Origin of the sequence: Streptomyces reniochalinae (assembly GCF_003323735.1) — a bacterium.
Taxonomy (GTDB): Bacteria; Actinomycetota; Actinomycetes; order Streptomycetales; family Streptomycetaceae; genus Streptomyces; species Streptomyces reniochalinae.
The window spans coordinates 458,860-500,062 of the sequence record NZ_QOIM01000038.1 but is presented as its reverse complement, the minus strand read 5'-3'; the positions used below and the strand labels follow the sequence as shown (position 1 = coordinate 500,062).

32 protein-coding genes and 1 riboswitch (1 of these 33 cut by a window edge) are annotated in these 41,203 nt (G+C 71.2%); of the genes, 10 read left to right on the top strand and 22 right to left on the bottom strand.

The genetic code is table 11. The annotated features are described in order from the left end of the window. Positions 1 to 130 (top strand): integrase core domain-containing protein (locus DQ392_RS21645; protein ID WP_114017287.1); only part of this gene is annotated, 130 nt, incomplete at its 5' end. 244 nt (positions 131 to 374) lie between these two features. Here DQ392_RS21645 and DQ392_RS21640 read toward each other — a convergent pair. Continuing rightward, positions 375 to 845 (bottom strand): hypothetical protein, encoded by a 471-nt coding sequence (locus tag DQ392_RS21640; RefSeq protein ID WP_147266556.1) that lies wholly within the window; start codon positions 843 to 845, stop codon positions 375 to 377. Positions 846 to 1,495: 650 nt separating this feature from the next. Between DQ392_RS21640 and DQ392_RS34535 the strand changes: the two genes are divergently transcribed. Further along, positions 1,496 to 1,657: a hypothetical protein gene (locus tag DQ392_RS34535; protein ID WP_181856514.1), complete on the top strand. Its 162-nt coding sequence runs from the start codon at positions 1,496 to 1,498 to the stop codon at positions 1,655 to 1,657. Between the two features lie 529 nt (positions 1,658 to 2,186). Here DQ392_RS34535 and DQ392_RS21635 read toward each other — a convergent pair. After that, positions 2,187 to 2,540 (bottom strand): hypothetical protein, encoded by a 354-nt coding sequence (locus DQ392_RS21635; protein WP_245981729.1) that lies wholly within the window; start codon positions 2,538 to 2,540, stop codon positions 2,187 to 2,189. Next, positions 2,537 to 3,748 carry a Shedu anti-phage system protein SduA domain-containing protein gene (locus DQ392_RS21630; RefSeq protein WP_114017285.1) on the bottom strand — a complete coding sequence of 404 codons (1,212 nt, stop codon included), beginning with the start codon at positions 3,746 to 3,748 and terminating at the stop codon, positions 2,537 to 2,539. Before DQ392_RS21630 ends, DQ392_RS21635 begins: the two co-directional genes overlap by 4 nt. 363 nt (positions 3,749 to 4,111) lie before the next feature. Between DQ392_RS21630 and DQ392_RS21625 the strand changes: the two genes are divergently transcribed. After that, positions 4,112 to 4,372, top strand: a complete 261-nt coding sequence (locus DQ392_RS21625; RefSeq protein WP_114017284.1) for a hypothetical protein — start codon at positions 4,112 to 4,114, stop codon at positions 4,370 to 4,372. Between the two features lie 118 nt (positions 4,373 to 4,490). On the opposite strand, the gene DQ392_RS21620 is transcribed toward DQ392_RS21625, so the two are convergent. The 4 genes from DQ392_RS21620 to DQ392_RS21605 form a co-directional block, all read right to left on the bottom strand. Beyond that, on the bottom strand, positions 4,491 to 7,055 hold the full coding sequence (locus tag DQ392_RS21620; protein ID WP_114017283.1) for an ABC transporter permease: 2,565 nt from the start codon (positions 7,053 to 7,055) through the stop codon (positions 4,491 to 4,493). 10 nt (positions 7,056 to 7,065) lie between these two features. Continuing rightward, a complete protein-coding gene (locus DQ392_RS21615) occupies positions 7,066 to 7,782 on the bottom strand; it encodes an ABC transporter ATP-binding protein (RefSeq protein WP_114017282.1) in 717 nt (238 codons plus the stop codon). 214 nt (positions 7,783 to 7,996) lie between these two features. Then, positions 7,997 to 9,154, bottom strand: coding sequence for a tetratricopeptide repeat protein (locus DQ392_RS21610; RefSeq protein WP_114017349.1), 1,158 nt, complete (start codon positions 9,152 to 9,154; stop codon positions 7,997 to 7,999). A 191-nt stretch (positions 9,155 to 9,345) separates the two neighbouring features. After that, the gene (locus tag DQ392_RS21605; RefSeq protein ID WP_114017281.1) at positions 9,346 to 10,158 is read right to left on the bottom strand and encodes a thioesterase family protein; all 813 of its coding nucleotides are present in this window, start codon (positions 10,156 to 10,158) and stop codon (positions 9,346 to 9,348) included. Between the two features lie 90 nt (positions 10,159 to 10,248). On the opposite strand from DQ392_RS21605, the gene DQ392_RS21600 reads away from it, so the two are divergent. Continuing rightward, positions 10,249 to 11,703, top strand: a complete 1,455-nt coding sequence (locus DQ392_RS21600; protein ID WP_114017280.1) for a glyceraldehyde-3-phosphate dehydrogenase — start codon at positions 10,249 to 10,251, stop codon at positions 11,701 to 11,703. Between the two features lie 556 nt (positions 11,704 to 12,259). Beyond that, entirely contained in the window at positions 12,260 to 14,479 is a 2,220-nt protein-coding gene (locus DQ392_RS21595; protein WP_114017279.1) for an NADP-dependent isocitrate dehydrogenase, read from the top strand. A 94-nt stretch (positions 14,480 to 14,573) separates the two neighbouring features. On the opposite strand, the gene DQ392_RS21590 is transcribed toward DQ392_RS21595, so the two are convergent. Then, positions 14,574 to 15,461, bottom strand: coding sequence for a DUF1206 domain-containing protein (locus tag DQ392_RS21590; RefSeq protein ID WP_425470573.1), 888 nt, complete (start codon positions 15,459 to 15,461; stop codon positions 14,574 to 14,576). 236 nt (positions 15,462 to 15,697) lie between these two features. Between DQ392_RS21590 and DQ392_RS21585 the strand changes: the two genes are divergently transcribed. Then, complete coding sequence (locus tag DQ392_RS21585) at positions 15,698 to 16,957, top strand: hypothetical protein (RefSeq protein WP_114017277.1); 1,260 nt, start codon at positions 15,698 to 15,700, stop codon at positions 16,955 to 16,957. A 361-nt stretch (positions 16,958 to 17,318) separates the two neighbouring features. On the opposite strand, the gene DQ392_RS21580 is transcribed toward DQ392_RS21585, so the two are convergent. Beyond that, on the bottom strand, positions 17,319 to 19,352 hold the full coding sequence (locus DQ392_RS21580; protein ID WP_181856513.1) for a tetratricopeptide repeat protein: 2,034 nt from the start codon (positions 19,350 to 19,352) through the stop codon (positions 17,319 to 17,321). A gap of 647 nt (positions 19,353 to 19,999) precedes the next feature. On the opposite strand from DQ392_RS21580, the gene DQ392_RS21575 reads away from it, so the two are divergent. Further along, positions 20,000 to 23,146, top strand: a complete 3,147-nt coding sequence (locus DQ392_RS21575) for an AfsR/SARP family transcriptional regulator (protein ID WP_114017275.1) — start codon at positions 20,000 to 20,002, stop codon at positions 23,144 to 23,146. A gap of 489 nt (positions 23,147 to 23,635) precedes the next feature. On the opposite strand, the gene DQ392_RS21570 is transcribed toward DQ392_RS21575, so the two are convergent. Continuing rightward, a complete protein-coding gene (locus tag DQ392_RS21570; protein WP_114017274.1) occupies positions 23,636 to 24,994 on the bottom strand; it encodes a DUF5685 family protein in 1,359 nt (452 codons plus the stop codon). A 142-nt stretch (positions 24,995 to 25,136) separates the two neighbouring features. Between DQ392_RS21570 and DQ392_RS21565 the strand changes: the two genes are divergently transcribed. Both DQ392_RS21565 and thrS read left to right on the top strand, forming a co-directional pair. Further along, positions 25,137 to 25,499 (top strand): hypothetical protein, encoded by a 363-nt coding sequence (locus tag DQ392_RS21565; RefSeq protein ID WP_114017348.1) that lies wholly within the window; start codon positions 25,137 to 25,139, stop codon positions 25,497 to 25,499. Positions 25,500 to 25,731: 232 nt separating this feature from the next. After that, positions 25,732 to 26,979: a threonine--tRNA ligase gene (gene thrS / locus DQ392_RS21560; RefSeq protein ID WP_114017273.1), complete on the top strand. Its 1,248-nt coding sequence runs from the start codon at positions 25,732 to 25,734 to the stop codon at positions 26,977 to 26,979. On the opposite strand, the gene DQ392_RS21555 is transcribed toward thrS, so the two are convergent. From DQ392_RS21555 to DQ392_RS21520, 8 genes are all read right to left on the bottom strand, one after another. Then, positions 26,956 to 27,861 carry a (2Fe-2S)-binding protein gene (locus DQ392_RS21555; RefSeq protein WP_245981726.1) on the bottom strand — a complete coding sequence of 302 codons (906 nt, stop codon included), beginning with the start codon at positions 27,859 to 27,861 and terminating at the stop codon, positions 26,956 to 26,958. The two genes, thrS and DQ392_RS21555, sit on opposite strands and share 24 nt — an antisense overlap. Further along, the gene (locus DQ392_RS21550) at positions 27,858 to 28,658 is read right to left on the bottom strand and encodes an ABC transporter ATP-binding protein (RefSeq protein ID WP_114017347.1); all 801 of its coding nucleotides are present in this window, start codon (positions 28,656 to 28,658) and stop codon (positions 27,858 to 27,860) included. Before DQ392_RS21550 ends, DQ392_RS21555 begins: the two co-directional genes overlap by 4 nt. Further along, complete coding sequence (locus DQ392_RS21545; protein ID WP_245981750.1) at positions 28,655 to 29,617, bottom strand: FecCD family ABC transporter permease; 963 nt, start codon at positions 29,615 to 29,617, stop codon at positions 28,655 to 28,657. The genes DQ392_RS21550 and DQ392_RS21545 overlap by 4 nt, the downstream gene beginning before the upstream one ends. Positions 29,618 to 29,675: 58 nt before the next feature. Then, positions 29,676 to 30,680 (bottom strand): ABC transporter substrate-binding protein, encoded by a 1,005-nt coding sequence (locus DQ392_RS21540; protein ID WP_114017271.1) that lies wholly within the window; start codon positions 30,678 to 30,680, stop codon positions 29,676 to 29,678. Beyond that, positions 30,677 to 31,480 carry an ABC transporter ATP-binding protein gene (locus DQ392_RS21535; RefSeq protein ID WP_114017270.1) on the bottom strand — a complete coding sequence of 268 codons (804 nt, stop codon included), beginning with the start codon at positions 31,478 to 31,480 and terminating at the stop codon, positions 30,677 to 30,679. Before DQ392_RS21535 ends, DQ392_RS21540 begins: the two co-directional genes overlap by 4 nt. Beyond that, the gene (locus tag DQ392_RS21530) at positions 31,477 to 32,526 is read right to left on the bottom strand and encodes a FecCD family ABC transporter permease (RefSeq protein WP_114017346.1); all 1,050 of its coding nucleotides are present in this window, start codon (positions 32,524 to 32,526) and stop codon (positions 31,477 to 31,479) included. Before DQ392_RS21530 ends, DQ392_RS21535 begins: the two co-directional genes overlap by 4 nt. A gap of 179 nt (positions 32,527 to 32,705) precedes the next feature. Further along, positions 32,706 to 33,764, bottom strand: coding sequence for an ABC transporter substrate-binding protein (locus DQ392_RS21525; protein WP_114017269.1), 1,059 nt, complete (start codon positions 33,762 to 33,764; stop codon positions 32,706 to 32,708). 67 nt (positions 33,765 to 33,831) lie between these two features. Then, a riboswitch (cobalamin riboswitch) is annotated at positions 33,832 to 34,011 on the bottom strand. A gap of 429 nt (positions 34,012 to 34,440) precedes the next feature. After that, entirely contained in the window at positions 34,441 to 35,172 is a 732-nt protein-coding gene (locus tag DQ392_RS21520; RefSeq protein WP_114017268.1) for a DUF7873 family protein, read from the bottom strand. Positions 35,173 to 35,341: 169 nt separating this feature from the next. On the opposite strand from DQ392_RS21520, the gene DQ392_RS21515 reads away from it, so the two are divergent. Further along, positions 35,342 to 37,603, top strand: coding sequence for a terpene synthase family protein (locus DQ392_RS21515; RefSeq protein WP_114017267.1), 2,262 nt, complete (start codon positions 35,342 to 35,344; stop codon positions 37,601 to 37,603). Here the strand turns inward: DQ392_RS21515 and DQ392_RS21510 are convergent. The 4 genes from DQ392_RS21510 to DQ392_RS21495 all read right to left on the bottom strand — a co-directional run. Next, a complete protein-coding gene (locus DQ392_RS21510) occupies positions 37,495 to 38,580 on the bottom strand; it encodes a DMT family transporter (RefSeq protein ID WP_181856512.1) in 1,086 nt (361 codons plus the stop codon). The two genes, DQ392_RS21515 and DQ392_RS21510, sit on opposite strands and share 109 nt — an antisense overlap. A 140-nt stretch (positions 38,581 to 38,720) precedes the next feature. Next, entirely contained in the window at positions 38,721 to 39,041 is a 321-nt protein-coding gene (locus DQ392_RS21505) for a hypothetical protein (RefSeq protein WP_425470569.1), read from the bottom strand. 108 nt (positions 39,042 to 39,149) lie between these two features. Beyond that, the gene (locus DQ392_RS21500; RefSeq protein ID WP_342774972.1) at positions 39,150 to 40,718 is read right to left on the bottom strand and encodes an FAD-dependent oxidoreductase; all 1,569 of its coding nucleotides are present in this window, start codon (positions 40,716 to 40,718) and stop codon (positions 39,150 to 39,152) included. A gap of 169 nt (positions 40,719 to 40,887) precedes the next feature. Continuing rightward, on the bottom strand, positions 40,888 to 41,203 hold the final stretch of the coding sequence (locus DQ392_RS21495) for a TIGR01777 family oxidoreductase (RefSeq protein WP_114017264.1). The gene runs 572 nt beyond the window's last position; only the last 316 of its 888 coding nucleotides appear in the window; the start codon falls outside the window, past its right edge; its stop codon occupies positions 40,888 to 40,890.

Here is a 41,203-nt window from a genome sequence, read left to right as displayed (position 1 = left end):
GCCCAGCAAAGCCGCCGCACACGCCGCGATCTTCGAATGGGTCGAGAGCTGGTACAACCTCAAACGCCTGCACAGCAGCCTCGGCTACCGAACCCCCGCCGACTACGAAGCCGCCGCCACAGCGGCCTGACCACCACACCGACGGTGTCCGTCAAAGCGGAACAAGCTCAGAGTACTGCTCGCGCGAAATAGCCTCTGTACTGCAGTACTTGCGTCCAGGGCTCGCCCTCCTCCACACTCGGCTGTGGCCTTCAGGAGGCCACCCCTGGTCCTGCGTCGCCCCTTTGCAGGGTCACAGAGGGGTCAAGGAGCCATAGCCCCACCTGTGCATCCCACGACGCTGTCCACTCGTGCCCTCAAGCAGGGCTCGCAGATCAGTTGTCGGATGCCGAGGGGCGACGGTATCCGAGGACGGATCTCACATGACCAGCGGTGGGCGTCTCAACAAGCTCGCGCGAACGCGACAGCTCTACACGGGCGAGCTCTTCCACGTATCGAAAGAAGCACTCCGGGGTGGCGACAATCGCTCTCCTCTGCGTGCAGCCCCCATGCGACAGGCCCACCTCGAAGCAGAGATCTTCGCCAAGCTCTGCGGCGGGGGCCAATGGTGGGCCCATCCTTTCGGGATTGCTGCTGTGCAGACTGCGGACAAGTCGGCAGTTGTATATCTCGACAGCCACACCACGTTCCGGAGTGACGACCCGTACCCTCGCAGCGCCCATGCCCTCGACGAACTGCTGCCTGGAGCCGAGCCTGGCCTCCAGGTGAACGGCGTCGTTGGTCTTCGCGTTGTAGGTATCGAGGGTCCAGATCTCCACCTCACCCTCGCTGGCGATGGGTGCCACCTGATACTGCGTGGCACTGCCGGGACGGATTGGGCTGGGGAGCTCGATGAACGGTGGCGCCGCATGGAGAAGGCAGGGTCTCCGCCGCTGTGGAACGAGCCACAGCTAACTGCATACGAACAGGCCCACATTCGGGACTATCCCCGGGTCTGGAGCGCTCACCGAGGTCTCGACTGGCTCGGATCCGCGCTATTGCGCCGCATCGCCATCTTCCATATGTCTAGCACCGCGTACTCAAGCCGATCATGGATCCATGATGACGAATGGATCTTCGAGTTGGATACGGTGCGAGGCATCAAGCTTGACCACGATGCCTTCCTGAGCTCTCTCATGGACCCCCTGTGGGGAATCCCGCTTCGGATTCATAGCCAGTACTGTTCCTGCGACCCCCACCACCGGCTGGGCCACAGCACCTACACACTCCAGTGCACATACCATCTTGCGCATTCTGATACCAGTGGCCGCGGTGGCCTACAGCTACGCTTCCGCCACGGGCCAGGCGCCTATGCAGGAGGCACAAGATCCACACTCCAGAGCCTCGGTGCCCCCGCGAAGTGGCTCGCCCGTGTTCTCCCAATGAGCAGCCCAGATGTTTCGTCACGCCGTGATAATGAGGGCACATCTCGGTTCTCGCGCGAGGAGGGACGGTCGTGAACTGGGACGCCATCCTGCTGTTTATCCTCGCAGCCTCCGGAGTCGTCGTACTGATTCTCTCGCAGCTGCACGAGGTGCTAGACAGGCTGCCGGCACTCATCCGCGCATGGCATGAGGTGCGCCGCAGCTGGCACGAGGTGCGAGATGACCAGTCCTAGCCGGACTCGGCCCGCCCTTCCCGAAGGTCACCGTCGCGATGTCCCGCCCACCTGCTGCATACCTGACTTAAATGGTCTGGGTGATCATCTGCTGTACGTCGCTCGGAACCACCGTGAGCTCTGCCCGAGCACAGGTGGCTGGTAGCGCGGGGGCCTCCGGAAAGCATCGTCGAGATGTGCAGGTTCCGGCAGCCCGCACCGCACGGCCGGTCTCTTCCTGAGCAGGCGATGTCATGGTGGGCAGTGCCGGCGTCAGGTCGCCCGGCGGAAACACAACGCTGGGCGTGCACCCGTCTCCCTTTCACCCGCGATGTGCACCGGTTGTGCACCGCGCCTGCCTGTCGATGTGGAACTGCCCAGGTCAGACGCATTTCTGAGCTCTACTTCGACCTCTGAGGGGCCGTACGTCGGAGCAGGTTGCTGCTCCGGCTTGCTGCTGGACATGGCCGCGGGCCGCATTTCCCAGGAAGGGAAGGGCGGTCCGTAGCCGGTGCAGGGTGTGTCGTGGGCACGGGCTCTGCGAGGTCGGTCAGGAGGGAACACGGGGGCCCATGTCAGGCGCGTCCCTCACGTAGGTGGCGTGAGGCGGCCAGGCAGGAGGCGAGCCAAGTTGCTTCTTCACGGTTGATGACCAGCCCTGCGGCGGTGACATGCCCTTCAGTTCGCCGTCGGCCCGTATCGAACGGTCGCCGACCCGGTACAGCTCCCCATCCGCGTCGCCGTGCCAGAGCCGGGCGGTCTTTTCACCTCGGCGCTGGGCAAAGACCATTTCTTCGCCGTGTTCGTTCATGAAGTAGCCGACATAGTCCTTGTCGGTGATCTCGCCGTCGCACAGGCTGGCGAGGAACGGTTCGATCGCGGGCGGCGGCGGTGTGTCGTTCACGTGGTGGTCTCCTCGTCACTATCGGAGTCCTGCCGTGCCGACGTGAGGGCCAGCATGCGGTTCGCGGAATCCATCAGGGTCTCGTACGTGATGACTTCTATTCGGGCCGTGTGTGTGTTGTACGTCCGCAGCGTCTCCGCGACTTCTTGGGGCGTGATGCCACCGGCCACGTACTGCGCATGGCCGATCACGACTGTTGCAGAGGCCCGGCGGGTGTCGACGCCGTGGGCGTTCAGGATGCTTTGGCGGTTCTCGTCCATGATCCTGAGGTAGTTCTGCGTCTGGGAAACCGCGTGGTGTACCGGGGCACCCAGCATGAGATGGCCGTGGAGCCGGATGACCAGGTTCTTGATGTTGGCGCGCTTGAGTTCCACCACGTGCAGCGAACCGTCGCCGCGCAACAGGGGAATGTCGAGGATGGTATCCGGTGTGTACTGACGGCGGGCCAACTCGGCCACGTACGCTCCGCCGAAGATCCAATCCTGATCCCTGAGGCAGGTGTGGAGCGCGCTCTCGGAGCTGTCCGGGTCGTCGACCGCGGCACCTAGGGCCGCGAGCCCGGCTTGCCTGGCCCGGAGTTCGAGCAACTGGGCCAGCAGCCCGGTGTCCACGTCGGCCAGGATGTCATTCATCATCCGCGCTACCTCGGCGGAAGCGGGTCGGGGCAGGTCGCGGAGGACTATTTCCATGTGACCGAACTGCTGGAGTCGTCTCGCCTCCCGCGTGGGTAGTTGGATGCCTCCCTCGCCCTTCCCGAGGCCCAGGTAGTCGGTGGAACGGGCGATCCCGCGGAACAGGTCACGGGCGTCGGCGGCGGTCGCGTCCGGATTCTCCTGACACAGCACGTCCAGAGCCGCGACCGCACGATCGGCCGCCATGGCGATCATTCGCCGCATGCTTTCTTCGCTGCGCTGCCGTGCCTCTGCATCGTAATTCTGTTCCAGGATCTCCAGATATAGGTCGCCTCCGGCGTAGGAGGCGAAGTGCTGGAAGCGCCGGGCGATGTCGGAGTCACCGTGACGTATTGACTCTTGTGCCACGTTCTCCAGCGAGTTGACCAACGGCCTGCCTTTGCCGTAATCCCCGCCCACACCGCCCATGAGGTCCAGCACCGCGTCGATGCGCTTCCGTATCCCTGCCTGCTCGGTGAGCTCGCGAGCTTCATTGATCATGCGCCAGAGCGTGAAGCCTGAACGGAAGTTCGTCATGCGGGGAACACTAGAGCTGAGCACTGACAAACCGGACTTGGGCGCCCTGGGGCACCATATGGGGTGGGAGCGGCAGGAGGGGTGCTGCGCAGGGTGAGCAGGTTTGCCTCCGACAGACCTGGGCTGAGCTTTACCGCGTACTCCTGGACGAAGATGGAGTGCCCGGGCACCGGCTGCCGGCATGCCCGTCGGGTGGACGGCCGGTTCCGCCGGCGCGCGGAGCGGGGCGGCATGTGTGGGAGCGTCACCCCCTGAGGTGGTGACGCCCGAGCAGGCTGCGGGAGTGCGGTGCGTCTTCGCCGTTGGCGCGGCGGGAAGACGTCAGGGAAGCGACGGGGGCACGTCGCCGGTTCCGCTTTCGAGGTGCCCCGGCTACTGGAGGTCGGTGAGGAGGTCGTCGAGGGCCTTGCCGTCGTCACCGTCAAGGCCAAGGCCACCGGCGCCGTCGGAGCTTCGGAGGAAGCACCCGCGGGCGGCGGTGGCTGGAAGTGGGCCGCCCCGAACGGGCAGGCCAGCGGCACCCTCCTGTACACCGACGGTGCCGGCACCACCTACCGGTGGAAGATGCCGAGGACCGACAGCGGTCCGCAAGTGACGGAGCTGGAAGAGGATCTGGCGGACTGACGTCCCCTGTACGCACGGACGGCGTCCGCGATGCGCTTCCCGTCGTGGGACGGCGGTGACCGCCCGCGAGCTGCTGGAGCTCGGGGCGGTCACCGCACCGGGTACGGCGCGGCGGCGCTCACTCTCCCGCGTAGACCGCTTCGATGGGGCGGGTGCGGAGTGCCGAGCGGGTCGGCAGGCTGATGGAGAGCCAGCCCAGCAGGGTGACGAAGGCGATGATGCCGATCCAGGCCAGCGGTTGGACGTAGGGGATCGGCTGGCCCGTCAGGGCGAGGGCGCAGCCGACGGCGGGTGGGATGGCGATGGCCACGCCGACGACGACGGCGGTGACGATCACGACCCAGGATTCCAGGAACATCATGCGCCGTGTCTGCCGCTTGCTGGTGCCGATCAGCCGCAGCATGGCGAACTCGCGGCTGCGGCCCGTCGTCGCCATGACCAGGGTGTTCACCACGGCGATGAGGACGTAGAGCATCAGCAGCGCGTTGGCGATCAGGTTCGTCCAGGACTGCTGGGCGAACTGGCCCTGCTGGACGGCGGTGAACTCCTGTGGGCTCTGCACCGCGAGGCCGGGGGTGCCTTCGGCCAGTTTCTCCAGCCCGGCCTCGACCTGCGGGGACGCGCCGCCGCTGCCTGCGCTGACGAGCAGCGCCGTGTCCTGCTGGTTGGCGGTGTGCTCGGTCAGCATCCGGTGGGGGAGGGTGACGTCGCCGAAGCCGAGGCCGTTGCCGTAGACGGCGACGACCTTCAGCTTCTTGTGCACTCCGTCGCCGAGGTTGATGTCGGCGGTTTCCCCGACGTCGACCCGTGCCGTGTCGGCGGCGATCCAGCTGAGCGCCACCGTGTCGCCCCGCAGCTTGTCCATGCTGCCCTCGCGCACGTCCAGGTCGAGCGTGCGGTCCAGGTCGCGGGCGTCCAGGCCCTGGGCGCTGAAGGGGTTGGAGGCGGGCTTGTCGATCTCGATGTAGTTGAGCAGCACCTGCGAGCGGGCCACCGGGGTGACGGTCTCGACGCCGTCGAGGGCGCGGACCTTGCTGGTCAGGTCGGTGGACAGGCCCGTGGTGTCGCTGGTGAGCACGTAGTCGGAGACGACACCGGTCGTCGCCTGCTCCTCGGCCGTCGCCTCGACGGTGTTCAGCATCGACAGCTGCATCAGCGCCATCGCGGTGCCCAGCGCCAGGGGCACGACGGCGCTGCTGAGGCGGCGGGCGTTGGCGCTGCTGTTGGCGCCGGCCAGGAAGCCGCTCACGCGGGACCTCTTGAACAGGGGTGTCAGCATCCGGGTCGCCGCCTGCACCAGGACGGGGGAGATCAGCGCGCTGCCCACCATGAGCACCACCAGCGATCCGCCGGCTCCGGCGATCGCCACCTGGCCCGGGATGACCAGCGGCAGCACGATCGACGCCACCAGGCCGAGCAGGAGCAGCCCCACTCCGACGGTCTTGCGGGTGCTGCCCAGTTCCTCCTGCTCCGCCTCGGACTCGCTCAGCGCCTCCACCGGCTGGATCCGCGCGATGCGGAACGCGGCGATGAACCCGGCCAGCCGCGCGCCCAGCACGGTCAGCAGCACGGCGGCGACGGCCGGCAGCGGGTTGAACGCCAGCTCGAAGTCATCCGGCAGCACACCGACGTGCGCGAAGGCGTCGCGCAGCAGCCCGGCGGCCAGGAAGCCGGGCGCCGCGCCCAGCACCGCTCCGGTGACGCCCACCAGCAGCACCTCGCTGCCGATCAGCTGGTGTATCTGGCGCGGTGTGGCCGCGATGGCGCGCAGCATCGCCAGTTCCCGGCGGCGCTGGTGGATGACCAGGCCGAGGGTGGAGGAGACGACGAAGATGACGACGCCGAGCGCCGTGCCGCCGAACGAGGCGGACAGCGGGACGAGGAAGCCGCGGGACGCGCCGACGTCCAGGAACTCCAGGTCGCCGATCCCGTCACCGGTGTAGGTGGTGATGTCGGTCCCGGTGACGGCATCCTCGATCCTGCCGGCGAGGTCGCCCGCGTCGGTGCCGTCCTCTCCCAGGACGCCGATCGCCGTCAGCCGGTCGGGGCGCGGGGAGAGAGCGGTGGCCTGCGCGTCGGTGAAGAACGCGGCCGACTGCCGGTCCAGGCCGTTCGCGGGCGCGTCGACCAGTCCGACGACCCGGTAGACGTGCGGCGTCGTCCCGACCGAGAGCCGCGCGGTGTCGCCGACCTTCAGCCCGGCCTCGCGGGCGAGCCCGGCGTCCAGCACGGTCTCCCGGGCGCTGCCCGGCCTGCTGCCCTCGGTCAGTTCGAAGGGGCCGAGCGCGGTCGAGGACCAGCCGTGGCCGTACAGCGGGTGGTCGAGCCGCACGGGCTCGCCCCGGGCGCTGCCGTCGTCCTTGTGCAGGTCCATCGCGACGGTGCGGTCGCGCACGACCTTCTCGACGCCGTCGACGCGGGAGACCTGCTCGGCCGTCGACGCGGGGACGGTGACGCGCTCGGGGAAGTGCGGGTCGAAGTTCTGACTGACGTCCTTGGTCTGCTGCCCGCCGACCATCACGGTCGCACCGGCGTACCGCTCGGGCGCGACGCCCGAGAGGAGCCCCGACATGAGCAGTACGCCGCAGGCGGTGATGACGGCCGAGCCGCAGATCACGGCGATGAACGCCGCGATGAAACCGCCCTTGCGGTTCTTGATGGTGCTCCATGCGATGTCGAACACGAGCCCCGCCTCACCAGTCGCCGAGGCGGGTCATGCGCTCGGCGACCTGGGCCGGCGAGGGCCGGTTCAGGTGGCCCGCGAGCTGCCCGTCGGCGAGGAAGAGCACCGTGTCGGCGTACGAGGCGGCGACCGGGTCGTGGGTCACCATCAGCACGGTCTGGCCTATCTCGTCCACGATCTGCCGGAACAGCTTGAGGACCTCTTGGCTGGTGCGGGTGTCCAGCGCGCCGGTCGGCTCGTCGGCCAGCAGCGCGTCCGGGCGGGTCACCAGCGCGCGGGCGATCGCGACGCGCTGCTGCTGGCCGCCGGACAGCTGGTTGGGCCGGCGGTCGACGTGCTGGTGCATCCCCACCCGGGTCAGCACCTCGCGCAGCCACGTCTCGTCCACGGCCATGTCCGCCAGCCGCGCGACGAGGGTGACGTTCTGCCGCACCGTCAGCGCCGACATCAGGTTGTAGGCCTGGAAGACGTAGCCGATCCGCTCGCGGCGGATGGCCGTCAGCGCCGCCTCCTTCAGGCCGGACAACTGCGTGTCCCCGAGGTGGACGTGGCCTGTGGTCGGCTGGTCGAGCCCTGCGACGCAGTGCAGGAAGGTGCTCTTGCCGGAACCCGAGGGGCCCATGACAGCGGTGAAGGTGCCGCGCGGCACATCCAGGGAGATTCCCCGCAGTGCGGTGACGGCATTCTCCCCTGTGCCGTACGTTTTCGTGACGGAGTCCAGCCTCATGGCCGCTGTCCGCGTGGCCACTGTGGCCGCGGACCCTCCCCATTCCGATGTCATGTTTCTTGCCCTTTCCGGTTGTCGGCAGCTTCACCGTATGAGAAGGCCGACCGGGCCACGAACGCCCTGGATCCCGTATCGATGGTGGTGCCTGCTACACCATCACGGTGCTGGGCACTCCACGGTGCCGGGTCCGTACCGGTTCACCTCACCCCGTGCGTCAGGGGTGTGAGGGGGCCGTCGCGGGTGCGTCCGTGGCGTCGGGAAGGGGACCGGTGCCCAACTCGGTGGTGGCCCTCTCGACCATGGCGCGCGCGTGGTGGAGGCCGATGCGGGTGAAGGTGTCGCGCAGGTCGGCCAGCTCCGCCCTGGTCGCGGACCGGGGCCTGCCCAGACGGGCCAGGGACTTGGTGAGGCCGAGCCGGGACAGTGCCGTCCCCCGCTGCTCGTCCATCGCGGTGAACTCTCCCAGTGCCTGCCGGTAGGTGTCGCGGGCTTCCGCGTAACGGGCGGCGCGGTAGAGGACGTTGCCGCGCATCTTGTGGTTGTACGCCAGAGCGCTCGACAGGTGCATCCTGCGGCAGTCGGCCTCTGCCTCGGCGAGCAGCGCGAGAGCGCGCTCGGTGTCCTCGTCGCGTACGGACACCACGTCGGCGATGCCCCTCAGCGCCCAGGCCCGCCCCCTGCGGTCGTCGCCCGCCGCGGCGGTCCTGGCGGCTTCCTCGAACAGTTCCAGCGCCCTGTCGTAGGAGCCGGTGTTGCGGTGCATCTGCGCTATGCCCTCCAGCGCCCACACCGTGTGCCGTACCTCCCCGCGGCTGCGGGCCTCGGTGAGGAGTTGGTCGTGCAGTGCGCCGACGGCCTCGTAGTCACCCTGGATCCGGCCGGTCTCCGCGAGCCCGGCGAGCGAGTAGCCGCGGGCCAGCACGTCGTCGCCGCGTTCGCCTAGGTCGGCCGCGCGCTCCAGCAGCCGGTAGGCGAGCGGGAGCGCGCCGCGCTGGCGGGCGAGTGTGCCGCCGCTCCACATGGCCCACGCCATCGCCGCGGCGTCCCTGGCCGAGCGGGCCGCCCGGTAACTCGCCTTCCACGCCCGGTCGGCCGCGGTGACGTTTCCAAGGCGCCGGTGGGCCTCCGCGACGGCGAGCCCGCAGCGCGCCGCCTCCTTCGGCTCCCCGGCCTCTTCGGCTGCCCGCAGCTGGGTCGTCCCCTGGGCCAGCACGTCGGTCAGGGACGAGTTCACCGACAGTGCGCCGAGGGCGCCCTGGTATTCGGGAGCGAACGCCTTGGCCCCCGCCGGGTGGGTGCGCGCCCCCGCCGTGTGGGCCCGCGCCCTCGCGCCGTGGGTCCGCTTCGGGTCCTGCCGGGTCGTCCGTGTCATGTCCTGCACCGCCACGCTCGTTGGCTCGTCCGTCCTTGCCGGACCGACGCTATGGGCGTGGCGGGGGCCGCCGAATCCGTCTTGGCACTGGTCAACGGGTCATACCTGAGTGCTACGTGCGGGGCGCCCGCTACTGAGCGAGACGTACGGGGCGACCGTGCTGTCCCGTGGCACCCGTTGCCTGTTGCCCGCTATCCGTCGGTGCCCGGCAGGGGGCGCACGGTCAGGAGCTGCTGGGCGTGGCCGACCGGGCCGTTCAGGTCGTGCAGGACGGTGCTGGTGAGGCCCTGGCCCGTGGGGCCGAAGACGACGGTGGTGTCCAGGCCGGTCCAGGCCCCTTCGGGCTGGCGGTGGAGGTGGATGGTGAGGTCGACGTTGGGGAACATCCAGTCCGTGGGCGACTGGCGTACGGCGATGCCGTTGGCGGTGTCGACCAGGGCGACGAAGGAGGCCAGCGGGCTGCTGGGCCGGCCCGCCACGAGGTCCACCCCGGTGGAGACCCAGGCGGTGGTGCGGCCGGGCTGCGGCGGTGCGAGCGGCCGGACGTCCAGGGAGGCGATGTAGCCGCCAGGCCACAGGGAGTCGAGCGGCCAGGGCGCGAGCTGTTGAGGCGGGGTGAGCGTGGCGGCGGCGCCGCCCGCGACGGCCGTGGTGTCGGCCGTGGCCAGGAGCCAGGCGCGGGCGCGTACCACCGGGCGGTCGGCTATGAGGACGACGGCTTCGAGCAGTTCGATGGTGCGGCCGGGGCGGATGCTCTCCACCCGGATCTCGCACTCGTCGAGGGCCGGCGGGCCCAGGATGTCGAAACTGATCCGGGCGGGGAGCAGCCCGGTGTGCGGACGGGCCGCCAGGTGACGGTCCATGGCGTGGACGATCAGGCCGCCGAGCGGACTGAAGTGCTGCTCCTCGGTGTTCCACGCCCCGCTCGCGTGCGGGGTGGGCTTGTAGCGGTGCTCGTCGACGGGCTCGTAGTAGCTGTCGGGGGTCGGCGTGCCGGACTGCAACGGGGTGTCTCCTCGGGAGGTGGGCTGATCACATGATCGGGACGGCGGGGGTTAGCATATGAGCACCGCCTAGCTCGAAAGATAAGAACTGTGACTGTCAACGAGGACGCGTTCACCAACTGGAAGCACCGCGAGGAGATCGCGGAGTCGATGATCCCGGTCATCGGGAAGCTGCACCGCGAGCGGGACGTCACCGTTTTGCTGCACAGCCGCTCCTTGGTGAACAAGTCGGTGATCAGCATCCTCAAGACCCACAGGTTCGCCCGGCAGATCGCCGGCGCGGAGCTGTCGGTCACCGAGACGCTTCCGTTCCTCCAGGCCCTGACCGCGCTCGACCTGGGTCCTTCCCAGATCGACATCGGCATGCTCGCCGCCACCCACAGGGCCGACGACCGCGGCCTGTCGGTCGCCGAGTTCACCGCCGAGGCCGTGGCGGGGGCGACGGGCGCCAACAAGATCGACCGCCGCCAGGCGCGGGACGTGGTCCTCTACGGGTTCGGCCGTATCGGCCGTCTCCTGGCCCGCCTGCTGATCGAGAAGGCGGGCTCCGGCAACGGCCTGCGGCTGCGGGCCATCGTCGTACGCAAGACCGCGGGTCAGTCCGCGCAGGACCTGGTCAAGCGGGCCTCGCTGCTGCGCCGTGACTCCATCCACGGCCAGTTCCAGGGCACCATCACCGTCGACGAGGCCAACAGCACCCTCGTCGCCAACGGCAACGAGATCAAGGTGATCTACTCCGACGACCCGACGTCGGTGGACTACACGGACTACGGCATCGATGACGCCGTCCTCATCGACAACACCGGCAGGTGGCGCGACCGCGAGGGGCTCTCCAAGCACCTGCGCCCCGGCATCGACAAGGTCGTGCTGACCGCCCCGGGCAAGGGCGACGTCCCCAACGTCGTGCACGGCGTCAACCACGACATGATCAAGCCGGACGAGCAGATCATCTCGTGCGCGTCCTGCACCACCAACGCGATCGTCCCGCCGCTGAAGGCGATGGCGGACGAGTTCGGAGTGGTGCGCGGCCACGTGGAGACGGTCCACTCCTTCACCAACGACCAGAACCTGCTGGACAACTACCACAAGTCGGACCGCCGTGGGCGCTCGGCGCCGCTCAACATGGTCCTCACCGAGACGGGTGCGGCCTCCGCCGTCGCCAAGGCGCTGCCTGACCTGGACGCGAAGATCACCGGCAGCTCGATCCGGGTGCCCGTGCCGGACGTCTCCCTCGCCATCCTCAACCTCCAGCTCGCCCGCGAGACCGACCGCGAGGAGGTCCTCGACCACCTGCGTGACGTCTCGCTGACCTCGCCGCTCAAGCGCCAGATCGACTTCACCAGCGCACCCGACGCCGTCTCCAACGACTTCATCGGCTCGCGCCACGCCTCGATCGTCGACGCCGGTGCCACCAAGGTCGACGGCGACAACGCCATCCTCTACCTGTGGTACGACAACGAGTTCGGCTACTCCTGCCAGGTCGTCCGCGTCGTCCAGTACGTCTCCGGCGCCGAGTACCCGACGTACCCGGCCCCGGCGGCCTGAGCGGCGCGCACCGTCGGTGCGTGGGGGCACCGGCCCGTTGGAGCGTCACCGGTTGAGCCGGTGACGCTTGCGCACCCCCTGCTCTGCCCTCCGGCCCCTTCCGTCGGCGTGATCTCTCCTTGTGGGTCAGGTTGTGGACTGCCCGCGTGGGAGTAGACCGTGCGCGAGGTGGAGGAGGCGCTGGCGCGTGGGCAGCGCGCGCCTCGTGGTCGGTGGCCGACCCGCTGAGGGGACCTGCCGTGCCCGCCCGCCAGAAGGGTGCCTGCACCGACACCCTCGCTTCGGAGTCCGCAAGGTGGCGACGGGGCGGGGTACGGGGAGTCAGCCGGGGTGACACGCGGTGGCCGCGTCCCTCGGCGCGCGGGTGGGCGGGCTGCGCCCCGGGCGGACGCCGTGCGAGGGGAGCGTTCCGACCAGGGGTTTTCCGGGGTCCGGCAGGGGAAGAAGCCGTTGCCGCGGCCACACGCGGGCCGCTGTGCCCGCGCGCGGCCGGACGGGATATCTTGATATCGAGACGATGTAGACGCGAGACGCGCAGACGCGAAGCGGAGTAGCGGTGACTGACTCGACCATCATCTATACGCACACTGACGAGGCCCCGGCCCTGGCGACCTATTCCTTCCTGCCCGTCGTCGAGGCCTACGCCTCGACGGCCGGTGTCGCCGTCGAGACCCGCGACATCTCCCTGGCCGGACGGATCATCGCCAGCTTCCCCGAGCGCCTGGCGGAGAACCAGCGCATCGAGGACGCCCTCGGACAGCTCGGCGAACTGGCCAAGACCCCCGAGGCCAACATCATCAAGCTGCCGAACATCTCGGCGTCCATCCCGCAGCTCAAGGCGGCCGTCGCCGAGCTCCAGGGACAGGGCTACGCACTGCCGGACTACCCGGACGACCCGCAGACCGACGAGGAGCGCGAGGTCCGCGCCCGCTACGACAAGGTCAAGGGCAGCGCCGTGAACCCAGTGCTGCGCGAGGGCAACTCCGACCGCCGCGCACCGGCCTCGGTCAAGAACTACGCCAAGGCCAACCCGCACCGCATGGGCGAGTGGAAGGCCACCTCGAAGACCAACGTCGCCCACATGGACGACGACGACTTCCGCTCCACGGAGAAGTCCGTGGTGCTGGCCGAGGACGGCGCCCTGCGCATCGAGCTGCACGGCGACGACGGCTCCAAGACGGTGCTGCGCGAGTCGGTTCCGGTCAAGGCCGGTGAGGTCGTGGACGCCTCGGTGATGCGCGTCGCCGTCCTGCGCGAGTTCCTCAAGGCGCAGGTCGAGCGGGCCAAGTCCGAGGGCGTGCTGTTCTCCGTGCACCTGAAGGCGACGATGATGAAGGTCTCCGACCCGATCATCTTCGGCCACGTCGTGCGCGCCTTCTTCCCGCAGACCTTCGCGGCCTACGGCGACAAGCTCGCCGCCGCGGGCCTGACCCCGAACGACGGTCTCGGCGGCATCTTCAAGGGCCTGGAGTCGCTGCCGGAGGGCGAGCAGATCAAGGCCTCGTTCGACGCAGAACTCGCCCAGGGCCCCGACCTGGCGATGGTCGACTCCCACCGCGGCATCACCAACCTGCACGTGCCCAGCGACGTCATCGTGGACGCCTCCATGCCCGCGATGATCCGCACCTCGGGCCACATGTGGAACAAGGACGACCAGGAGCAGGACACCCTCGCGGTCATCCCCGACAGCAGCTACGCGGGCATCTACCAGGCCGTCATCGAGGACTGCAAGGCCAACGGCGCCTTCGACCCGGCCACCATGGGTTCCGTGCCCAACGTCGGCCTCATGGCCCAGAAGGCCGAGGAGTACGGCAGCCACGACAAGACGTTCGAGATCCCGGCGACCGGCACCGTCCGCGTGCTGGACGGCGAGGGCACCCTCGTGCTGGAGCAGGCCGTCGGCGAGGGCGACATCTTCCGGATGTGCCAGACCAAGGACGTGCCGATCCAGGACTGGGTCAAGCTCGCCGTCACCCGCGCCCGCGCCACCGGCGACCCGGCGGTCTTCTGGCTGGACGAGACCCGCGCCCACGACAGGAACCTCATCGCCAAGGTGCGCGAGTACCTGCCGCTGCACGACACCGAGGGCCTGCGGATCGAGATCATGTCCCCGGCCGAGGCGATGACCTTCTCCCTGGAGCGCATCCGCCGCGGTGAGGACACCATCTCCGTCACCGGCAACGTGCTCCGCGACTACCTGACCGACCTGTTCCCGATCCTGGAGCTGGGCACCAGCGCCAAAATGCTGTCGGTCGTGCCGCTGATCAACGGCGGCGGGCTGTTCGAGACGGGCGCCGGCGGCTCGGCGCCCAAGCACGTGCAGCAGCTCGTCAAGGAGAACTACCTGCGCTGGGACAGCCTGGGCGAGTTCCTCGCGCTGGCCGTCAGCTTCGAACACCTGGCGCACAAGACGGACAACGCGCGCGCCCAGATCCTGGCGGACACCCTCGACCGGGCCACCGGCACGTTCCTGGCCGAGAACAAGTCACCGACCCGCCGGATCGGTGGCCTCGACAACCGCGGCAGCCACTTCTACCTCGCCCTGTACTGGGCGCAGGAGCTGGCCAGGCAGACCGAGGACACCCAGCTCGCCGAGGCGTTCGCCGGCCTGGCCAAGACGCTGACCGAGCAGGAGCAGACGATCGTCGACGAGCTGGCGGCCGTCCAGGGCTCGCCCGCCGACATCGGCGGCTACTACCAGCCGGCCCCGCAGAAGGCGTCGGCCGTCATGCGCCCGTCGAAGACCCTCAACGAGGCGCTGGCGACGCTGAGCTGAGGCGTCCGACCGCCCGGTGAGCGCCCGCTGAAGAGGGCCCCGGGGTGCGGCATCGCGCCGCCCCCGGGGCCCTCGCGCGCGCCGGCCGGCGGGCTCAGGTCCTGCGCCAGCGCGCCACGCCGAAGGAGTAGAGGCCGAAGAGCCCCAGCCCCACCGCCACGGCGACCAGCAGCCAGGGCCCCGCCGGGGTCTCGGTGAAGGAGCGCAGCGTGTCGTCCATGCCCCTGGCCTTCTCCGGCTCGTACGCGAGGGCCGCGCGCGAAAGGAAGACCCCCGCCGCGGCGAACACCAGACCGCGCGCCACGCCGCCGGCGACACCCGTCACGTCGACGAACCGGCGCTGGCGCCGCGACATCTGGCCGGTCCTCAGCTGCTCGTGGTAGGTACGCAGCGCCGCGCGCCCGGCCATCACCACCCCGGCGACGACCACTCCGGCGCCCACCGCGCCCATCAGCCACTGTCCGGCGGGCAGCCCGAGCACCTCGGCCGTCACGTCCTTCGACTGCTTGTCGGACGCGCCGCTGCCGCTGCCGCGGTCGCCGGCGGCGAACGCCAGCACCGAGTAGGCCACGAACCCGTAGAAGACGCCACGCGCCGCCGACAGCAGCCGCTTGTGCGCCCTGTGCCCCTCGGGCTCGGTGACACCCCAGACGGCTTCCGCCAACCGCCACAGCGCCATACCCGCCAGCGCCAGCCCCAAGGCCCACAGCACGAACGCCCCGAACGGCCTGCCGGCCACCTCCCGCAGCGCCCCGCCGCGGTCCGCCTGCCCGCCCCTCTTCCCGTCGGCGAACGCCACCTGCAACGCCAGCACGCCGACCAGCAGGTAGATGAACCCGCGCCCCGCGAACCCGGCCCGCGCCGCCCAGCCCAACACGGGCCGCGCCCGCGCCTGGGCCCGCACACTCACCTCCCGCGCCCCACCACGCCCTCGCCCTCGCGCTCGTCCTCGTCCTCTTCCTCGGACACCGGATACGGACATGTCCATCAGGCCCTCCCTCGTCGCTCCCACCGAGCGGGTGCCCGATCCCCGGCGAACGGAACGGGGCGGCGTGTGAGGTCGTCACCCCCACAGCCGGTGACGCTCGAGCGGACACCCGGAGCGCGGCGCGGCTCCGTGCCGCCCCTGCAAGAAGATGTCAAGGAAGCGACAGGGTTTCCGTATCCGCCCACGGGCAGCCCCTCCTCGCACCATTCGTCGAGGACATGGGGGAAAGAATGTCGGTCCAGGACATCCACAGGGCAAGCCGCGGACAGGCAACCACCGGCAAGTGGGCCACTCTGGCGACGGGCAAGAGGGTGCTGGTCGTCGTGCACACGGAGGTGTACGGCAAGCGGCTCCAGGACCTGTTGCCGCTGCTGGAAGCAGATCTGCGGTTCGAGGTCACGTTCACGGTCGCCCCGCACCCCTTCAACGCAGGTGCCACTGACTTCCTGCGGGCGCTCGGAGCCACCGTGGTCAGCTGGGATGAGGCCGTACGGACGGAGTACGACTTGGCCCTGGCCGCCGGGTCGGCGGGAATCCAGCAACTGCGGGCACCCTTGGTGCGCGTCTCCCACGGAGCGGGCCACATGAAGCTCGCCCGTGCCGAAGACGTCCCGCACGGGGAAACGCGCGCCCCTGGTGGTATCACCGGAAAGGGGTACCTGACCTGGGAAGGCGAGGTCGTACCCGCGGCAGTCGCACTGGCACACCGGGACGACCTCGCTGCTCTGGAACGCTGGTGCCCCGAAGCGCTTTCCATCGCCACGGTCACCGGTGACCCATGCTACGACCGCATTCTGCGGAGCCTGCCGCTGCGAGACGACTACCGCGCCGCCCTGGGGTTGCTGCCCGGCCAGAAGCTGGTTCTCGTGTCCTCCACGTGGGGGAAGACGTCGTCGTTCAACCGGATCGGGGCCCTGCTTCCCCGGCTCCTGGCCGAGTTGCCGCAGGACGCTTTCCGGGTCGCCGTTCTCGTCCACCCCAACGTGTGGGCGCGCTACGGCGCCTGGCAGGTGCGCGCCTGGCTCGCGGGCTGCCGGGACGCCGGGTACACCGTCCTGTCCCCGGAGGCCGACTGGCGCCCACCTCTGATCGCCGCCGACTGGATCATCGGCGACTACGGTTCCGTGACGCTCTACGGCACCATGACGGGCGCCCCGATCCTGATGACCCACTTCCCGCACCGTGACGCGAACCCGGCGTCTCCGGGTCTCGAACTGGCGTTGACGGCGCCGACGCTCTCGGCAAGCCACCCGCTCACTGAGCAGCTCGCCTACGCGAAGGACGAGTACGTCGCTGAGGATTACGCCCGCATAGCGGCCCGGCTCTCTTCTGAACCGGGTCTCTCCAGCAGGAACTTCCGGCGCCTGCTGTACCGAGTGCTGGGTCTGGGACAGCCTGCCTTCCCTCCCGGCACACCCCCGCTGCCGATGCCGCTCCCCCTGGAGACTTTGAGGGCGGCTTCCGGCTCAGCGCGTGGGGGTGCCTCATGAGGGCTGTCATCCCACGCGCCGCGTCGTCACCGTCGGCCGATGCATGTCTGAGTGTGGACCTCGACAGCGGCGTCGAGGAGAGGATGCGCCAGTGCGCTGATGTTCTGTACGGAACGGCGGCACACTCTCCCACCGCGTTGCTGAGGCGCTACCCCGGGTGCTTGTGTGTCACTCTTCGCTCCTCGGGAATCGGGCATCACGAGGTCTGGTGTTCCGTCCTGTGCCGGGGCGGAGGACGGCTCCTCCTCGCCGGTCGCACGGGGATGGGGCCGGAAGAACATCGCCGGCTCGCCGACGCCGTGCATGCCTGGCTGATACGGGGTTTCACGCTCGACCGGCTGCAAGCGGTCTACCTTCCAGGTCATCCGTCCGTCGGCTCGGGTCTCAGCTTCCGAAGGCGCCCCTCCAGCCGTTCACTGTCCCCGGGGCTCACGGGCTGGTAGAGGCGGAGGGAGTCCCGGAAGTGGCGCCTGGCCGCGTCGGAGGCGCCGTACTCCTGTGCCGTTTGCCCCAGCATCTCCAGAACCCGGGCCTGCCAATGCACTGAACCCGCGGCCCGGAACTCCTCCAGGGCCGCGACGAGCAGACGCACGGCCTCGTCGGGGTGGCGTACGGACGGATGAGCGTGGGCGCGGCCCAGGAAGGCCAGCGCTCGCGCGGCGTCGTACCGGTCCTGGACGGCCGTCAACTCCGCTCGGGCTCTCGCCAGGTACAGCCGCGCTTCGTCAGGCCGGTCGCCGGCGAGGGCCACATCACCCAGACAGAGGCGGGAGAGGGCTGCTCCCCTGCGGTGTCCGATGGCCGAGCGGATGTCGAGGGCCTCGGTGAAGAGCGCCTTGGCCAGGTCCAGCCGGCCGGCCAGCCGGTGGGTCTGTCCCAGGCCGTGCAGTGCCTGAGCCTTCGCACGGCGATCACCGCGGTGGCTTGCGTCCTCCCGCGCCGAGGTGAACCAGTCGAGTGCCTCATCGAGGCGCCCGGCGTTGTACAGGCCGCTGCCCCCCGTGGTGAGCATCCGGCTGACACCCTCCGCGTGACCGGCGTTCCGGGCCGCTGCCAGACCGATCCGATGGGACTCGACCCACAGGTCGTAAGGGCGCGAGCGCAGGAACCACGGCTGCATCGCGTCGACCAGTTGCCAGCAGACGTCGCTCCACCCACGCTCCGAGGCCAGCCGCACCAGGCGCATCAGGCTCGGCCCTTCCGCGTTCATCCACTCCAAAGCGGCGTCGGGGCTTTCGAAACCGAGGGCCCGGACAGGCGAGAAGAGGTAGTCCCGGCGCATCCGGCGGTGGGTCGGTGCCAACAGGTATCTGGCGGCTGTGGCGGTCGCCAGATACCACTCGAGGCAACGTCGGACAACCTCGGTCGACGTCCCCTCGCCCTCCTCGCTGCGGGACCTGTGCAGGGCGTGCAGGCGGATGAGATCGTGCAACCGGAATCCCGGCTCCGTGGCCGGGCGGTTCCCCGCGTCCTCCAGAAGGCTGGCCTCCACCAGCTCGTCCAGGAGCTGTTGCATCCGCGGGCGGCTGACAGCGCAAGCGGCCGCGGCGGCATCGACCCCGAAGACGTCCACGGGGAGAACACCGAGTCGTCTGTACGCGCGCGCCACCTCGCCCGTCAGAGCTCGGTAGGAGTCGTCCAACGCCGACTCCACGACGCTGTCCCCGTCCACGCGGAGGGACTCGAAACGACGGGCGTCCGCCGTCATCCCTCCGGCCAAGGCGGCCACACTCTGCCGGGGCCGGGCCGCCACACGCGCCGCGGCCACACAGACCGCCAGCGGGAAACCGGCACAGAGCGCGGCGATGCGCCGGACCGCGGCGGGGTCTTCCGAGGCTCGGCATCCTCCGACACGGCGGCGGAACAACTCGGCCGACGCGGTCGAGCCGAGAACGTCCAACGCGCGGAACACCGCACCGTCAAGACCGAGCCCGGTCAGTCTCCGGCGGCTGACGACGGCTACCAGGCTGTCCCGCCCGCCAGGCAGCAGCGGGCGGACCTGGGCCGCGCTCAGAGCGTTGTCCAGCATGACCGCCACCTGGCGGCCTGCCGTCACGGAACGCCACAGGGCTGCCTTCTCCGCCAGCTCGGTGGGTACGTGGGCGCATCCCAAAGACCGCAGCAGCCTGCCCAGGACGTCGCTGGGCAGCTGTGGTCCACCGAGCGAGTACCCGCCCAGATCCGCGTAGAGCTGGCCGTCCGGGAAGGCCGGGGCGATGCTCGTCAGCCAGCGGGACACCAATGCCGTCTTGCCCACACCAGCAGGACCTGTCACCGCGACGATCAAACCGGAGGCGCCGCGGTGCTCGGCCCGGGCCCGGTGCAATGACGCCAGGTCGGTGTCACGGTCGACGAAATCCGAGGGCGCCGGCAGCAACTGCCGTGGCACCGGCATCCTGGTGGCAGGCTCCGTCAGGACATGTACGCCACCATGTATCTCAGCGGCCTGGACAACGGTTCCGGAGAGCCGACCGCTGTCGACGACGTTCCGAATCTCCCCGGCGTGCTCACCCGGTCCGTCCTGTGCGGTCGCTGATTCGTCGAACATCCACCCACTCAGCGCAGTACCGAATTCCGAGTGAACACGCGCACGTTCAAGTAATACTTGAGCGAGTGTAATTGCACGGCTTCGGCTCGCCGGTTCCGATTCGAGAGCCATCAGGGCCTCACAAAGCGGGTGTCCCGGCCCTTCGGCTGCCCCGTTGATCAGTTCTGAAAGGCTGTTCCAGGCGAGCGGTTTTCGGACAGCGGTAGTCAAGGCGGCAGTGAGATCCGTAACTGTGAGCGCTTCCATCCCGCCCCTTCCCGTCTTTGGGAACACGGTCATCAGGTCCCTGATCAGAACGTGTGCTACCCGTTCGCGTCGGCGGCAAGCAGTACCACCTCACCAGCCGAATCATTCTGGCCAACCAGGCGGATCAAGGGGAAGGTTCTGGCTAGACGGGCTTCGGCCTGCCATCCTCGGCCGAGGAGATATCAGCCCGCTCGGCTCAGGCGATCTCCGGCAAGAGAGAACAAGTCGAACCGGCGAAGGGAACGCTGGTGGACTTCACTATTCTCGTCCTTGGGCCCGTCGGCCTCCAGTCGGCCGGACGCCACGACTCACTCGGGTCGGCCAAAGAACGTGCGCTTCTGGCCTCATTGGCGATCGACGCGGGGAGGGCGATCTCGTCGGAGACCCTCATACACCGGCTCTGGGACGAGGATCCACCGGCCAAGCCGTATGCCAGCCTGCACGCGTACGCGGCCAGGCTGCGACGCCGGTTCCGGTATATGTGCGACCGCCCCCTCATCGCGCAGCACGCGCACACCTACACGCTGGACCTCGCACCCGACTTCATCGACTTCCACCGCTATCACCACCTCACCGCGCGAGCCCGGGCCGCACAGGAGAGGTCGACTGCTCGCAGACTGGACACGCTGCGGGAGGCGGAATCGCTCTGGCGGGGTGAACCCCTGGCCGGACTGACCGGCACCTGGGCCGAGGAAGTCCGGGCGAGGCTGGAGACGAAGCGCGTGGCGATCCGTATCGAGCAAGCCGCGCTCGAACTCCGATGCGGGAAGTTCGAGGAGCCGGCGGCGGAACTGCCGCTCCTCCTTCAACGGCAACCGGCCAACGAGACCATCGTGGAACACCTCATGACCGCGTACTACGGCTGCGGAAGACAGGCGGACGCGTTGCGTCTGTACGTCGACTTCCGCAGACGACTGCGCGAGCAACTGGGCACTGACCCCGGCGAGTCACTCGATCGCCTGCACCGTCTGATCCTGCGCCAGGCACCGTTGGGGGACATACTCGCGCCCGCAACTCAGGGCGCACCGGCCTCCACACCGCTCAACAACCTCCCAGCCCACTCCGACCTCATCGGGCGGGACCGGGAGATCGCCGCGCTGCGGGAACCGTTTCCGGCCGGCACCGTGATCGCGGTGGAGAGCGTCTCGGGGATGGCGGGTGTCGGGAAGTCGCTCCTGGCTTTCCACGCCGCTCGCGCTCTGGCAAGCGCGTACCCGGACGGGCGGCTCTATGTCGATCTCCAAGCACACTCCGCCGACAGAACCCCGCTGGCTCCCTCCGCTGCGCTCGCGTCGCTGCTCAGGTCCCTGGGCCTCGCCTCCCAGGACATCCCGCACGGGCTGGAGGAACGTACCAGCTTGTGGCGCAGCCTGCTGCGCGAACGGCGTACCGTTGTGGTCCTCGATGACGCGGCGGGTCCCGAGCAGATCCGGGCACTCCTTCCCCTCGACTCCCCGTCATTGGTGATCGTCACCAGCCGGCAGCGGTTGTCGGGTGTCCCGGGGGTACGCCCCCTGTTCGTCGATGTCCTTCCGCGGAAGGACGCGGTGGCGCTCTTCTCCCGGCTCGCCGGGGCAGAGCGTGCCCAGGACGTCGACGGAACGGCCCGCGTCGTGGAGATGTGCGGACGACTGCCCCTGGCGATCGAACTGGCGGCGAGCCGACTGCGCTCCCGTCCCGCTTGGAGCACGCGTCACCTGGCGCAGAAGCTGGCCCGGAGCCACAGCAGGCTGGCGGAGATCCGGGACCGGGACGCCGGTTTGGACAGGGCCTTCGAACTGTCCTACCGGACTCTGACGCGGCAGCAACAGGCTGCCTTCCGACGCTTGGGCCTGCACTTCGGCCATGGTTTCGGCACTCACGCGGCCGCCGCTCTCATCGGTGAGCCGATCGACCAGGCGGAGCGGCAGCTCGAGGCGCTGCTGGACTCGAATCTGCTGACTGAGCCCGCACCGGAGCGCTACCGATTCCACGATCTGCTCGGGGAGTACGCCCTCACGCTCGCCCGCAGGAACTCCGGGGAAGAGACCGACGCCGTGAGCCGTCTTGTCGAGTTCTACCGTGCCGCCGCCTTACACGCCGACACCCGAGCTCACCCCCGGCGCACTCGGCTCGTCCTCACCACAGCCACCTCTCCCGACGTACTGCCCGACCTGTCCGACGCCCAGGAGGCCAGGAACTGGCTGCTGACGGAGAGCCCAGCCTTGATCGCTGCGGAGCAGCACGCGCGTACGCACGGTCTTCCCGGCGCGGCCGCGGAAATGGCGCACATACTGGCGGCGTTCTTGGACAGTGAAGGGCTGTGGGACGAGGCGGAGCGGATGCACCGTCACGCGGCGCACCATTGGAACTCCCAGGGCGCCGACCGGGCCGAAGCGCTGGCACTGACAGACCTCAGCGTCACGCACGCCCACGCGGCACGCTACGAGGAGGCGGAAGCGGCCGGCAGGCGAGCTCTCGAGCTGGCCCGGCGTACGCACGACCCCGAGTGCACCGCCGAAGCTCTCCACCAGCTGGGAATACTCCACTGGCACCGTGCCGAGTATCGCCGAATGCTGGAGGTGCAGAACGAAGCCCTGGAGATCCGCATCCGCACGCGAGACCGGTGGAACCAGGCTCGAAGCACCAACAACATGGGCATCGCCCACCTGCATCTGGGACACCACACCACTTCCTTCAGGTTCTTCCAGGAAGCTCTCCTGGCCTTTCGTGAAATCGGTGACACGCGGGGAGAGGCGCAAGCGCTCAACAATCTCGCGGACGTCCACTTGCACATGGGGGACAGGAAATCAGCGCGTCGTTTCTTCTACCGGTCATTGGAGATCGCAATCGAATCAGGGAGCCGCTCGGAGCAGGCCTTGGCTCGGCTCAATCTGGGTAACACGTTTGTCGTTCCTGAAGAGATGAGCGCCGTACTGGAACTGTATGAGGAGGCGCTCGGATCTTTCCAGAAGCTCGGAGACCGGAGAAGCGAGACCATCACTCGCGTCGCCCTCGGCAACGTCCTCGGCGCATCCGCCCGGTACGAGGAAGCAGTCGGTCAGCACAGCCGGGCGCTGGCGCTGGCCCGCGACATCGGCGCAGGTCTGGAAGAGGCCCAGGCGCTCCGCGGGCTGGGCACTGCCCAGCGCCACCTCGGTCGTCTCGAAAGGTCCCAGCAGTGCCTCGAAGAGTCGCTCGACCTCGCCCGGAGGCTTCAGGCGCCGGAGGAAGAGGCGCGCACGCTGGACGCCACCGCTGAACTGCTGATGGCCAGAGGGCAACCGGAACGGGCGCAAGAGCTGTGGGCAATCGCCATTGGCATATTCCAAACCCTCGACGAGTCAGAAGTGGCGCGCCTGCGGGAAAGGATACTTCAGACGCAGCCCAACAGTGAAAATCAGACCGGAGCTTGATCGTTGCCAGCGCGCTCGCCTACGCTCGGGGCCTTCCCTGCGATTGGCAGGGGAATTCCCACCATCGAAAGAGCGCCTTTAGCATGCTCGACGTACCACCACCTCCGCCGCCCGCCTCCACTGAAGTCACCGAATTCCACTCGGCCGAGTGGACCCGCGTCCAGTGGTTCAACTCCGGCAGGAAACACATAACCTTCACCCTGCCGTGGTCCCACTGGGTGTCACCCACCGTGTGCATGCCGTCGAGTTACCACGGGGACGCACGAACTCCGGAGCACCGAAGCGGCGGAGAGTTCACCGTGACCGGGCCGCCGGTACAGACGGCGGCGTAACCGTCTTCCGATCCGCGTGGGCCGTGCGGCCCTCCCTCCTCGCTCCCACCGAGCGGGTGCCCCGTTCCCCGGCGGGGGGAACGGGGCGGCGTGTGGGGGAGGGGGGTTGTTTCCGGCGTCACCGGCTCAGGGGGTGATGGGCGCGAGGTGGGGTGGGTCAGAGGCCGCAGTCGCAGCAACTGCAACACTCACAGCATTCGCAGCACTCGCACTTCTCGCAGCAGCCCGCGCGCTTCTTGCGGGACCAGGGGCCCTCGTACTCGTCGGCGCAGCACAGCTTGCAGGTGCAGCACAGGCCGATGAAGGCGGCGCAGCCGGCCCAGAAGCCGCGCGGGGGCTTGCCGCCCTGGTGCCCGCCGGGGGCGCCCGAGCCGTCGGGGCCGCCGCCCCAACCGCCCCCACCGCCTCCGCCGCCCCAGCCGTCGCCGGGCGGCACCTCGCCGCCGCCGTGCCGCCGTCCGCCCGGACCCTGCGGCGTCTGACCGTAGGGTGCCTGGCCGTAAGGGTTGGCACCGTACGGGTTCTGCGCGTACGGGTTCTGGTTGTACGGGTTCTGGCCGTGCGGGCCGTGGGGGCCGGGGCCGTACGGGTTCCGGTGGTACGGGTCGCCGCTGCCGTCGTACGGGCCCGGTGCCGGACCAGGGCCCGGGTGGGCGCACCGGGTGGTGCCGAACGCGCGGTCGACCGCCCGCGGCAGTTCGTGCACCAGCAGCACGTGGGCGAGCTTGGCATCGGCGAAGTCCACGTCGCGCAGTGCCAGTCGGATGCCGTGCACGGCGTCGTCACACAGGCGCCGCGCCTCGGCCACCGTCGCGCCGGTCGCCGTCAGAGGGTTCCAGGCGCCCTCGGCCGCGTCCTGGAAGCGGTCCTCGACCGCGTCCAGGAGGTGGGCCAGGCGTCCGAAGAGGCGGCCCGCCTCGGCCAGCGGTGCGGCGTTGCCCGGCTTGCCGGCGAGCGTCGCGGTGTGCGCGAACGCGGCCGCCGTGGCGGTCTCGGTCGGCTCGGTCACCGTCGTGAGCGGCGTGCCGGGGCCCGTGGCGTGCTCGATACCGGTCTGCCGGTCCACGGCGTCCACCAGGACCGCCGTGTCGAAGCCGAGCGTCCCGCCCGCGCGGGCGCCGGCCCTGTCCCAGCCCGCCGCTATCCGGCGGGCGGCGGCGGCCACGGGACGGCGGCGCATCATCCCGTTCCGGTCGGCTATGTGGTCCCGTACCTTCGCCGAGGCCAGCACCAGCGAGACGGAGGCGGCCAGCCGCGCACCCTCGCCCTGGGCGACGGACGCCGTGCGCATGCCGCGCAGGGGGCAGGGCCCCGCGGTGCGGCGGGCCGCGCCGACGCGGCCGGTCTGCGCGTCGGTGAGGACGGAGACGAGGAGCCCGTCGTAGTTGGTCACCACCCGCGCGAACTGCCCGTGGTCACCGCGCAGTGCCAGGCACAGCCCGCACAGGTGCGCCATCCACTCGGCCCGTAGCCCCGCGGACAGCCGGTGCTGACAGGGCCTGACGATTCCGAACACGAGATCCCCCCGTACGTGTGACTCCTGCCGTGGTGCCCGGGCAGTGCGGCGATGGTACCCAGCCGCCCGGCGCGACCGTCCAGCCTGTCCCGCACCGTGCTCGGACTGTCGGCATCCGCCTGGTCGGTGCACCATGGTGGACATGTCCAGTGTGCTCGTCCTCGGATTCGACCCCCACGCGGTGCCCGATACGGACGCTGAGGCGCTTCAGTCGGCGCTCGACGCGGAGTTGGCCCGGTTCGCCGACCACGCACTCGACGCGTCGGTCGCGCTGCTGCCCGTCGATGCGTCGGCCGTCTCCGTGGCGGTCGCCGCGCTGACCGAGCGGAAGTGGGACGTGGTCGTCATTGGCGGCGGCATCCGCAAGCCGGAACCCGCGCTGCTCTTCTTCGAGCAGGTCGTCAACCTGGTCCGCGAGCACGCTCCCGGCGCGGCCCTGGCCTTCAACTCCGGCATCGGCGACACCTTCGAGGCGGCCCGGCGCCGACTGCCCGCCGCACCCTGACGGCGCGGCGGAAAACCGGGTGTGCGCCGCCCGCCCCGCTGTTACGTTCGACGGCATGAAGCGCGCCCCACGCAGTGCCGCCGCACGCGTTGCCCTGACCACGACGCCGGAGCTCAGGACCCGGCGCGCCGAGTGACGTACTGAACGACGAAGCCCCGGGCCGAGCGCCCGGGGCTTCGTCGTGGTGGCGGCCCACGAGGCGGCCCGGCCCCCGAGGGACCAGGGAGCCCGCATGAACACCGCACGACACGACCACCGCCGCCTGGGCCGCGAGTTGGCCCTCTTCGGCACCGATCCGCTCATCGGCGCGGGACTGCCGTACTGGCTGCCGGACGGCGCGGCCGTCCGGCACGCCGTGGAGGAGTACATCCGGGAGGCCGAAGGCCGCGCCGGATACAGCCACGTGTACTCGCCGGTGCTGGGCAAACGCGAGCTGTACGAGATCTCCGGGCACTGGTCGCACTACGCCGACGACATGTTCCCGCCCATGGAGCTGGCCGACGGCGAACAGGTGGTGCTGCGGCCCAGCCTGTGCCCGCACCACGCCGTCCTCTACCGCTCCCGGGCGCACAGCTACCGTGAGCTGCCGCTGCGGCTCGCCGAACTCGGCGGCATGTACCGCTCCGAGCTGTCCGGCGTGCTGGGCGGGCTCAGCCGCGTACGGGCGATCCAGCTCAACGACGCGCACATCTTCTGCACTCTCGACCAGGTGGCCGACGAGGCGCATGCCGCGCTGGAGATGATCCGCGACGCCTACCGTGCGCTGGGCATCTCCGCCGCCCGCTACCGCCTCTCGCTGCCGGGGCCCGGCGGCAAGTACGCGGCGGCGCCCGACACGTGGCGCCGGGCCACCGCTGTGCTGGCCGACGTGCTGGAGCGGTCCGGGCTGCCGTACGAGGCGGCCGAGGGCGAGGCCGCCTTCTACGGGCCGAAGATCGACGTGCAGGTCGCCGACGCGGCGGGCCGTGAGGCGACCCTCTCGACCGTCCAGGTCGACTTCCACCAGCCCGAACGCTTCGATCTGACGTACGTCGGCGCCGACAGCGCCCGGCACCGGCCCGTCATGGTGCACCGCACCGTCATCGGCAGTGTCGAGCGCGCCGTCGCCCAGCTGATCGAGGTGCACGGGGGCGCCTTCCCGGCTTGGCTGGCCCCCGTCCAGGTGCTCGCTCTGCCGGTCACCGACGGGCAGGCCGACGAGGCCGGGGACTTCGTACGCCGCTGCCGCGAGGCGGGGCTGCGGGCCCGGTTCGCGGGGCCGGAGGCGGGAAGCCTCTCGGCCAGGATCCGCGCGGACCGGCTCGTTCCGTACCAGGCGGTCATCGGGGAGCGCGAGGCCGCTGCCCAGGCGGTCGCCCTCCGCCTGCGCGACGGCCGGCGCCTGGATCCGATGCCGGGCGACGAGGCGGTCGCGCGGTTGTCCGCGCACGTGAAGGCCCGCAGCACCGAGCTGTGGTCACCGTGCGGCGTACGCGCGTAGGCGTTCCGCACGCGGGGTGAGGCAGCAGCTGGCGCAGCGGACCGCCTCGGCGCTGGTGTAGTAGAGGCAGCAGGTGTTGCGCAGGTAGTGGAGGCGGCGGCTGCCGTCGCGGTGGGTGACCTCGGCGAGGTCGCCGAGCCGGGCGAGCCCGGGGAGGGGCCGGACGAACTCCTCCCACAGCGCGGCCAGGTCCGCGCTGCTCCGGGGCGCCGCCGCGCTCAGCGCCGTCGCGCAGCCGTGCGCGACGCCGCCGTACAGCTGCCGCAGCCCCGCCCTGGTGGTGCCGTGCAGCGTGCGGGCGAGCGGCAGCAGGTGGGTGTTTAGCACCGCCTCGTGGAGCGCGGCCAGCGTGGCGGCCCGCTCGCGGGCAGGGGCGGCGAGCAGCCGCGGCTCACGCAGCCTCACCCCGGCGATACCGTGGCTGCCGGGACGCACCAGCACGTTGTGCGGCCGTACGTCCCATACGCCGCCGTCCAGCACCCAGCCCAGCATCGCCGCCGCCGTCACCCGCCCCGCGTAGACGGCGACGAGGGTGAGGGCCGCGGCGTGCGCGGTGCGGTGGCCGCTGCCCTGCCACTCGGCGTCGAGTAGCCGCGCCAGCTCCCCACCGCCGCGCACCTCGTCGCCGGTGCCCCGCCCGCGCATCTCACCACCGGTGCCGCGCCCGAACACCTCACCGCCGGTGCCCCGCCCCCGGGCGCCACCGTCGGCGCCCGGGGCCAGCAGCCGGTCGGCGGGCAGCCAGTCGCCCGACCGGGCCTCGGCTCCGGTGGGTTCGCCCGGCAGCATGTGGTAGCGCGGGCCGTACGTGGACGCGAGGTCGGTCAGAGCGGACAGCGCGGTCAACTCGTCGAGGAGCACGGGCTCGTCAGGAGCGCTCACCGGCGTGCGTCCTCCAGGCCCGGCGGCAGGTAGACCACGGTGGGCGCCCCGGTACGGGGGTGCACGCGCACCTCGGCACGTACCGCGTACACCCGGGCCAGCAACTCCTCCGTCAGCACTTCGCCCGGCGGCCCCGACGCCACCACCCGCCCGGCGTCCAGCACGTACAGCCGGTCGCAGAAGTAGGCGGCGAGGTTGAGGTCGTGCAGGGCGAGGAGCCCCGTGGCGGGCAGGTCGCGTACCAGGGTCAGCAGCTCCCACTGGTAGCGCACGTCCAGATGGTTGGTCGGCTCGTCCAGGGCGAGCAGCGCCGGGCCCTGGGCCAGCGCGCGGGCCACCAGGACCCGTTGCCGCTCGCCGCCGGACAGCGACTCGAACGGGCGCGTGGCCAGCGCGGCGGCGCCCGCCCGCTCCAGCGCCTCGGCGACCCGGGCGGTGTCCCGCGCGGTGTCGCCCTCCCAGAACCGCTTGTGCGGGGAGCGGCCCATCGCCGCCACCTGCCGTGCGGTCAGCCCGAATCCGACGCCACCGTCCTGCGGTACGGCCGCCACCTTGCGGGCCCGCGCCTTGGCGTGCAGCGCCGCGGCGTCGTCGCCGTCGAGCAGGATCCGGCCCCGCGTGGGGCGCAGGGTGCCGTAGACGCACCGCAGCAGGGTGGTCTTGCCGCTGCCGTTGGGGCCCACGACCCCGACGGTCTCACCGGGGCGCGCCTCGAGCGTCACCTTGTCGAGGAGCGCGCGCCCCCGCTCGACCTCGTAGGAGACCTCCTCGGCGTGCAGCGCGCAGGCCCGCGTCATGCCCACGCCCCCTCACCGCGCGGGGAGCGGCGCAGCAGCCACAGGAAGAACGGGCCGCCGGTCAGCGCCGTCAGCACGCCGACGGGGATCTCCTGCGGTGCCGCGACCGTGCGGGCGGCCAGGTCGGCCAGTACCAGGAAGGCGGCGCCGCCCAGCGCCGCGACGGGCAGCAGGGCGCGGTGCGCGGCGCCGACGACCATCCGGGCCGCGTGCGGCACCATCAGGCCGACGAACCCGATGGAGCCGCTCACCGTCACCAGCACCGCCGTCACCAGGGACGCCAGGACGAAGGCAACGGCGCGGAAGCGGCCCACCTCCAGGCCGAGCGTGGTGGCGCCCTCCTCGCCGACCAGCAGCAGGTCCAGCGGCCTGGCCAGCGCCAGTAGCAGCACCAGCCCCGCCAGCAGCACCAGCGCGGGCAGCGCCAGGGTGTCCCAGCGGGCCTGTCCGAGCCCGCCCAGGGTCCAGAACAAGATGGCGCGCAGGTGCTCCTTCTCGGAGGAGGTCACCAGCACCAGGCTCGTCAGCGCGGAGAGCACGTACTGCACCGCGACCCCGGCCAGCACCAGCCGCCCCGTCGTCATCGCGCCGCCGCGCCGCGCCATGGCGTACACGACGAGCAGCGCCACCATCGCCCCGGCGAACGCGCCCACGGACATCGAGACGGCGCCGATCCCGAACACGACGACGAGTGCGGCGCCCGTCGACGCGCCGGAGGAGATGCCCAGCAGGTAGGGGTCGGCCACCGGGTTGCGCACCAGAGCCTGCAACACCGCGCCCACCAGGGCGAGTCCGGCGCCGACGACGGCGGCCAGCAGCACGCGGGGCAGCCGCACGTCCAGCACGATCGTGGTGAAGGGGCCCGGCCCCGAGCGGCCCGCCAACGCGGCCAGCACCTCGCCGACGGGGATGCGCGCCGAGCCGAGGGCCAGCCCGGCGACGGCGCCGGTGAGCAGCATGGCGGTCAGCGCGGCGCACACCAGCGTGCGCCGCAGCGGTGAGGTGCGGGGCACGGGCTCAGGCACCCTTCCGCCGCGGGTGGAGTTGGCGTGCCAGGTCGTCCACCGCGTCGGGGACGCGCGGGCCCAGCACCGCGGAGGAGAGCGGCAGCACCGCGAACCGCCGGTGCTTGACGGCGGGCACGTCGGCCAGCGCCGGATCCCGCAGCAGCCGCTTCTTCTTCTGCGCGACAGTCGTCCCGCCGTAGTCGTAGATCACCACGACGTCCGGCGCGCGCTGCACGACCTTCTCCCAGGAGACGTCGGCGAAGGGCTTGTCGACGTCGGCGAAGACGTTGCGGGCACCGGCCCTGCGCAGGATCTCGTTGCCGATGCCTGCACCGCCGGCGGTGAACGCGGAGCCCTCGCCGCTGTCGTAGACGAAGACCCGCGTCTTCTCGGTCCCCTCCAGCCGCTTCGCGGTGGCGGCCAACTGCTTGTCCTGCGCCTCGATGAGGGCCTCGCCGCGCTGGGGGACACCGAAGACGCGGGCCACCTGGCGGATCTCCTTGTGGAGGGTGGCGACGTCCGTGTGGTCGGTGCACGACTCCAGGTTCAGGCGTGTGGAGACGCCGCCGTCTTCGAGCGCGGCCCGGTCGCGGCCTTCCGTCTTGTCGAAGGCGCTGGCGTATCCGCCGTAGACGAAGTCGGGGCCGGCGGCCAGCAGCACCTCCTTGGAGGGGTACTTGTCGGCCAGCACCTCCACGCCCTTGTACGCCTTCCGGTAGCGGGGGAGGATCTCGTCGTCCAGGTAGGCGGTGCCGGCCATCCTGTTCTGGAGGCCGAGGGCGAGCATGACCTCGGTGACGTGCTGGTTCATGGTCACGGCCCGCTCCGGCGGCGCCGTGAAGGTCGTCTGCACACCGCAGTTGGCGACCGTGTACGGGAAACCCGCGGGCGAGCCCTGCGCCGGGGCGCCGCCGGCCCGGGGGCCGGTCCCGCACGCGGCCAGCGGTATCAGCAGCAGCGCGGTGAGCGCTCCGCGCGCGGCGCGTCCCGCACCCGCCCGCCTGGTCCGGATCATGAGGTCTCCTCCGCCGTCTGTCGGGGTTCCGTCTCCTCCTCGGGCAGGAACCGCACCGAGGGCCGCCCGCCGGGGCCTTCGGCGGTCACCACCGAGCGCACCCCGTACACCTGGGCGACCAGCTCCTCCGTCAGCACCTCGCCCGGCGGGCCCGCCGCCACCGCCCGCCCCTGGCACAGCACCACCAGGTGGTCGCAGAACATCGCCGCCAGGTTCAGATCGTGCAGCGCGACCACGGCGGTGACCGGGCCGCGGGCGACGAGGGCCAGCAGCTCCAACTGGTGCCGCACGTCCAGGTGGTTGGTGGGCTCGTCCAGCAGCAGCTCGCTCGGCCGCTGGGCCAGCGCGCGGGCGATCTGCACCCGCTGCCGCTCGCCGCCCGAGAGGCTGTGCCAGGGCTGGTCGAGCCGGTCGGCGAGCCGGGTGCGCTCGACCGCCTCCCGTACGGCCGCCTCGTCCTCGGCCCCGGGCCCGGCCCAGGCGCCGCGGTGCGGGATACGGCCCAGCCGCACGACGTCCTCGACGGTCAACTCGACACCGGTCTCGGCGTGCTGCTCGACCACGGCGACCCGCCGCGCCACGGCCTTGCGGCCGACCTCGCGCAGCGGCCTGCCGTCGAGGGTGACCACGCCGGAGGAGGTGGCCCTGATGCCGGCCAGCAGCCGCAGCAGTGTCGACTTGCCCGATCCGTTGGGGCCCAGCAGCCCCACGGTCTGGCCGGGGCGCGGGTCCAGGCTCACCCCGTCGACGACGAGCCGCCCGCCGGCCCGCCACGCCACGTTCCGCGCGCTCAGACTCACAGCCCCGCCCCCGCCCTGCCCGGGGCGCCTCGGCCGCGCCGTCCCCGGTGCAGGATCAGCACGAACGCCGGCACGCCCAGCAGCGAGGTCGCCACCCCCACGGGCAGCTCGCGCGGGGCCAGCAGGGTGCGCGCCGCAGTGTCCACCCACACCAGGAACACGGCGCCCAGCAGCGCGGTGACGGGCAGCAGCCGCCGGTGCGCGGGCCCGCACGCGGCGCGCGCCGCGTGCGGCAGCACCAGCCCGACGAAGCCGATGGCGCCCGCCGAACTGACCAGGACGGCCGTCAGGAGGGCCGTCACCAGCAGCAGCGTCAGCCGCATCCGCCGCACCCGCACGCCCAGCGCTGCCGCCGCCTCGGGGCCGAAGGCGAAGGCGTCCAGCGCGTGGGCCCGCGCCAGGCACACCACCAGGGTGAGGGCCAGCGCGCCCGCGCCCACCGCCACCTCGGCCCAGCTCGCGGAACCGAGGGAGCCCAGCAGCCAGAACAACACCCCGCGGGTCTGCTCGGCGTCGGCGGAGACGAAGACGATCAGTGAGGTCAGCGCCGAGAACAGCTGCATGGCGGCGATCCCCGACAGCAGCACGCGGTCGGTCGTACCGCCTGAGGTGTGCGCGAGCAGCAGCACCAGCGCGAAGGAGAGCGCGGCGCCGGCGAAGGCACCGGCCGACAGGGAGAGCGCGCCGCCGCCCACGCCGAGGACGACCACGCTCACCGCGCCGGTTGAGGCGCCGGAGGAGACGCCCAGCACGAACGGGTCGGCGAGCGGGTTGCGCAGCAGCGACTGGAGCACCGCACCGCACAGGCCGAGGCCGGCCCCGCACACGGCCGCCAGCAGCGCGCGGGGCAGCCGCAGTTCCCACACGATGCCCTCGCGGAGCGGGGTCAGCCCGGCGTCCGCTCCGCCCAGCCGGGCGGCGACGACGCGCCACACGTCGGCCACGCCGATCCCCGCCTGCCCGACGGTGATGACCAGAGCGACCGACAGCGCGCAGGCCACGACCCCGAGGGCGCACACCACGGCCGTGCCCCGCCCGCTGCGCAGCGCGAGCGCCCACCGCCGCGCACGCCGCCGTGTCTGCCACCGTGACCGGTCCGCGGCCGCCACGACGGAGTGATCCCGGAAGGCGGCGGTCTCGGGGCCGGCTCCGCCGGACGCGGCGGTCCCGGGGCCGGTTCCGCCGGGCGCGGGGGTTCGGGGGCCGGCTCCGCCGGACGCGGCGGTCACCTCGTGCGCTCCGCGAGATGGAGGTCCCGCAGGCCGCTCGCGACCTTCTCGACCCCCTCCACGGTGCGGATCGAGGGGTTCATCGCCGCCCCGGGCAGCAGGACGTACCGCTTGTGGCGCACTGCCGTCATGTGGCGGGTGACCGGGTCGGACTCCAGCTTCTCGATCTTCGCCTTCGCCGTCTCGGCGGTCTGGTTCTCGCGCGTCAGGTCGCCCAGGACGATGACGTCCGGATCGCGGTCGGCCACGGCCTCCCAGCCGACCTGCGGCCACTCGTCACGGGTGCCGTCGAAGGCGTTCTCGGCCCCGACCGCCCGCGTGATGACGCCCGGCGCCCCGCAGCAGCCGGCCACGTACGGGGACTCGGAGTTGGCGAACCAGTACATGACGGAGGTGCCGTGCGCGTCCACGCCCTCGGTGGCCTTCGCCATCCTCGCCCTGAGGCCGGCGACCAGCTTCTCGCCGCGCTCCTGGACACCGAACGTCTTGGCCAGGTCGCGGACCTCTCCGTAGACGGTGTCCATGGTCAGCCGCTCGCTGCGGGCTCCGTCACCGTTCGACCCGGACTTCTTGGCGCAGTCGGCGGGGGAGAGGTAGGTGGGCACGCCCAGGCCGGCGAACTTCTCCCGCGGGGCGACCCCGCCCTTGTCGAGCGTGGCGGCGAACGAGGCGGTCACCAGGTCGGGCTCTTCGGCGAGCACCTTCTCCAGGGCCGGGTAGCCGTCGGCCAGCCGCTCGACCTTCGCGTTCTCCTTCTCCAGCCCCTTCATCACCGGGTCGGTCCAGGTGCCGGTGCCCGCCATGCGGTCCCCGAGGCCGAGGGCCAGCAGGATCTCGGTCGATCCCTGGTCGAGCGAGACGGCGCGCCGCGGCGGGCGCTCCAGGGTGACCTCGTGCCCGCAGTTGCGCAGGGTGCGGGGGTAGCCCGCTTCCCCGGCCTTGTCCGGGGTGCCCCCTGGCTCGGGGGTCGTCCCGCAGCCCGTGACGGTCGGCAGGAGGGTCAGGGCGAGGGCGAGAGCCGCGGCCCGCGGGGCCCCACGGCGCGTTCGGCGCATGGCCAGCTGTGTCCTTCTCCGTCGTAAGGCTCAGTCGCGGAGCCCGGCGTGCCACCGCCTCCGAGGTTCCGGAGTGCGGGTGCCAGCAGGTTTTCGGACTCGGGACTGCCGGAGTGTGCGCCTTCCCAGGGACCGCGCCCCAGTGGCCTCGTGCACACCCCAGTCCCACACCGCTGCGCGTCAGCTCCGGATTCGCACCGGATTCCCTGACCCGTTCAAGGGTTTGACTGGCGGCTGCAACGTACCACGCGGTCAGCGGGGCGGAGTGAGGGGGAGCAAGGGAGGAGAAGCGGCGAAAGGGACCCCGGGGCTTTGCCCGGCCCCGGGGTCCTGGGTGCCGTTCGTTCGCACGTCCCAAGCGGTTGATGGGCGGATCGTTCGGCGATGTCCTCGCGTGGAGCCACTCCACCACGGCCGCACGAAGAACGGCCGGCCGGGTTCGAACCGGCGTCTCGAGGTCGTCACCGCCCCGGTTGCCGGACGATGAACGGCGATGCTGAGCGTGGAGCGAGAGGTTGAGACTGACCGGGGCCTGGTTGTCGCAGTGCCGCCGGGGGTTCACACATCAGCTTCAGTTTCAGCTTTGCGCTCCTGGCGCACCCCGGGCCGAGGGCCGCTGAAGCCCTGACCCGGGGAGTCGGGTGGGTGCCGGTGCGCGCTCGGCGCACCGGCGTGGTCAGGAGAAGAGGTAGCCGAAGACGGCGTCTCCGACGCGGTGGTCGGTCACCTGAGTCGCGTTGGCCTCCTCGCGGGCGAACTTCACCGCGGCGGACAGCTTCTCCAGCCGCTCCAGCAGTTCGTTGACGCGCCGCGCGGGAAGGGCGCCGGAGTACTTGACCGTCGTCCAGTACCCGACGGGGATGTCCTCGTAGTAGACCTCGACCTGGGCGGGATGCTTCTCGGTGGCCTCCGCCTTCACGTGGTTGCGCGGCACCTTCTTGGTGCGGACCGTACGGACCTGCTCGGTCTTCCACCAGTCCGTGGACGGGTCCTGTTCCCAGGCCTCCGCGCCGTCCAGCACGGGCAGCCTGCGCAGGAAGGTGCCCAGTTCGCCGAGCTGCTTCTCCAGGAACAGCAGGTAGGAGACCGGCACCTCGGCGAGGACGGTGCGCCCGTCGACGACGATGTCCGCGCGGGCCGTGAGGTTCGACCAGTCCTTCGTCGCCGTCACATCGAACAGCCGCGTGAGGATCTTCGCTGTTTCCTTCAGCACATCCTCGGCCTTGACCTGCACCCGCGTCGACTCCGGCGGAAGCTGCTCGCCCTCTTCGTCCTTGGGCTGGTACGTACGCGAGATACCGGCGAGCATCTGCGGCTTTCCCAGCCCGTGCTGCGCCTGCGCCAGGTCCTGGGCCACCTTGGACTTGACGCCCTTCTCGACTGCGATGATCTGATTCAGCTTCGCCACGTCGGCGAACCTAACAGCCCAACCTCCGCGCCCACCACGGTTTTTGTTCGACGGCCTCGTCACGGCAGTGTCCGCGCGGTGTCCCACGTCCGGGTGAAAAAGGATGCTCATCGCTTCGCCCCGGGTAGGCCAAGTCCGCCAGCCACTCGAGCGACTGGGGGACCGGACGTTGTCGCAACCCTTCGAACTGCCCGACTTCTACGTGCCGTACCCGGCCCGCCTCAACCCGCACCTCGAGGCGGCACGGGCGCACTCGAGCGAGTGGGCGGCGCGGCAGGGGATGCTGGAGGGCTCCGGGGTCTGGGACACCGCGGACCTGGACGCACACGACTACGCGCTGCTGTGTGCCTACACGCACCCGGACGCGAGCGAGGACGACCTGGCGCTGGTCACCGACTGGTACGTGTGGGTCTTCTTCTTCGACGACCACTTCCTGGAGATGTTCAAGCGCACCCAGGACCGCGCGGGCGGCAAGGCGTACCTGGACCGGCTCCCGCTGTTCATGCCGCTGGACGAGGCTGCGGCGGTGCCCGAGCCCACCAACCCCGTCGAGGCCGGGCTCGCCGACCTGTGGGCACGCACCGTGCCGTCCATGTCCCGTGACTGGCGCGCCCGGTTCGCCGTGAGCACCGAGAACCTGCTCAACGAGTCGCTGTGGGAGCTGTCCAACATCAACATCGGGCGGGTACCGAACCCGGTCGAGTACATCGAGATGCGCCGCAAGGTCGGTGGCGCCCCCTGGTCGGCGGGGCTCGTGGAGTTCGCCGCGCACGCCGAGGTGCCCGCCGCCGTCGCGGGATCCCGCCCGCTGTGCGTACTGCGCGACACCTTCTCCGACGCCGTCCACCTGCGCAACGACCTGTTCTCCTACGAGCGCGAGATCGGAGAGGAGGGCGAGCTGTCCAACGGCGTCCTCGTGCTGGAGACCTTCTTGGACTGCACCACCCAGGAGTCGGCCGAGGCCGTCAACGACCTGCTGACCTCCCGTCTCCAGCAGTTCGAGCACACCGCGCTGACCGAACTGCCCGCGCTCTGCGCCGGCAAGGGCCTCGATCCCGCGGACCAGGCCGCCGTCGCCGCCTACGTCAAGGGGCTCCAGGACTGGCAGTCCGGCGGCCACGAGTGGCACCTGCGCTCCAGCCGCTACATGAACGGCGGCGCGGCCGCCACCGGGGCCACGGGCCCGGCGGCCGCCCGGCTGCCGTTCGTCCCCGAGGGCCTGGGCACCTCGGCGACGGACGTCCTCGCCGGCGTCGCGCGCACCACCCCGCAGCGCGTCCGCTCCTTCACCCACGTACCGCACGAGCGCACGGGCCCCTCGGTGCTGCCCGCCTTCGAGATGCCCTTCACACCCCGGCTCAGCCCCCACCTGGGCGGGGCGCGCGAACGGGTCGTCACCTGGGCCCGCGCCATGGGCCTGCTGGACCCGCAGCCGGACGTGCCCGGCGGCCGGGTGTGGGACGAGGGGCTGATCCGCGACAACGACCTGCCGCTGTGCGCCGCCGGCATCCACCCCGACGCCACCCGGGACCAGCTCGACCTCTCCTCCGCCTGGCTGGCCTGGGGCACGTGGGGTGACGACTACTATCCGGTCCGCTTCGGCCGCACCCGCGACCTGGCGGGCGCCAAGGTGTGCACCGAGCGCCTGTCGCTGTTCATGCCCGTCGAGGGCGAGCCGGTCCCGCCGCCTGCCGGTCCGCTGGAGCGTTCGCTGGCCGACCTGTGGGCGCGCACGGCGGCCCCCCTGCCGGTGGCCAAGCGCCGCCGCTTCCGCGCCGCGATCGAGACCATGGCCGTCAGCTGGCTGTGGGAGCTGGACAACCAGACGGCCAACCGCATCCCCGACCCCGTCGACTACGTCGAGATGCGGCGCAGGACCTTCGGCTCCGACCTGACGATGAGCCTGTGCCGGCTGGCCCACCCGGACAGCATTCCGGAGGAGATCTACCGCAGCGGCCCCATGAAGTCGCTGGAGAACGCTGCGGCCGACTACGCCTGCCTGCTCAACGACGTCTTCTCGTACCAGAAGGAGATCGAGTACGAGGGGGAGATCCACAACGGGCTGCTCGTCGTCCGCAACTTCTTCGACTGCGACTACCCGACGGCGCTGCGCGTCGTCGCCGACCTGATGACCTCCCGCATCAGGCAGTTCCAGCACGTGGCCGCGCACGAGTTCCCCGTGCTCTACCAGGACTTCGCCCTGGACGAGGACGGCCGGGCCGCGCTCGACGGGTACGTGCGCGAGCTGGAGAACTGGATGTCGGGCATCCTCGTGTGGCACCGCGACTGCCGCCGCTACACCGAGAGCGACCTGCGGCGGCACTACGCGCCGGGCTGGCCCTTCGACGGACCCGCGGGACTGGGCACGTCGGCGGCCAGGCCCGCGCTTTCCGCTTCTTCTCCCGCAGGGCGCCTTCCGGCAAGGGGGTGAGACGGTTCGCCGTGTGCGGTCCGCGGGCCGGTTGCGGCTCGTCGCCGCGGTCCCCGCGCCCCTTCGGTGCGCCCCCGCGGGCGCCGGGCGGCGGGGGAGGTGCGGCCCGAGCGGGAGACCGCCACTCCGGCCAGGCACAGCAGACCGCCCGCCAGGGTGATCAGGGCGGGCACCTCGTCCAGGGCGAGCCACGACATCAGCACGACGAGGACGGGCACGACGTAGGTCGTGGAGCCCATGCGGCCCGCGGTGGTGCGGGAGAGCGCGAACGCCCAGGTGCAGAAGGCCAGCGCGGTCGGGAAGAGGCCCAGGTAGACGACGTTGAGCGACGCGGACAGCGGCGCGTCGCCGACCTGCGCGAGCAGTTGGCCGCTGAACGGCAGGCAGGCGACGCACCCGATGAGGCAGCCGAACGCGGTGACCTGGAGCGGTGAGGCCTGCCGCAGGGCCGGCTTCTGGCTGACGACGCCGACGGCGTAGGCGGCGGCGGCCAGCAGGCACAGCACCACCCCCAGCGGGGAGGAGCCGCCGCCCCGGGAGACGGACAGGCCCACCGTCACGGCGCCCGCGAACGAGACCGTGATGCCGGCCATCAGCCGGGGCGGGAAGCCCTCCTTGAGGAACCGGCCGGCCAACAGCGCCACCAGGACGGGGCCGACGTTGACGACCATCGCGGCCGTCCCCGCGTCGACCAGGCGTTCGCCCCAGTTGAGGGCGACCATGTAGCCGCCGAACCACAGCACGCCCGAGGTGGCGATGCCGGGCCACGCGGCTCTCGGCGGGAGCCCCTCGCGCCGCAGCAGCAGCGCCGCGCACAGCACGAGGGCTCCCACGCCCAGCCGGCCCAGGGCCATGGCGCCGGGGGAGTAGTGTTCGCCCGCGCTCCGTATGGAGACGAACGCGGAGGCCCACAGCACGACCGAGACCGCTGCCGCGGCCAGCGCCGCGGCCTCGGTTCTCGTTTTCCCTGCCACCATCCCAGGCTCCATCCGTGGCTCACCGGGCCCTGCCCGCTCGTTCGAGTCAGGACCGTAAGTCATGGACGGTGGTGACGCCAGCGGTTTTGCGACGGCGTCATGCGCCCCCGCCCCGTGGCTTCCCGGGGCGGGGGGCGGTATCAGGGCAGCAGCGAGCGGACCAGGCGGCAGGTGACCGGAGAGGGCGGGTGCACGCCGATGCGCTGCGCCGTCGCGTGGATGGTGTGGTCGCACGCCTGCTCGGCGGTGTAGACGCCGGTGTCGAGCAGGGCTATGGCGAGGCGCATGGCCTTCAACTGACGGTTGTGCGCGACGTACCACGCACGCGGCCGCCCTGCCGGCAGCGGCTTCTTCGGCAGGGCCGGCAGCGTGGACATGGCCGGCAGCTGCGGCTGCTGGTGTCGCGGACGGCCGGTGGGGCGGGTGTGGGAACGGGAGGTATGAGTACGGACAGCAGTCATCGACGGCTCCTTCGATGCGTCGGTGCGCTCCCTGGCAACTCCTTCGATTCTACCCGCCCCTACTGACAAAACCCGCTGGTCACCCCGGAGTTCGGGACGCCTGTTCGATTATGCTGCGGTGCCTTCCTCCGCCGCTCCCAGTGGCGGCGCCGACAGCCGGAAGTCGCGCAGGATCTGCTCCGTCGCGCGCTGTGCCGAACCGACCGCTCCCCGCGGCGTACTGGTGTCCCGGTGCTCTCCGCACACGTAGAGGCCCGACAGCACCCGCACGGGTCGTCGGGGGTCGTGCGGCGCCGGCATCGCCGCGACCGCCTCCGGGTCGTGGTACGCCGCCAGCAGCTCCCACCGGTCCGTGGACGTGCCGTAGACGCCCGCCAGTTGCGCGCGGGCCGCCTTGTCCAAGGCCGCGGAGGGTGCGGCCGACCGCTCGCCCAGCACCACGGACGTGACGAGGTCGCGGCCCGGACCGGCGCGCGAGGGGTCCACGGCCGACGCCACCCAGGTGTGGCTCACCGGCTCTGACTCGGCCCCGGAATCCCCCGCGCGGGACGGCGTACCGCCCCGCCGCTCCGCGCACACCGTGAAGGAGGCACCCGCCGCGCCGGCCGGCAGCGGTTCCTCCACGGCGTGGTGCAGCACCGTCACCGGGTGGAAGTCCGGCACCCTGAGCCCCGGCAGCAGCCCGGCGGCCGACCGGGCGCCTGTGGCCACCAGCGCCGCCTCGCACGGATACGTGCCGTGCCGCTCGGTCCCGACCGCGTGCGTGCTCACCGAGGTGACCCGGACACCCGTGCGTACCGTGCCCGGTGGCAGCGCCGCGGCCAGCAGTGCGCAGACCCGGGCCTGACCGCCCGCGGGGACGCCCAGGCCGCCGCGGACGAAGCCGTGCAGTGCCAGGTCGGCGACCCGGCTGGAGGTCGTCAGCTCCGGGTCGGACAGCAGCGCCGTCAGCAGCGGACGCACCAGCGTCCGCGCTGCCCGGGACGGCAGCCCGCGCGCGGACAGCGCCTGGCCCGCCGTCAGTTCGGGGCGCAGCAGCAGCCCCTGCGCGGGGGCCGAAGCGAAGCGGCTCAGCGCCCCGCGCAGCCGGGCCAGTCCGAACGCGTCGGACATGTCGGCGCGGCTGCGCGCGCCGGTGAGTGCGCGGGCGGTCGACAGCGCGCCCCGCGCGCTCCCTGCGCCCCTCGTGCGCCGGTCGGGGCGCGCCGTCCGGGCCGCGCCGTCCTGGCCTTCGCCCCCTCGCGGATCATGCGCAAGAGCCGGCCCCTCGCCCTCCGCCGCGCTCCCCGCACCGCGCGGCCAGGGCCGTGCCGCGATCCGGTGCGTACGGTCCTGGCAGTGCAGCAGCGCACCCGGCGCGAACGGGCGCAGGTCGAGCGCGTCCAGCGCGGGCAGGCCGGCGAACGCCGCACCGTCCTGGGCCAGGTCCAGCACCCCGGGCGTGCGGTCGAGGCGGTAGCCGTCCACCGAGTCGGTCGCGAGCCGGCCCCCGACCCGGGGCGCCGCCTCCAGTACGACCACGCGCAGGCCCGCGCGGGTCAGCCGGTACGCCGCCGCGAGCCCTGCCAGGCCGGCACCCACGACGACCACGTCGGCGGCCTGCTCCGGGCCGACTTCGTCCGCCTGAGGCCCACCACCCGTGCCTGCGCGGTTCGTCTGTGCGCTGCTGATCGGCACTGTCCCTCCCGACGTCGACGGCGTGCGGGTCCGGTTGCTCATTGCCTGATGCCCCGGTGCGCGTGGCTCATACCCGTGTTCGAGGGTTGGTGTGGGAACAGCGTGCGCGGTACGTCGCGCGGGGGGCGCCCGGATGCATGTCGGCGGGCGCCCCCGGAGGACGGGAGGGTCAGAGCGCCGCCCTGATGGCCGCGGTGACGTCGGGGAAGGCGAACCGGAACCCGGCGTCGAGCAGCCTGCGCGGCAGTACCCGCTGACTGCCGAGCACGTCCCCGGCGAACTCGCCGAGCGCGAGCCGCAGGGCGGGAGCGGGCACCGCGAAGAAGGTGGGGCGGTGCAGTACGCGCCCCATGGCGGCGGTGACCTCCCGGTTGGTGGCCGGGTGGGGGGCCGTCAGATTGACGGGCCCGCGGAGGTCGGCGTGGTTGATCAGGAAGCGGAGGGCCGCCACGTGGTCGTGGAGTGCGATGTGGCTCCAGTACTGG

Excerpts from the sequence above, each read along its gene's own strand:
- DQ392_RS21630 (WP_114017285.1), bottom strand. The coding sequence starts at position 3,748 with ATGACGAACTTCCGTTCAGGCTTCACGCTCTGGCGCATGATCAATGAA.
- DQ392_RS21615 (WP_114017282.1), bottom strand. The coding sequence starts at position 7,782 with ATGAGGCTGGACTCCGTCACGAAAACGTACGGCACAGGGGAGAATGCC.
- DQ392_RS21610 (WP_114017349.1), bottom strand. The coding sequence starts at position 9,154 with ATGACACGGACGACCCGGCAGGACCCGAAGCGGACCCACGGCGCGAGG.
- DQ392_RS21590 (WP_425470573.1), bottom strand. The coding sequence starts at position 15,461 with ATGTCCGTATCCGGTGTCCGAGGAAGAGGACGAGGACGAGCGCGAGGG.
- DQ392_RS21585 (WP_114017277.1), top strand. The coding sequence starts at position 15,698 with ATGTCGGTCCAGGACATCCACAGGGCAAGCCGCGGACAGGCAACCACC.
- DQ392_RS21580 (WP_181856513.1), bottom strand. The coding sequence starts at position 19,352 with ATGCCGGTGCCACGGCAGTTGCTGCCGGCGCCCTCGGATTTCGTCGAC.
- DQ392_RS21565 (WP_114017348.1), top strand. The coding sequence starts at position 25,137 with ATGTCCAGTGTGCTCGTCCTCGGATTCGACCCCCACGCGGTGCCCGAT.
- thrS (WP_114017273.1), top strand. The coding sequence starts at position 25,732 with ATGAACACCGCACGACACGACCACCGCCGCCTGGGCCGCGAGTTGGCC.
- DQ392_RS21550 (WP_114017347.1), bottom strand. The coding sequence starts at position 28,658 with ATGACGCGGGCCTGCGCGCTGCACGCCGAGGAGGTCTCCTACGAGGTC.
- DQ392_RS21545 (WP_245981750.1), bottom strand. The coding sequence starts at position 29,617 with ATGCTGCTCACCGGCGCCGTCGCCGGGCTGGCCCTCGGCTCGGCGCGC.
- DQ392_RS21540 (WP_114017271.1), bottom strand. The coding sequence starts at position 30,680 with ATGATCCGGACCAGGCGGGCGGGTGCGGGACGCGCCGCGCGCGGAGCG.
- DQ392_RS21525 (WP_114017269.1), bottom strand. The coding sequence starts at position 33,764 with ATGCGCCGAACGCGCCGTGGGGCCCCGCGGGCCGCGGCTCTCGCCCTC.
- DQ392_RS21510 (WP_181856512.1), bottom strand. The coding sequence starts at position 38,580 with ATGGTGGCAGGGAAAACGAGAACCGAGGCCGCGGCGCTGGCCGCGGCA.
- DQ392_RS21505 (WP_425470569.1), bottom strand. The coding sequence starts at position 39,041 with ATGACTGCTGTCCGTACTCATACCTCCCGTTCCCACACCCGCCCCACC.